Origin of the sequence: Latilactobacillus fragifolii, assembly GCF_905332535.1 — a bacterium.
GTDB lineage: Bacteria > Bacillota > Bacilli > Lactobacillales > Lactobacillaceae > Latilactobacillus > Latilactobacillus fragifolii.
The window spans coordinates 173,014-230,684 of the sequence record NZ_CAJOCF010000001.1; the positions used below are offsets into that span (position 1 = coordinate 173,014).

At 40.5% G+C, this 57,671-nt stretch carries 61 protein-coding genes, 2 tRNA genes, 1 CRISPR repeat array and 1 other annotated feature (2 of these 65 only partly in view); of the genes, 52 read left to right on the forward strand and 11 right to left on the reverse strand.

The window, feature by feature from the left end; all coding sequences use genetic code 11:
• Positions 1-649, forward strand: partial view of an MIP/aquaporin family protein gene (locus J7Q78_RS00760; RefSeq protein ID WP_208422551.1) — the 3' portion only. It extends 71 nt beyond the left edge of the window; only the last 649 of its 720 coding nucleotides appear in the window; its start codon lies beyond the left edge, outside the window; its stop codon occupies positions 647-649.
• 383 nt (positions 650-1,032) lie between these two features.
• Positions 1,033-2,406 (forward strand): glycoside hydrolase family 1 protein, encoded by a 1,374-nt coding sequence (locus tag J7Q78_RS00765; protein ID WP_208422550.1) that lies wholly within the window; start codon positions 1,033-1,035, stop codon positions 2,404-2,406.
• A 44-nt stretch (positions 2,407-2,450) separates the two neighbouring features.
• Here the strand turns inward: J7Q78_RS00765 and J7Q78_RS00770 are convergent, their stop codons facing one another.
• Entirely contained in the window at positions 2,451-2,930 is a 480-nt protein-coding gene (locus J7Q78_RS00770; RefSeq protein WP_154241810.1) for a nucleoside 2-deoxyribosyltransferase, read from the reverse strand.
• 145 nt (positions 2,931-3,075) lie between these two features.
• Positions 3,076-3,243 (reverse strand): hypothetical protein, encoded by a 168-nt coding sequence (locus J7Q78_RS00775; protein ID WP_173011530.1) that lies wholly within the window; start codon positions 3,241-3,243, stop codon positions 3,076-3,078.
• Positions 3,244-3,381: 138 nt separating this feature from the next.
• Here J7Q78_RS00775 and J7Q78_RS00780 point away from each other — a divergent pair, with 138 nt between their 5' ends.
• The 5 genes from J7Q78_RS00780 (at position 3,382) to J7Q78_RS00800 (ending at position 8,425) form a co-directional block, all read left to right on the forward strand.
• On the forward strand, positions 3,382-5,415 hold the full coding sequence (locus J7Q78_RS00780) for a KUP/HAK/KT family potassium transporter (protein ID WP_154241811.1): 2,034 nt from the start codon (positions 3,382-3,384) through the stop codon (positions 5,413-5,415).
• A 229-nt stretch (positions 5,416-5,644) separates the two neighbouring features.
• Complete coding sequence (apf, locus tag J7Q78_RS00785) at positions 5,645-6,268, forward strand: aggregation-promoting factor (RefSeq protein WP_208422549.1); 624 nt, start codon at positions 5,645-5,647, stop codon at positions 6,266-6,268.
• Between the two features lie 217 nt (positions 6,269-6,485).
• Positions 6,486-6,755, forward strand: coding sequence for a hypothetical protein (locus tag J7Q78_RS00790; protein ID WP_208422548.1), 270 nt, complete (start codon positions 6,486-6,488; stop codon positions 6,753-6,755).
• 31 nt (positions 6,756-6,786) lie between these two features.
• Entirely contained in the window at positions 6,787-8,052 is a 1,266-nt protein-coding gene (locus J7Q78_RS00795; protein ID WP_208422589.1) for a Y-family DNA polymerase, read from the forward strand.
• Positions 8,045-8,425 carry a hypothetical protein gene (locus J7Q78_RS00800; RefSeq protein ID WP_208422547.1) on the forward strand — a complete coding sequence of 127 codons (381 nt, stop codon included), beginning with the start codon at positions 8,045-8,047 and terminating at the stop codon, positions 8,423-8,425. The genes J7Q78_RS00795 and J7Q78_RS00800 overlap by 8 nt, the downstream gene beginning before the upstream one ends.
• Before the next feature lie 102 nt (positions 8,426-8,527).
• Here J7Q78_RS00800 and J7Q78_RS00805 read toward each other — a convergent pair.
• Together J7Q78_RS00805 and J7Q78_RS00810 are read right to left on the reverse strand one after the other, a co-directional pair.
• Positions 8,528-8,600: transfer RNA gene (locus J7Q78_RS00805), tRNA-Glu, on the reverse strand.
• Positions 8,601-8,669: 69 nt separating this feature from the next.
• Positions 8,670-8,921, reverse strand: coding sequence for a hypothetical protein (locus J7Q78_RS00810; protein WP_154241815.1), 252 nt, complete (start codon positions 8,919-8,921; stop codon positions 8,670-8,672).
• 106 nt (positions 8,922-9,027) lie between these two features.
• On the opposite strand from J7Q78_RS00810, the gene J7Q78_RS00815 reads away from it, so the two are divergent.
• Positions 9,028-9,100, forward strand: a tRNA-Gln gene (locus J7Q78_RS00815).
• A 66-nt stretch (positions 9,101-9,166) separates the two neighbouring features.
• Here J7Q78_RS00815 and J7Q78_RS00820 read toward each other — a convergent pair.
• Positions 9,167-9,370, reverse strand: coding sequence for a hypothetical protein (locus J7Q78_RS00820; RefSeq protein ID WP_208422546.1), 204 nt, complete (start codon positions 9,368-9,370; stop codon positions 9,167-9,169).
• 310 nt (positions 9,371-9,680) lie between these two features.
• Between J7Q78_RS00820 and apf (J7Q78_RS00825) the strand changes: the two genes are divergently transcribed.
• The 3 genes from apf (J7Q78_RS00825) to J7Q78_RS00835 all read left to right on the forward strand — a co-directional run bounded on the left by apf (J7Q78_RS00825) (position 9,681) and on the right by J7Q78_RS00835 (position 11,737).
• Positions 9,681-10,301: an aggregation-promoting factor gene (gene apf, locus J7Q78_RS00825; RefSeq protein WP_208422545.1), complete on the forward strand. Its 621-nt coding sequence runs from the start codon at positions 9,681-9,683 to the stop codon at positions 10,299-10,301.
• A gap of 212 nt (positions 10,302-10,513) precedes the next feature.
• Positions 10,514-10,936, forward strand: a complete 423-nt coding sequence (mgsA, locus tag J7Q78_RS00830) for a methylglyoxal synthase (protein WP_154241818.1) — start codon at positions 10,514-10,516, stop codon at positions 10,934-10,936.
• Between the two features lie 105 nt (positions 10,937-11,041).
• Complete coding sequence (locus J7Q78_RS00835; RefSeq protein WP_235688023.1) at positions 11,042-11,737, forward strand: YoaK family protein; 696 nt, start codon at positions 11,042-11,044, stop codon at positions 11,735-11,737.
• On the opposite strand, the gene J7Q78_RS00840 is transcribed toward J7Q78_RS00835, so the two are convergent.
• From J7Q78_RS00840 to J7Q78_RS00850, 3 genes are read right to left on the reverse strand one after another with little or no spacing between them, the layout of a single operon-like run.
• The gene (locus J7Q78_RS00840) at positions 11,734-11,916 is read right to left on the reverse strand and encodes a hypothetical protein (protein WP_004269981.1); all 183 of its coding nucleotides are present in this window, start codon (positions 11,914-11,916) and stop codon (positions 11,734-11,736) included. The genes J7Q78_RS00835 and J7Q78_RS00840 overlap by 4 nt on opposite strands.
• The gene (locus tag J7Q78_RS00845; protein WP_154241819.1) at positions 11,909-12,229 is read right to left on the reverse strand and encodes a hypothetical protein; all 321 of its coding nucleotides are present in this window, start codon (positions 12,227-12,229) and stop codon (positions 11,909-11,911) included. Before J7Q78_RS00845 ends, J7Q78_RS00840 begins: the two co-directional genes overlap by 8 nt.
• Positions 12,230-12,252: 23 nt before the next feature.
• Positions 12,253-12,828 (reverse strand): CPBP family intramembrane glutamic endopeptidase, encoded by a 576-nt coding sequence (locus J7Q78_RS00850; RefSeq protein WP_235688024.1) that lies wholly within the window; start codon positions 12,826-12,828, stop codon positions 12,253-12,255.
• A 200-nt stretch (positions 12,829-13,028) separates the two neighbouring features.
• Here J7Q78_RS00850 and J7Q78_RS00855 point away from each other — a divergent pair, with 200 nt between their 5' ends.
• From J7Q78_RS00855 to J7Q78_RS00895, 9 genes are all read left to right on the forward strand, one after another.
• Positions 13,029-14,087, forward strand: a complete 1,059-nt coding sequence (locus J7Q78_RS00855; RefSeq protein WP_208422543.1) for an ABC transporter permease — start codon at positions 13,029-13,031, stop codon at positions 14,085-14,087.
• A gap of 1 nt (position 14,088) precedes the next feature.
• Complete coding sequence (locus J7Q78_RS00860) at positions 14,089-14,748, forward strand: ABC transporter ATP-binding protein (RefSeq protein WP_154241821.1); 660 nt, start codon at positions 14,089-14,091, stop codon at positions 14,746-14,748.
• 80 nt (positions 14,749-14,828) lie between these two features.
• Positions 14,829-15,056 (forward strand): CsbD family protein, encoded by a 228-nt coding sequence (locus J7Q78_RS00865; protein ID WP_154241822.1) that lies wholly within the window; start codon positions 14,829-14,831, stop codon positions 15,054-15,056.
• A 147-nt stretch (positions 15,057-15,203) separates the two neighbouring features.
• Positions 15,204-15,842, forward strand: a complete 639-nt coding sequence (locus tag J7Q78_RS00870; RefSeq protein WP_208422542.1) for a TetR/AcrR family transcriptional regulator — start codon at positions 15,204-15,206, stop codon at positions 15,840-15,842.
• A gap of 20 nt (positions 15,843-15,862) precedes the next feature.
• Positions 15,863-17,593 (forward strand): ABC transporter ATP-binding protein, encoded by a 1,731-nt coding sequence (locus J7Q78_RS00875; RefSeq protein WP_208422541.1) that lies wholly within the window; start codon positions 15,863-15,865, stop codon positions 17,591-17,593.
• A complete protein-coding gene (locus J7Q78_RS00880; protein WP_208422540.1) occupies positions 17,593-19,470 on the forward strand; it encodes an ABC transporter ATP-binding protein in 1,878 nt (625 codons plus the stop codon). Before J7Q78_RS00875 ends, J7Q78_RS00880 begins: the two co-directional genes overlap by 1 nt.
• 201 nt (positions 19,471-19,671) lie before the next feature.
• Positions 19,672-20,697, forward strand: coding sequence for a serine hydrolase domain-containing protein (locus tag J7Q78_RS00885; protein ID WP_208422539.1), 1,026 nt, complete (start codon positions 19,672-19,674; stop codon positions 20,695-20,697).
• Between the two features lie 86 nt (positions 20,698-20,783).
• Positions 20,784-21,758: a mannose-6-phosphate isomerase, class I gene (gene manA / locus J7Q78_RS00890; protein WP_154241827.1), complete on the forward strand. Its 975-nt coding sequence runs from the start codon at positions 20,784-20,786 to the stop codon at positions 21,756-21,758.
• 71 nt (positions 21,759-21,829) lie between these two features.
• Positions 21,830-22,474 (forward strand): HD domain-containing protein, encoded by a 645-nt coding sequence (locus tag J7Q78_RS00895; RefSeq protein WP_208422538.1) that lies wholly within the window; start codon positions 21,830-21,832, stop codon positions 22,472-22,474.
• A gap of 13 nt (positions 22,475-22,487) precedes the next feature.
• Here J7Q78_RS00895 and J7Q78_RS00900 read toward each other — a convergent pair whose 3' ends face one another.
• From J7Q78_RS00900 to J7Q78_RS00910, 3 genes are all read right to left on the reverse strand, one after another.
• Entirely contained in the window at positions 22,488-22,730 is a 243-nt protein-coding gene (locus tag J7Q78_RS00900) for a hypothetical protein (protein WP_208422537.1), read from the reverse strand.
• Positions 22,731-22,888: 158 nt separating this feature from the next.
• Positions 22,889-23,632, reverse strand: a complete 744-nt coding sequence (locus J7Q78_RS00905) for a type 1 glutamine amidotransferase (RefSeq protein WP_208422536.1) — start codon at positions 23,630-23,632, stop codon at positions 22,889-22,891.
• Positions 23,629-24,978 (reverse strand): Mur ligase family protein, encoded by a 1,350-nt coding sequence (locus J7Q78_RS00910; protein ID WP_208422535.1) that lies wholly within the window; start codon positions 24,976-24,978, stop codon positions 23,629-23,631. The genes J7Q78_RS00905 and J7Q78_RS00910 overlap by 4 nt, the downstream gene beginning before the upstream one ends.
• A gap of 179 nt (positions 24,979-25,157) precedes the next feature.
• Between J7Q78_RS00910 and J7Q78_RS00915 the strand changes: the two genes are divergently transcribed.
• The 32 genes from J7Q78_RS00915 to J7Q78_RS01070 form a co-directional block, all read left to right on the forward strand.
• On the forward strand, positions 25,158-25,751 hold the full coding sequence (locus tag J7Q78_RS00915) for a thymidine kinase (RefSeq protein ID WP_208422534.1): 594 nt from the start codon (positions 25,158-25,160) through the stop codon (positions 25,749-25,751).
• 6 nt (positions 25,752-25,757) lie between these two features.
• A complete protein-coding gene (gene prfA, locus J7Q78_RS00920) occupies positions 25,758-26,855 on the forward strand; it encodes a peptide chain release factor 1 (protein ID WP_154241833.1) in 1,098 nt (365 codons plus the stop codon).
• Positions 26,833-27,702 (forward strand): peptide chain release factor N(5)-glutamine methyltransferase, encoded by an 870-nt coding sequence (gene prmC, locus J7Q78_RS00925; protein WP_208422533.1) that lies wholly within the window; start codon positions 26,833-26,835, stop codon positions 27,700-27,702. The genes prfA and prmC overlap by 23 nt, the downstream gene beginning before the upstream one ends.
• A gap of 33 nt (positions 27,703-27,735) precedes the next feature.
• Positions 27,736-28,755 carry an L-threonylcarbamoyladenylate synthase gene (locus tag J7Q78_RS00930; protein ID WP_208422532.1) on the forward strand — a complete coding sequence of 340 codons (1,020 nt, stop codon included), beginning with the start codon at positions 27,736-27,738 and terminating at the stop codon, positions 28,753-28,755.
• Positions 28,756-28,789: 34 nt separating this feature from the next.
• The gene (gene glyA / locus J7Q78_RS00935; RefSeq protein WP_208422531.1) at positions 28,790-30,037 is read left to right on the forward strand and encodes a serine hydroxymethyltransferase; all 1,248 of its coding nucleotides are present in this window, start codon (positions 28,790-28,792) and stop codon (positions 30,035-30,037) included.
• A 160-nt stretch (positions 30,038-30,197) separates the two neighbouring features.
• Entirely contained in the window at positions 30,198-30,827 is a 630-nt protein-coding gene (gene upp / locus J7Q78_RS00940; RefSeq protein ID WP_208422530.1) for a uracil phosphoribosyltransferase, read from the forward strand.
• Positions 30,828-31,168: 341 nt separating this feature from the next.
• Complete coding sequence (gene atpB / locus J7Q78_RS00945) at positions 31,169-31,882, forward strand: F0F1 ATP synthase subunit A (RefSeq protein ID WP_039099368.1); 714 nt, start codon at positions 31,169-31,171, stop codon at positions 31,880-31,882.
• A gap of 18 nt (positions 31,883-31,900) precedes the next feature.
• The gene (gene atpE, locus J7Q78_RS00950) at positions 31,901-32,113 is read left to right on the forward strand and encodes a F0F1 ATP synthase subunit C (RefSeq protein WP_039099367.1); all 213 of its coding nucleotides are present in this window, start codon (positions 31,901-31,903) and stop codon (positions 32,111-32,113) included.
• Positions 32,114-32,177: 64 nt separating this feature from the next.
• The gene (gene atpF, locus J7Q78_RS00955; protein WP_208422529.1) at positions 32,178-32,699 is read left to right on the forward strand and encodes a F0F1 ATP synthase subunit B; all 522 of its coding nucleotides are present in this window, start codon (positions 32,178-32,180) and stop codon (positions 32,697-32,699) included.
• Positions 32,686-33,228 carry an ATP synthase F1 subunit delta gene (gene atpH, locus J7Q78_RS00960; protein ID WP_208422528.1) on the forward strand — a complete coding sequence of 181 codons (543 nt, stop codon included), beginning with the start codon at positions 32,686-32,688 and terminating at the stop codon, positions 33,226-33,228. Before atpF ends, atpH begins: the two co-directional genes overlap by 14 nt.
• Positions 33,229-33,255: 27 nt before the next feature.
• Positions 33,256-34,794 (forward strand): F0F1 ATP synthase subunit alpha, encoded by a 1,539-nt coding sequence (gene atpA / locus J7Q78_RS00965; protein WP_208422527.1) that lies wholly within the window; start codon positions 33,256-33,258, stop codon positions 34,792-34,794.
• 12 nt (positions 34,795-34,806) lie between these two features.
• Positions 34,807-35,754 (forward strand): F0F1 ATP synthase subunit gamma, encoded by a 948-nt coding sequence (locus tag J7Q78_RS00970; protein ID WP_208422526.1) that lies wholly within the window; start codon positions 34,807-34,809, stop codon positions 35,752-35,754.
• Positions 35,755-35,779: 25 nt separating this feature from the next.
• Positions 35,780-37,210, forward strand: a complete 1,431-nt coding sequence (gene atpD, locus J7Q78_RS00975) for a F0F1 ATP synthase subunit beta (RefSeq protein ID WP_154241842.1) — start codon at positions 35,780-35,782, stop codon at positions 37,208-37,210.
• 15 nt (positions 37,211-37,225) lie between these two features.
• A complete protein-coding gene (locus J7Q78_RS00980) occupies positions 37,226-37,660 on the forward strand; it encodes a F0F1 ATP synthase subunit epsilon (protein ID WP_173011531.1) in 435 nt (144 codons plus the stop codon).
• 127 nt (positions 37,661-37,787) lie between these two features.
• Positions 37,788-38,021 (forward strand): DUF1146 family protein, encoded by a 234-nt coding sequence (locus tag J7Q78_RS00985; RefSeq protein WP_154241844.1) that lies wholly within the window; start codon positions 37,788-37,790, stop codon positions 38,019-38,021.
• 28 nt (positions 38,022-38,049) lie between these two features.
• A complete protein-coding gene (murA, locus tag J7Q78_RS00990; RefSeq protein ID WP_208422525.1) occupies positions 38,050-39,351 on the forward strand; it encodes a UDP-N-acetylglucosamine 1-carboxyvinyltransferase in 1,302 nt (433 codons plus the stop codon).
• A gap of 127 nt (positions 39,352-39,478) precedes the next feature.
• Entirely contained in the window at positions 39,479-40,468 is a 990-nt protein-coding gene (gene mreB / locus J7Q78_RS00995; RefSeq protein ID WP_154241846.1) for a rod shape-determining protein, read from the forward strand.
• Positions 40,469-40,500: 32 nt separating this feature from the next.
• Positions 40,501-40,683 (forward strand): DNA-directed RNA polymerase subunit beta, encoded by a 183-nt coding sequence (locus tag J7Q78_RS01000; protein WP_154241847.1) that lies wholly within the window; start codon positions 40,501-40,503, stop codon positions 40,681-40,683.
• A 25-nt stretch (positions 40,684-40,708) separates the two neighbouring features.
• Entirely contained in the window at positions 40,709-40,966 is a 258-nt protein-coding gene (yidD, locus tag J7Q78_RS01005) for a membrane protein insertion efficiency factor YidD (RefSeq protein ID WP_208422524.1), read from the forward strand.
• 29 nt (positions 40,967-40,995) lie between these two features.
• Positions 40,996-41,226, forward strand: a complete 231-nt coding sequence (locus J7Q78_RS01010) for a DUF2969 domain-containing protein (protein WP_208422523.1) — start codon at positions 40,996-40,998, stop codon at positions 41,224-41,226.
• A gap of 93 nt (positions 41,227-41,319) precedes the next feature.
• Positions 41,320-42,519 (forward strand): FtsW/RodA/SpoVE family cell cycle protein, encoded by a 1,200-nt coding sequence (locus J7Q78_RS01015; RefSeq protein WP_208422522.1) that lies wholly within the window; start codon positions 41,320-41,322, stop codon positions 42,517-42,519.
• A gap of 13 nt (positions 42,520-42,532) precedes the next feature.
• Positions 42,533-42,841 (forward strand): glycine cleavage system protein H, encoded by a 309-nt coding sequence (locus J7Q78_RS01020; protein WP_208422521.1) that lies wholly within the window; start codon positions 42,533-42,535, stop codon positions 42,839-42,841.
• 83 nt (positions 42,842-42,924) lie between these two features.
• Positions 42,925-43,168: a binding site (T-box leader), on the forward strand.
• A gap of 61 nt (positions 43,169-43,229) precedes the next feature.
• Positions 43,230-44,264, forward strand: coding sequence for a methionine ABC transporter ATP-binding protein (locus J7Q78_RS01025; RefSeq protein ID WP_208422520.1), 1,035 nt, complete (start codon positions 43,230-43,232; stop codon positions 44,262-44,264).
• On the forward strand, positions 44,257-44,946 hold the full coding sequence (locus J7Q78_RS01030) for a methionine ABC transporter permease (RefSeq protein ID WP_208422519.1): 690 nt from the start codon (positions 44,257-44,259) through the stop codon (positions 44,944-44,946). The genes J7Q78_RS01025 and J7Q78_RS01030 overlap by 8 nt, the downstream gene beginning before the upstream one ends.
• Positions 44,947-44,964: 18 nt before the next feature.
• Positions 44,965-45,786 (forward strand): MetQ/NlpA family ABC transporter substrate-binding protein, encoded by an 822-nt coding sequence (locus tag J7Q78_RS01035; protein ID WP_208422518.1) that lies wholly within the window; start codon positions 44,965-44,967, stop codon positions 45,784-45,786.
• Positions 45,787-45,913: 127 nt separating this feature from the next.
• Positions 45,914-50,020, forward strand: a complete 4,107-nt coding sequence (gene cas9 / locus J7Q78_RS01040) for a type II CRISPR RNA-guided endonuclease Cas9 (protein WP_208422517.1) — start codon at positions 45,914-45,916, stop codon at positions 50,018-50,020.
• Between the two features lie 231 nt (positions 50,021-50,251).
• On the forward strand, positions 50,252-51,157 hold the full coding sequence (cas1, locus tag J7Q78_RS01045) for a type II CRISPR-associated endonuclease Cas1 (RefSeq protein WP_208422516.1): 906 nt from the start codon (positions 50,252-50,254) through the stop codon (positions 51,155-51,157).
• Positions 51,135-51,440: a CRISPR-associated endonuclease Cas2 gene (gene cas2, locus J7Q78_RS01050; RefSeq protein WP_235688025.1), complete on the forward strand. Its 306-nt coding sequence runs from the start codon at positions 51,135-51,137 to the stop codon at positions 51,438-51,440. The genes cas1 and cas2 overlap by 23 nt, the downstream gene beginning before the upstream one ends.
• Positions 51,437-52,108: a type II-A CRISPR-associated protein Csn2 gene (csn2, locus tag J7Q78_RS01055; RefSeq protein WP_208422515.1), complete on the forward strand. Its 672-nt coding sequence runs from the start codon at positions 51,437-51,439 to the stop codon at positions 52,106-52,108. The genes cas2 and csn2 overlap by 4 nt, the downstream gene beginning before the upstream one ends.
• Positions 52,109-52,134: 26 nt before the next feature.
• Positions 52,135-54,547: direct repeats of the CRISPR family, unit length 36 nt; unit sequence GTTTTAGAAGAGTATCAAATCAATGAGTAGTTCAAC.
• A 146-nt stretch (positions 54,548-54,693) separates the two neighbouring features.
• Positions 54,694-55,476: a Fe-S cluster assembly ATPase SufC gene (gene sufC / locus J7Q78_RS01060; protein ID WP_208422514.1), complete on the forward strand. Its 783-nt coding sequence runs from the start codon at positions 54,694-54,696 to the stop codon at positions 55,474-55,476.
• A gap of 12 nt (positions 55,477-55,488) precedes the next feature.
• On the forward strand, positions 55,489-56,790 hold the full coding sequence (sufD, locus tag J7Q78_RS01065; RefSeq protein ID WP_208422513.1) for a Fe-S cluster assembly protein SufD: 1,302 nt from the start codon (positions 55,489-55,491) through the stop codon (positions 56,788-56,790).
• Positions 56,771-57,671, forward strand: the 5' portion of a protein-coding gene (locus J7Q78_RS01070) for a cysteine desulfurase (protein ID WP_208422512.1). 338 nt of this gene lie beyond the right edge of the window; 901 of the gene's 1,239 nt are visible here — the first part of the coding sequence; its start codon is at positions 56,771-56,773; its stop codon lies off the right edge, out of view. Before sufD ends, J7Q78_RS01070 begins: the two co-directional genes overlap by 20 nt.

Sequence of the window (57,671 nt, forward strand, 5' to 3'; positions counted from 1 at the left end):
CGGGGCAGTAGCCAACGTTGAATTAAAAGGAACAAAAGGTTTTAGTAGTGATTGGTTTTTAATCGCTTTTGGATATGGTTGTGGGGTTATGATTCCTGCCGTTATGTTCGGGGACATTTCTGGTAACCATCTCAATCCAGCTGTTACATTAAGCTTTGCAGTGATGGGCTTATTCCCTTGGAACAATGTTTTACCATACATTATTGTTCAATTCTTGGGGGCAATGGTTGGCCAATTATTATTGGTTGCTGCTTACAAACCATATTATGACCGCACAACAAACCAAGAAGGGATCTTGGGCTCATTTGTAACAATCGATGCTGCTCACAGTCGGATGAATGGTTTTGTAAATGAATTTTTAGGAACGTTTATCTTAGTTTTCGGGGCTTTAGCAATTGGAGCTGGTAAGTTTGGTGCTACTGGGCATATCGCTGTTGGTTTATTAGTGATGACGTTAGTAGCTTCATTGGGTGGGCCAACTGGTCCTGCTTTGAACCCAGCTCGTGATTTAGGCCCACGTTTGGTGCATATGTTTACACCACTTAAGAACAAAGGTGACTCACAATGGGGTTATGCTTGGGTGCCAGTTGTTGCACCAATTATCGGTGCCATCTGTGGTGCAGGTATTTTCCAAATGGTCTTTGCATAATCGCCTGTTTCTAAAAATAGTCCAATCGGGCTATTTTTTTTGCCCGTAAATCAAAAATACCCGGCATAAACCTTAATTGGGAAAGGCCTATACCGAGTATCTTCTGAATATTGAAATGATCTTACTTGGGGGAGTATTAATCATTTCTGTTATTGAATATATCATAAAATAACGGGAGTTTACAACCTTTTTACGTATAAAACCCAAAAAAATAAATTATTTTATAATAATACATATTGTTAATCTTTCTCTATAGTTTATTTAAACTGTATAATATTTCAAAATATCGTATATTTAATAATCGACTAAGAAAGGTGTACGGCCGCTTTCGAGAAATGGTACAATGAAAATGTTAGCGATTACATTTAAGGAGAGTAGCGTTTATGATTAAATTTCCAGAGCATTTTATGTGGGGGGCGGCAACTTCTGCTCCCCAATCAGAAGGATATTCCCTAAGTTATGGTAAGTCCGCCTCAACTTGGGATAAATGGTTTGAGATGCAGCCTGATAAGTTTAATAGCAATCAAGGCCCTGATACAGCTAGTGATACTTATCGTTTATACCGTGAAGATGTTGAAAATATGCAAAAGATTGGTTTGAATTCATTTCGGACATCGATTGCTTGGACGCGATTAATTCCCGATGGCAAACATGTTAATCAAGTAGCAGTTGATTTTTACCGCGATTATTTTAAATGCTTACGTGATGCGGGGATTACACCTATCATTAATTTATTCCATTTTGACATGCCTTGGTGGCTAATGGAAAAGGGCGGTTGGGAGACACGTGAATCAGTCGAGGCCTTTGCATGCTATGCGAAAACGGCGTTCGAATTATTTGGTGACTTGGTTGATCGTTGGACGACTTTTAATGAACCCATTGTGCACATCGAATGTGGTTACTTAACTGGCTATCATTATCCAGATATTGTTGACTTCAAAAAAGCTGTTCAGGTTGGTTATCATACCCTGATGGCCCATACAGCAGCTGTTGCTGAATTTAAAAAAGTGAAACCTGACGGTCAAATCGGCATTATTTTAAATATTACGCCAGCTTATGCTAAGAGTGATGCACCAGAGGATTTAGCGGCTAAACAAAATGCTGACTTATTACTCGCTAAGAGCTTTCTAGATCCAACCGTTTTGGGCGTTATTCCAGGTGCATTAGTTACCCTATTAAAGCAACATGAATTGTTACCAAAGACGAAAAAAGATGATCGGCAACTAATTGCCGATAACTGTGTTGATTTCATCGGTGTAAATTATTATCAACCATTGCGGGTGCAAGCACCAGAAAAACCGCAATTCCCAGCACAAACTCCCGGAGACCTATACGCTAATTATATTTGGCCAGAACGTAAGATTAATCCATATCGTGGCTGGGAAATTTATCCAGAAGCATTGTACGATGTGGCAATGATGATGAAAAATGAATATCGAAACATTCCATGGTACGTTTCTGAAAATGGAATGGGGGTTGCCGATGAAGAACGATTTATGGGGGAAGATGGTCAAATTCAAGATGATTACCGGATTGAGTTTATGCAAGCCCATCTGACTCAGCTACATCGCGCAATTGAAGCCGGTAGCAGTTGTTTCGGTTATCATACTTGGACTTTCAACGATTGTTGGTCTTGGTTAAATGGTTATCGCAATCGTTATGGGTTCTACCGCGTTGATTTAGCTCATGGGGCAAAGCGGGCGATGAAGAAAAGTGGGCGATGGTACCGTGAATTAAGCGCAAATAACGGCTTTTAGGCCAAAGAAAAAGAACCGACTAGCCAGTCGGTTCTTTTTTTGCGTTAAAAGACATCAGTTTGGACATATTTATTGTGCAATTCAAAGAAATCATACGTCGCTAAGTTTTCGACATCCGCTTTTCCATTGAAGATGGCCGTTGCCGAACCAGCCAACATCAAGTTGATCGGTAAGTTATCACGGAAACGAACCAGGATTACTGGTTTATTGTGGGCAAAAGCATAACCGCATTCCCACATGGTTCCGGAATCAGGTTCGAATTCGCCTTCTTCCGACTTAAAATCTAAAATAGCGACTACAACGTCTGCTTGGTCAATCTGGCGCGTATCGACGTTAAAAGTAGCGACTTGCCATTCGAAAGTCCCAAATTCTGCATCAGGATAAGGGTGTTGCCCTGGTTTGAAGAGTGCATCAGCATCGATTGTTGGATTTTTAGTGAGTAAATCGGCTACTTGATCTAACCGATTGTTTTGTTCAGGACTAAAAAATGGACCAGCAAGGTAAACTTGTTTTTTGGAGGGCATGAGAGCCGCCTTTCTCGATAATGTTCGTGTTTTTATAATAATTCAAGCTTAAAAAGCTATTTATTTAATTATATACGTACGAAAAAATATATTCAACCTATATCTCACGAAAAAATACGTAAAATAAAAAACTGCCTAAGCAGTTTTAGTGAACGAGCAAGTAAATCGCCAACAGTACAAAGGCCACAACTAAGATTGTGAACATGTAAGTTGAAGCAGTACTAACAGCTTTCTTACGTTCCTTTGACAGTGGTCGGTTTGCTAATTTCTTGTATTGCTTTTTAGCAATTTCAAATTGACGTTTATCTTTCATTTGTATCCCTCGCTTGTTTCAGTGTCCCTATTATAGCATGGAATACAGTGGATTGATAATTATTGATGATAAGACTGGACTTTCAATCTGGAACAGGCTACGATAATGCTATATTGGAGTATAAGGAAGTAACAAATCATGGAATTAAAGACAACTAAACAAACAACTGGGCACAAATTATCAGTTGCAGGGATTTTGATTACGATGGGGGTCGTTTACGGCGATATTGGGACGTCCCCATTATATGTAATGAAATCAATTGTCGAGGGGAACGGTGGCTTGGCAAACATTAGCCGTGACTTTATCACCGGCAGTATTTCGCTCGTCTTTTGGACGTTAATGTTGATGACGACCATCAAATACGTCATGATTGCATTGCGTGCGGATAATAATGGTGAAGGTGGGATTTTTGCACTGTACACTTTAATCCGTAAGCAGGCTAAGTGGCTCGTGATCCCCGCAATCATTGGCGGAGCGACGCTATTAGCAGACGGCATGTTAACGCCAGCTGTGACGGTCACAACGGCGATTGAGGGGTTAAAAGGATTACCGATTAATGGGAACGTTTTAATTCACAACCAAAATCAAGTCATTTTAGTGACAGTCTCAATTTTATCGGTCTTATTTTTCATTCAGAAATTTGGGACTGATTTAATCGGTAAATCTTTTGGGCCCATTATGTTAATTTGGTTTACTTTTATTGGTGGCATTGGATTGGTTAACTTAATGGGGGACCTAACGATGCTTAAAGCCCTTAATCCATATTATGCGATTGAATTATTATTTAGCCCTGAGAATAAGGTGGGAATTCTAATCTTAGGGAGTGTCTTCTTGGCAACAACTGGGGCTGAAGCCCTTTATTCAGATATGGGGCACGTTGGTCGGTTGAATATTTATGGTAGTTGGCCATACATTGCGCTTTGCTTAGTATTGAATTACTTTGGGCAAGGTGTTTGGTTACTACAACATAAAGATGTGATAGCTTACCAACGTATTTCTGATTTTAATCCGTTTTTTGAAGTGATGCCAGCTCAATTAAAGGTTCCAGCGATTTTGCTAGCAACCATTGCGGCGATTATTGCATCACAAGCCTTGATTTCGGGGTCGTATACCTTAGTTTCAGAAGCAATCAAGTTGCGTCTTTTACCACGAATTAAGGTTGATTATCCGGCAAAATTAAAAGGGCAACTCTATATTTCAATTGTTAACTGGATTTTATGGGCCGTTTGTTTAATGGTTGTTTTCTATTTTAAAAACTCAGCCCATATGGAAGCCGCCTACGGATTGGCGATTACGATTACGATGTTAATGACAACCATCTTGTTATTCCATTACTTGGGTCGTCATGAGAAAAAGTGGGGATTGGCTTACTTAGTCCTCATCTTCTTCGGGACAATCGAAGTTATTTTCTTCATCTCAAGTGCCGCCAAATTCATGCACGGTGGGTACGTCACAGTCTTAATTGCGGCGGTTATCCTATCAATCATGTTTGTTTGGTATCGTAGTAATACGATTAAGGAAAGCAATACTTTCAAGGCAAGTACGGTTTCATTACTAGCTTATAAGCAACAACTACATGATTTACGAGATGACACAACTTTAGCAATGTACACGACTAATTTGGTTTACCTTTCAAAACCACAAAATAAACCGCATGAACAGAATATGGTTAAGAAAAATATTCTCTATTCGATTTTGGATAAACGACCAAAACGGGCGCAAGTTTACTGGTTTGTTGCGGTTAATGTCACGGACGAACCGTATACGGCAGAATATACTGCTGATACACTGGGAACTGATTATATTGTCAACGTCCAATTGTATCTGGGCTTTAAGATGGAACAGAAAGTAAACATCTTTATTCGTCAAATCATTCAAGAAATGATTCATCGCGGAGAACTACCAGCACAACCGCAACGCTACACAACGATTCCCAACCGAAATGTCGGTGATTTCTCGTTTGTGATCATGCAAGAAGATTTGTCGCCAGCAACGCAAATTCGAGCAATGGATAAAGGGATTGTTCAAATGCGGTTATGGTTGGAAAAATTTACTGATACACCAGCTTCATGGTTTGGTTTGGATTACAGCGATGTCTTTGTGGAACGGATTCCACTGGTCCTAGGCCGTCAAAAAGCGGTTTCTAAGTACCACTTAAAGCGTCGTGAATAGCATAAATACTTTAAGTTTATAACGCCTAAGACAGAAGCGTGTCGTCTTAGGCGTTATTTGGTCAATAGCAGTCAAGAAAGCGGTATGCATTACAATTATCGAGGGCACTGCCGTCATTTTGTTACTTGTTTGTCATCAATTGTTATGCGTTTGATATGTACAAGCGAATATAAGATGGTATATTAGTCCCACGTTAATAAATCAAAACAACAAGGAGCACATCTATTACATGAAATCTTTTAAGACAGTATTGCTTAGCGCTACATTGACAACGGCTGCAACAGTCGGATTACTTTTTGCAGGTCAATCAACAGCAAACGCCGCTACAACTTATACGGTTGCAAGTGGCGATACATTATCAAAAATCGCTCAAAAGTTTACCGGTAGTACAGATTTAGTCAATCAGATTGCCACAACTAACAACATCAAAGACAGTAATATGATTTTTGTCGGGGAACAATTAATAATCGACGCTGACCAACCGGCAACAACTGTTCAAACGACAACACCGACAGTTGCCTCACAACCAGTCGCCGTTCAAACGCCAGCTCCTGTGACTCAAGCACAACCTACCCAGGTACAAGCCGCCGTTCAAGCGACACCAACCCAACAAACAACTGCTGTTGCACCGACGGCTAGTTCAGCCAAAGAATGGATTGCACAAAAAGAATCTGGTGGTTCATACACAGCCCGTAACGGTCAAATGATTGGACGTTATCAATTAACCGCATCATATTTAAATGGTGACTACTCAGCAGCCAATCAAGATCGGGTTGCCGATCAATATGTAACAAGCCGTTATGGTTCATGGGATGCCGCTAAGGATTTCTGGTTAAGTAATGGTTGGTACTAAGATTTAAGTTGGATTGCATCAGATGGAATTCTTTTGTATCAATTGGAAGAAGCTAGCTGATAGCACATAATTAGATTATTGAAATAAACCAAAAGACTAGGCCAAAAAGCAATTTTTGCCCTAGTCTTTTTTTATTTTCTGAGAAAGCGTCCTTGACTAAACCGAATGTGTGTTCGTATAATTAAGAAGACATAAGCTGAATAAAGAGGTGTGCCTGATGGATACGAACAAAAAAATTATGCCGCCAGATCAAGGCAGGTTAAATTTATATTTAAATAGGTCTGGCGTCCTAGAGTTACGACGACTAGTAGGCCATCATCGTGATACTTTAATTGATTCAATGAATTGTTATAAGCATCACGAGAAATTTCTGCAATTTATTAAGCGCCATTTAAGCATCGTTAACTTATTAGCGATTAATCGTTGGCAATGTGAATTGGATGAACAGGTGCGCCAGATTCAAGTTGGGGTGAAGGGCCGTGTATGACTATCGAAATGAACCACGACGTGTAATTTTGATGATTGATTCGAAATCTTTTTACGCTTCAGTAGAAGCCGCTGCCAGGGGGCTTAATCCACTAAAGGCGATTTTAGTCGTAATGTCGACTGAAAAGAATACTGGTAGTGGCTTGGTGCTAGCAGCAAGCCCCATGGCTAAGAAACTGTTTGGTATCAGTAACGTGACACGAGCACGGGACGTTCCGATTCATGATAAGCGTCTAATGGTTGTTCCCCCACGGATGAATCTCTATATTCAAGAAAATCAGAAGATTAACCGCATTTTCCAGCAATTTACGGCAGAAGAGGATATTCATCCGTATTCCATTGATGAGTCGTTACTGGATATTACCGATAGTTGGCAACTTTTTGGAGCAACACCGTATGAAGTCGCACGCAAAATCCAGCTAGCTGTTAAGAAAGAAACGGGGATTTATCTAACAGTGGGAATTGGCGATAATCCGTTACTTGCCAAACTTGCAATGGATCTTGAAGCTAAACGCAATCACAGTTTAATTGCAACATGGCATTACGAAGATGTACCGGATAAATTATGGCCAGTAACGCAGTTAGATGACGTCTGGTCAATTGGTCACCGGACAGCAAAAAAACTGAATCAGAAGCATATCCAATCAATGTATGACATTGCGCATACGAATCCCTATCGATTAAAGCAGGAGATGGGGGTGATTGGGGCCCAATTATTTGCTTTTAGCTGGGGGATTGATCGGGCGATTGTGCGGCAGAAATATGTGACCAAAGAGAAGTCCTATGGGAATAGTCAGGTATTACCACGTGATTATTTTATTCAAGCCGAGATTGAAGTAGTGATTCGGGAAATTGCAGAGCAAGTGGGCGCCCGCCTCAGAGCGCATCATAAGGCGGCGACGGTCATCAGTCTGGGAATTGGCTTTTCATTTTCTGAAAAAGAGGCCGCAATGCATGACGGCTTTGCACGTTCAATGAAGATTGATGCGACCAACGCCAATCATCAACTCACAAAATACGCTATTCACCTTTTTCGTGAAGAGTGGCAACATGAAACGATTCGACAGATTAGCATTGCTTGTAGCAAGCTGGTCGACGATAGTGCGGAACAATTAGATATGTTCGACACGCAGTTTATTGACTTGAAAAAGCAAAAATTAGATAGTACGGTTGATGAAATTCGCAAGCGCTACGGATTGACATCGGTAGTCAAGTTATCCAGTAAAGTAAAAGGGGCGACTGCGATTGAACGTGCTGGCTTAGTCGGTGGGCATGCTGGAGGAAACGTCTATGAATAATGATGAATATGATCCGCATTTGGTCAAGCAATTTTTAACATATGATTATCACGACCGTGGCATGATGAAATGGCACGGATTCTATTTAAGTGATCATACGTCAGTGCTCGATAAGAATACGCGAGCGCAAGTCCGTGAACGCCATGAAAAACATATTGAGGCAATGACTGCTGAGATGATTGCTAATACCATCAATGACGCGATTATTAAATGTTATCCGGTTCAAATCGACAAAGCAGAACGTTCAATAGAAGGGATTGTGCCAAGCAAGATCGAAGGATTAATCAGTGGTTGGTTTGGGAGTCAAATAATCGTGGCGAATGAAGCCATTTTAATAGAAGAAATTTATGCAATAAAAAAACTAGCCCGCTAACTGAGATTGTTAACGGGCTAGTTTGGGGGCATACTTTAAGCAAACAAAAAGCCGTTAAACTTGAGTTTAACGGCTTTTCTAGATTCTAGGCTGTTTTAAATATCACCCGTACGGGGATCGAACCCGTAACTCCGCCTTGAGAGGGCGACGTCTTAACCAATTTGACCAACGGGCAGTGTTTTGAATAATTAATATTATAGCGAATAAAGCCCGTCAAGTCAATGGTTAATTGACTTGAGCTAGGTTAGATAAAAATTTTATAGTTACGACGATTAATGTTAATAATTTCCTTAGTCATTGTTCGATTCGTTTGTCTTTTTAAATGCTTCAAGATATGCCGAATATAATCCTTATGGGTGACCAATAAATTTAGAATATCGTTGTCGATTGCAACTTCAAGCGTCCGCCGTGAATCAACAAAATCAAGTACAACGTGGTCTTGATCATATACAGCAACTTTTCCGTCAAATAGTTTTTCAATTTCCGCTTTCTTCATTTTCAAACCATCTCCAAGAATAGTATAGTCCTTTTTTAAAGATTTGTTAAAAATCATAATTGACAACGTCTAGAGAGTGCAGTATTATAGTATTCGTTGATGATATTGGGTATTCGCCAAATTGGTAAGGCACCGGACTCTGAATCCGGAATTTATAGGTTCGAGCCCTATATACCCAATCAATCGAAAAAAGAGGAGCTGAGTACTCAGCTCCTCTTTTTGTGTCGTCATATAAATAGGGCGGCTTATTTGAAGTTATCCGTTGCAAACATCATTTGAATTGCGTGCCGGTCAGCAATTTTAGCTAAAGTCCGTAAATTAAAGAACCAATAATACGCTAACACTTTACTTCTGAAAATCAATGTTTTGTTCTGAGCACCGGAAATTTGAATAATGCGTTCATCCAACGTGACTTTTAAGTTTAAATCATTTAATTTTAATACTTTCATTTTTACCACCTCGTAAGAATATTACGTAAAAACGCGTCATTATTTTTAAAAGCGGGTTAATTAATTTGAAATGGTGTATTTAGCAGTTTTATTGGCTAGAAACCTTGATGTTATTAGCTATGGTACCGATTGTAAGTCAATTAAATTGTGGGCTTCATTACAAAGTTAGGCGTATTTGCCGTCATTTTGTTACGGATTTGTCATCAATTGTTATGGTTTTGATATTTACTAGCGGACTTAAGATGGTATATTAGTCCCACGTTAAACAGATAGAAAAATCAATTTAAACAATAAGGAGTCCATTCAAAATATGAAATCTTTAAAAACTTTACTTTACAGTGCCGCTTTAACAACAGTCGCAACCACCGGGTTACTTTTCGTAAACCAATCACAAGCTAGCGCCGCAACAACTTATACCGTTGCAAGCGGGGATACGCTTTCATCCATCGCTCAAAAATTTAATGGTAGTACAGATCTTGTTAACCAAATCGCAGCCACTAATCAGATTAGTGATATTAATATGATTTTTGTTGGGGAACAATTAACAATCGATGCTGGTCAAGTGGCACCAGTGCAAACCGTAACGCCCGTTATAACGCAACAAGTAGCTGCTCCTGTTCAAACACCAGCCCCTGTTGTACAAACACCACAACCTGCAGTTCAAACGACACCAGTGCAACAAGCACCAGTGGCTACTCAAACAACAAGTACAACTAGTTCAGCAAAAGAATGGATTGCACAAAAAGAATCAGGTGGTTCATATTCAGCACGCAACGGTCAATTAATCGGCCGTTATCAATTATCAGCTTCATACTTAAATGGTGATTATTCAGCAGCTAACCAAGACCGCGTTGCCGATCAATATGTAACAAGTCGTTATGGTTCATGGGATGCCGCTAAAAGTTTCTGGTTAAGTAATGGTTGGTACTAATAAAATAAGGTCAACGCCCAGACCATTGGTCTGGGCGTTTTTTTATGGTAAGCTATTCTTAGAAATAGCAACAAACAGGCGTATCAAGCGTGCGGCTTAATTAGTGGAAGATTTTAGGCGTGTTAGTAGTCATCGGCAGGTAACTTTTAGCAGGTGTAAAATCAAAAAATGATGTTGAAGTTGTCTTTTTAAATGAATTAGGAGGGGTTCAGATGAAAATTGCATTGATTGCCCATGATCGTCAGAAGCCAACGATTGTGAAATTGGCGACGGCTTACAAACCAATTTTAGCGCAACATGAATTGTTTGCGACTGGAACGACGGGGCAAAAAATTATTGAAGCAACTGGCTTACCTATTACACGGTTTAAATCAGGCCCTTTAGGGGGCGATCAGCAAATCGGAGCACTGATTTCAGAAAATAAGATGGATTTAGTAATCTTTTTAAGGGATCCATTGACTGCGCAACCACATGAACCGGATGTGAATGCATTAATTCGGCTCTCTGACGTTTACGAAGTGCCTTTAGCAACTAATATTGGGACGGCTGAAGTATTACTACGCGGTTTGGACTTAGGACTAGTCGACTTTAGAAATGTGGTCCATGATCAAGATGGCAACACCGTTAATTTATAGCGTAACGCGGATTGTTTCTTATTTCGATTGTGAAATAGTGCAATCCGCTTTTTGATTTCAATTTTAATTTGCGTATAATGAGAGTATTGACTTGGAGGGATTGGGTTGCAAAAAGAAATAGGGTTTCACGACCGGCTGAGCACGGCGATGTTTTTAACATTTCTTGGCGGCTTCTTAGACGCGTATTGTGTGATTTTACGTGGCGGGGTCTTTGCAAGCGCCCAGACTGGCAATATCGTGTTCATCGGCTTAGATATCGCTACGAATCAGTGGGCACAGCTTCCGGAAAAGATATTACCCATTATTTCATTTGCGATTGGGGTTATTGTTGTTCAACTGGCTAAGCGGCATTTTAATACTGGTGGCTTGAATGTTTGGCGGTTGTGGTTATTAGGGTTCCAAATTATTGCCTTAGTAGTAGTTGGCTTTTTATCAACCGCGATTCCTAATATGTTTGTGACACCGATATTGTCGCTATCGATGGCGATGCAATTAGCGAGTTATTCAACAGTTAATGGTTATCCATATGCGAATGCTTTTACAACCGGTAATTATAAGAAATTAATCGAGAATACTTATCTGTATTTGGCAACCAAAGAAAAAAACTACCAACAAAAAGCCCATTACTTTGGGTTAATTGTTGGTAGCTTCTTTGTTGGCACCATCAGCTCAGGGTTGATTGTTAAGCTGATCAATGTGCGAACGACGTGGGTAGCCGCGATAATGTTAACAGTCTTTTTCGGGTTTCAATTGTATTTTACAGAAGAGGTGCTTGCCGAATCTAAACATATGCAACACTAGCCGTAATAATAAACAATTAACATGGCGATGAAATACGCGCCACAAACAGCCGTACTAATCCAACTGGCAATCAAGATGATGGGGTGCGCAATAAAGGCGCGCATGACAAAGAGAAACAAGGTTAAAATAGCATATTTAATACAGCTGACTTTTAGTTGTTCAAAATGAGGTTTATTCAAAAGAAAGATCCACTAAATAAAGTTGACGGTCACTAAGATGGGCAGTAGTAATCCATACATCTCGGAAGCCGTCTTTTTGTTTTTCTTCAGTTTGTTGATAAAAAGCCGTCAACAAGTCGTGGTGTTCCTTGACGTACTCCGGGGCAATCCGGTTCACATGGAGCCGCATATCAGGAAATAGTTTCGCGGCGTCTGGTAAATCAACTTGATCGCTAATTCCAAAACGAATCACGTTCGCATACTGAAAGGGTTCTAAGACCACTTCATCAGGATGTTCTTGGATGTAAGTTAAGATAGTTGTCAATGCAGACATAATTATCCTTCCTTTCTAGTCACTTAAAAGATGGTAAAGCCAGCAGTAATGTTGTTCAACATGTGTAAGGCGATATTACTCTTAATATTGTGGGTCCGATAGTAGACGATAGCTAGGATTAGGCCCAGTAGTGCTTTTGAAATAAAATATATTGGATCAGCGGCACCATGCATTAAGCCAAATAAAATAGCACTTAAACCGATTGAGATGATTGGGGTTCCTGGGAAAAACCAATTCATTAAGAATCCTCTGAAAAGTAATTCTTCCATAATCGGGCCTAAAAATAGAGCATACGGTAACATGAAGATCCCAATCGTCTGAAAGACAGCCGTTAGTGCATCAACATTGGCATTGCCGGTAGTATGCATCAACGGAAGCGTCCCGTTATTGACAGCAACCATTGCAATAAAGCCAATTAGCATCGTCCCCCAAGTCTGTTTGGTGAAGGGGTGATCGTAGCGGGTTGATTTAATTTTTTGGTAGTAATACCACATTAAGGCAGTGATGATGAGAGTCAAGATTAGAAAAAGCCAACCAACAACTAATATTAAGTGGGTTGTTTGCTGGGCCTTCGGGAGTAACGTTAGGCTACTGACCATTAGCAAGGGAACCTGCTGAATGATAATCAGAACCAAAAAGCTAATCCCGTGTTTGACGTGTTTGATAAGCGCCACCTCCGTGTGTTTATCATAGCATATTCCTATGAATGAATAAAAGTTTGCGTGATTTAGAAAACTATTTGCTGTTCAATTTATTACATTTTGTGTTAAATTAATAAGGTTAAGAAAGGGGTGTCCAGATGTATTTAGCGATTAAAGAAATTAAACATGCTAAATTACGTTATTCATTAATCATCTTTACGATTTTTCTAATTGCTTATTTAATCTATTTTTTAACGGGATTAGCTTATGGACTAGCTAATAATAACCGTTCAGCAATTGATCAATGGCATGCCAAAGAAGTTGTTATTAGCCAATATGCGAATAAGAACTTGGCGGCTTCTGAATTAGTAGTTGATCAGTTACCATCGGTTAAAGGCGCACAGAAAAATCATGCACAACTTGCTCAGATGATGGGGGTTGTAAGTGGTTCAGGTTTAAGTAAGCAAAATACGAGTGTTTTTGGGATCGATTTTAATACTTTTTTGAAACCTAAGTTGCAAAAGGGCCGGTATCCTAAAAAAGCAAACGAAGTCGTGGTGGACGATGGCTTACAAGGAGTCACTTTAAACCAACAAATTAAATTAAATGGGCGGCAACAACACTATAAAATTGTTGGCATCACGACGAACCATCGCTATAATACGCAACCGGTAACTTATTTACGGTTGACCGATTTTAGTCAGATGCGTTACGGCACGGCTAAGACCACACGCATCAATGCTTTAGTATTAAAAGGCAATGCGCAGATTAAAACAACGGATCAGCTAACCAAACTGACGATTCCGGAATTAATCGATAAGATTCCCGGCTATGGGCCACAAGTTAAGACGTTTGGTTTGATGATTGGCGCATTACTAATCATTGTTGCCTTTATCGTTGGTATTTTCATGTATATTATTACAATTGAAAAAACGGCGGTATATGGTGTGATGCGCGCGCAAGGGATTTCTGGCGGCCAATTAGTTGGTAGCTTAATGTGGCAATCCGTGTTCTTAGGGGTAATTGGTATCGGCCTCGGTTTGTTGTGTAACGCATTGACAACATTGGTATTACCAGCGGCGGTACCGTACACCAACAATCCTTTACTAATTGGGGCCTTTTCTGCTGTTTTACTTGTGATGACAGTCATTGGCGCTTTATTCTCAATTTGGCGGATTCTTAAGATTGATCCGCTTGATGCGATTGGAGGGGCATAGGATGGCTTTAATGCGTTTAGAAAAAATTGTTAAAAAATTTGGCACAGGTGACCAGCAAACGACGGCCTTAAATCAAATCGATTTAACGATTGAAAAAGGCCAGTTTATTGGGTTAACGGGTCCATCAGGCTCTGGGAAGACTACCTTATTAACGATTATGGGGAGCCTACAAGGGCCAACTAGCGGGAAGCTCTTTTTTAAAGATCAAGAGATTAGCCAACTAAGCGAAAAACAACGTTCGGCATTACGGTTTAACGACTTTGGTTTTATATTACAAAGTTCAAACCTTGTTCCGTTTTTAACGGTTGAAGAACAATTCGAATTGGTTGATCGCTTACGTGACAAGCAAGCGCCACAATCAGCTGAACAACTATTGACCAATTTAGGCGTTTGGGATCAGCGTCGCCAGTACCCGACAAGCCTGTCTGGGGGGCAACGCCAGCGAGTGGCGATTGCTCGGGCATTATATGGCCAACCAGATCTGATTTTTGCAGATGAACCAACGGCTAGTTTAGATAGTAAGCGAGCCTTACAGGTAGCTGACCAACTTGCTAAAATTACAAAAGAAACAGGACAGACGATTGTAATGGTTTCCCATGATGAACGGGTCTTGGAATATACAGATCACCAATACGTGATGCGTGATGGCCAACTAACATAATTCTGCATAATCATAAATTTTGACTAATGATGGTTGGCTATCCTATGATGTAGTTAACCATTAAGAAGGAGTGATTTTCAATGACAGATACAGAAAAGTTAGATGGCATGAAAGATCAAGTAACTGGTAAGGTACAAGAAACTGCTGGTAAAGTGACCGGCGATCACGAAAATGAGGCTAAAGGTAAGGCAAAGGGCTTTATGGGTGAAGCAAAAGAAAAATTAGCGGATGCCAAAGATAAAGTTGCTGAAAAAGCCAATGACGTGATGGATGATATCAAAGAAAAAATGGATAAAGACGACAAATAGCGCCTTATAAAGGGGGACCTGTAGATGATAGTCTGCAGGTCCTTTTTTTGTGGATTTAATGCTTGCATGCGTGCTTAAGTTGGCGTATTATGACATTACGTCATGATTATGACGCTCTGTCATTAATTTTCAGAAAGGAGTATCGAAATGCCGAAGAAAACATTTTTTAGATTACCTGAGGAAAAGCAACAGCGGCTGATTCAAGCTGCGCATGCCGAATTTTCGCGGGTGCCGTTTAATGAAGCGTCTGTCAGTAACATTATTAAAACGGCGGAAATCCCGCGCGGTAGTTTTTATCAGTACTTTGAAGATAAGGCGGACATTTTTTTTTACGATCTCAGCTTGTTACGAGATAGTTCAAAGCAAGATTTAGAAAAAACGTTGTTGGCTGTCCATGGCGATCTATTCACGGCAATTCGCCAATTCTTTGCTGAAATGGCAGAAGAGATTATTAATGGTGAAAATGCACAATTTTATAAGCACCTCTTCTTACATATGGATTATAAGAACCGGCGTAAGATGTCACCAGAATTAATGCATGCTAAACAAGTCAACGGGATGCATTTTTTAGAAGAAAATGTTAATTATGACTTACTTAAGATTAACGCCGATCAACCCGAAGCCCTCAGAATTTTATTTCACGAGTTGATGACGACGGTTTTTCAAAGTATTGCAGCGTACTATCTGCAACAAGAAAGTGACCATGCGATTACAATTGAACAGGTCCAAGAACGCTTCGAATTAGTATTAGGCTGGTTAGAAAAAGGCGCCAGTAAACAAGAATAAGGAAAGAAGGGACACCCAAAATGCTTAAACTTGCAAAGAAAAGAATGTCAGGATGGGCCGTATTTGGTGCGGTTTTATTCATGGCAATTCAGGTTGTCAGTAACCTTTATTTACCCAATTTAACCTCTGATATTGTCAATGACGGGATTGCTAAGGGAAATATTGATTATATCTGGCAAGCAGGCTTTAAAATGTTAGGTTTTTCATTAATTAGTATTATGGCGGCCGTCTGCAATGTTTACCTTGCAGCCCGGACGTCACAAGGCTTAGGTCAAAAATTACGTTCAGATATTTATCGAAAGGTCATCAATTTCTCACACGATGAAATGGATCAAGTGGGGACGTCTTCATTAATTACGCGGACGACCAATGACGTGGTCCAAATTCAAAACGTGGCAATGATGTTTTTACGAATGATGATTATGGCACCAATTATGTTAATTGGCGCAAGTTTTTTAGCATATCAAAAAGATGCGCAACTCACATCGATTTTCTTGGTTGTCTTACCAATTATGGCAATCTTCATCGGCGGTGTGATGTACTTCGCTGTACCATTATTCAAGGCAATGCAGAAAAAGACAGACCGGATTAACTTAGTTTTCCGAGAAGGTTTAACTGGTGTTCGGGTTATTCGGGCATTCCGGCGCGACAAATTCGAACAAGAACGTTTCGATGAAGCTAATACGGATTACACCCAAAATGCCAAGAAAGTTTATAGTATTATGTCAGTCATGTTCCCAGCAATGACGTTAATTATGAGTGGGACCAACATTGCTATTACTTGGATGGGTGGACACTTAATCGCCAACCAAGCGATGCAAGTCGGGAATTTATTAGCGTTTATGACCTATGCCATGCAAATTTTGATGAGTTTCATGATGCTTTCAATGGTCTTCGTCTTCATTCCTCGGGCGCAAGCTTCAGCAGTGCGGATTAATGAAGTTCTTGATTTAAACACACCAATTGAAGATCCAGTTACCCCGAAAACATTTGGCAACCAACCAGCTAGTTTAGCCTTTAACCAGGTTAACTTCCGCTATCAAAATGCGGAGCACTTAGCACTGGAAAACGTTGATTTCCAAATGACAGCGGGCCAAACCGTTGCTGTGATTGGTGGCACTGGTTCAGGGAAGACAACGCTAGTCAATTTGATTCCTCGCTTTTACGATGTTGAAACAGGTGAAGTGATGGTCAATGGGTTAAACGTTAAAGATGTTACCCTCCATGATATTCACGAACAAGTCTCATTTGTCCCGCAAAAAGCGAACTTATTTACCGGTACTATCCGGGAAAATATGCAATATGGGAATCCGAAGGCAACGGATGATGAGATTTGGCACGCCCTTGAAATTGCACAATCTAAAGATTTCGTAAGTGAGTTAGAAGGCGGCTTAGATAGTCACGTTGAACAAGGCGGGGGAAACTTCTCCGGTGGACAACGTCAACGATTAGCCATTGCCCGTGCTTTGGTAAAAAAAGCGGCCGTTTATGTGTTTGATGACTCTTTTTCAGCGTTGGATTTTAAGACGGATGCCTTATTAAGAAAAGCTTTAAAAGCAGATGCTGAGATTCAAAAGAGTGTCGTCGTAATTGTTGGGCAACGGGTATCAACGGTTGCAGATGCTGACACCATTTTGGTCTTAGATGAAGGTCGATTAGTTGGCAAGGGATCACACGCCGAATTGAAGGCCAATAATGCGACATACCAAGAAATTATTAACTCACAAATCAGAGAGGGGGATGAAGACTAATGGCTGAAAAGACTACAACCAATCGGCCGCAAGGTGGGCATGGTCCAGGCCCTGGCATGGGGGGCGTCGTTGAAAAGCCCAAGAATTTTTGGGGGACAACGAAACGTTTATTAGCTTACATGTCCAGTCGTTTAATCGGATTAGTGATTGTTTTAGCATTAGCAATCATCTCCGTTATTTTTCAAATTAGAACGCCAAAAGTATTAGGTCAAGCAACGACGGAAATCTTCAAAGGTGTTATGAAAGGGAATGCGATGCAAAAAGCTGGCATTCCCATGAATGGTTTACCAATTGATTTTGACAAGATTCAACACATTATTATGACGGTTATTCTAATGTATTTAGCCTCAGCCGTCTTTAGTTTCTTACAACAATTCATTATGACCCGGATTTCCCAACAAACCGTTTATGAATTGCGGAAAGAATTAAAAGATAAAATGCAACGGGTCCCTATTAATTACTATGACACCCACTCAAACGGCGATATTATGAGTCGTGCGATTAACGATATGGATAACATTGCAAGTACTTTACAACAAAGTTTAACGCAAATGGTAACCAGTGCTGTGACGTTTATTGGGGTCATGTGGATGATGCTTTCGATCAGTTGGCAGTTAACTTTAATTGCGCTTGTCACGATTCCGCTGAGTTTAGTCGTTGTTGGGATTGTTGCACCGAAATCACAAAAATTCTTCGCAGCGCAACAAAAGAGCTTGGGGTTATTGAACAACCAAATTGAAGAAAACTTCTCTGGTCAAGTGGTCTTAAAGACCTTCAATCGCGAACAAGTCACAATTGAGACTTTCGAAGAACAAAATGCATTACTTTACAAAGCGGCTTGGAAGGCACAATTTATTTCGGGGGTTATCATGCCATTGATGACGTTTGTCAATAACATTGGCTACGTCTTCGTAGCGATTGTTGGTGGGATTCGAGTTTCCCACGGCCAAGTCACTTTAGGGGATATGCAAGCATTTATGCAATATACGCAACAATTCTCACAACCGATTACCCAATTGGCCAACTTAGCGAATACCATTCAATCGACCATTGCCTCAGCTGAACGGGTCTTTGAAGTGTTAGATGAAGATGATATGAGTGATGAGCCATCAGAAATTCCAGCCGTTGTTGATGACCAAAACCTACTTGAATTAGAACATGTTGAATTTGGTTATCAAGGCAAGGATATCTTGATGAAAGATTACAACTTACAAGTTAAACCAGGACAAATGATTGCGATTGTCGGTCCAACAGGTGCTGGTAAAACAACAATCATCAACTTGTTGGAACGCTTCTACGATGTTAGTGGCGGTTCAATCAAGCTTAAAGGTGTCGATACGCGCGACATGACCCGGGAACAATTACGCCGTCATTTTGCGATGGTTTTACAAGATACTTGGTTGTTCACGGGTACGATTTGGGATAACTTGAAATACGGGAATGCTGATGCGTCGGATGAAGCCATTTTAGCAGCCGCAAAAGCAGCGCACGTTGACGGTTTTGTCCGTCAATTGCCTGACGGCTATCAAACGGTCTTAAACGAAGAGGCTTCTAATATTTCACAGGGCCAACGTCAATTATTGACGATTGCGCGCGCATTTGTTGCCGATCCCGAGATTTTGATTTTGGATGAAGCAACGAGTTCGGTTGATACACGGACCGAAATCCATATTCAACACGCAATGGAACGGTTGTTACAAAACCGGACGAGTTTCGTGGTTGCCCATCGCTTATCAACCATTCGGGATGCCGATAACATCATTGTGATGAATCATGGTTCGATTATTGAAACTGGGACCCATGATAGTTTGATGGCTCAAGATGGTTTCTACGCTGACTTGTACAATAGTCAATTCTCAGGAAACGTAAAAATTTAATCGTAACTTACTAAATAAGACCGCCGAAATTGTCTGCGATCTTATTTTTTTATGATGAAAATTATTTTGGATACTAGCAATGATTCGGTTATGTATTTACGCAGAACAGGCTGCCGATTAAGGCGATTAAAATTGATTTGTTTGCACATTGATTCTTCTTGAAGGATACTAATAGTATTGATTCGATAGGAGGAAGATAATATGCAATTTGCACAAACCATGCGCCAAATTGAAGCACTAGTTGATCAAGGCGTTGTCCCTGGTGTTTCATATGCCATCATTGAAGGCCCCAAAGTGATGACTGATGTAAGGGGCCAAGCCGAACTAGTACCACAAAAAGTGCCGTTAAAAGCTAACCAGTTGTATGATCTAGCTTCATTAACAAAAGTGATTGGGACAACGACGATTACCTTACGGCTATTAGAAAAGGGGCGCCTTTCCTTACGAACTAAAGTCCATAGTCTATTACCAGCTTTTAAAGATCGGCGGGTGACGGTCTTGCATCTGTTGACGCACACATCAGGGTTAACGGGCTATATTCCAAATCGAAATCAACTATCAGCCGCTGAACTGAAGACGGCGCTATTGACGCAGTTAACGGTTGGTCCGAACTTTGAGAAGAAGGTAGTTTATACTGACATTGGCATGTTGTATTTAGGCTGGATGATTGAAGCAATTTACCAAAGACCAATTCAGGATTTAATTCAAGAACACGTGCTAACACCACTTGGCATGCGATCAAGTACTTTTAATCCAGATAAAGCCTTGGCTGTGCCAACTGAATTGAGCTCTGAACGTGGCTTAATCCAAGGGACGGTGCATGATCCCAAAAGTGCCATTTTGCAAAATCATAGTGGTGCGGCGGGCTTATTTGCGCCTTTAAAAGACGTTGTACGTTTTGCTCAGTTTCAGTTAGGCCAATTGACGGTTAAACAACCACCAATCAGTCAGGCAAGTGTTAAGAGCCTTTATCGTGATTGGACACCACAACATCTCGGGCGCTCACTTGGCTGGGATTTACGGTTTGATCCACAAGATCAACAGCCATTGATTTACCATACAGGTTTTACGGGGACGTTTATGTTATTGGATCGTAAACGACAAACTGGGATGATTGTACTAAGTAATCGAATTCACCCAACAGCTGATAATCCGATTTTTTTGGAACGACGCGATGCGATTGTGGCGCAATTTTTAGCGGATAACCACCCAGCAATAAAAGGTTAGGCAAATTCAAGAATTTACGTATTATCCGCTTACATGTGTGGTAAAATGGGACTATTGATAAATAAAGTGCATTAGGAGTGAGTGAATTGACAGAGCCATTATTTCTAAAACCGGTTTTTCAAGAAAAAATTTGGGGTGGTCGTAAATTAGCCGAAGCTTTCGATTATGATTTACCAGACGGCAACATTGGTGAATGTTGGGCCATTTCTGCTCATCCCCATGGTCCGAGCACCATTGAAAATGGCCCATTGGCTGGTCTTACGTTAGACCAAGCGTGGGCAACGCATCGCGAATACTTTGGCAACGCAGAAGGGAAAGTATTCCCGTTGTTAACCAAAATCTTGGATGCCGAAGCAAGTCTTTCGGTTCAAGTCCATCCAGATGATGCTTATGCAGAAGCTCATGAAGGGCCAACTGAACTGGGTAAGACTGAATGTTGGTACATTTTGGATGCTGAACCAGGGGCTTATTTAATTTACGGACACCATGCCAAGACAAAAGCAGAATTAACAGAAATGATAGAAGCTGGTAAGTGGGATGATTTACTCCGCAAAGTGCCCGTTAAGACCGGCGACTTTTTCTATGTTCCAAGCGGCACCATTCATGCTTTAAATAAAGGGATCATGGCACTTGAAACGCAACAAAGTAGTGATACGACCTATCGGTTATACGATTATGATCGCGTGGATGCGAAGACGGGCGAAAAGCGTGAATTACACTTGAAGCAATCAATCGATACAACAATTGTGCCCCATCAAGATCCAGTTTTGGCGATTCAAACGCAACATGTTGGAGACTCAACGATTACAACCTATGTTCAACCACCGCTGTCACCATTTTTCAGTGTTTACCAATGGTTAGTGAAGGGGGACTTACATTTTGATCGAACAACAGCACCCTATACATTGGTATCTGTTGTTGATGGTGAAGGACAACTTATTGCGGATGGACAAACTTATCCAATTCACAAGAACATGCACTTGATTTTACCGTTTGGGATTAAATCCTGGGATTTAAAAGGGAACATGCAAATTATTGCGTCGGAGCCGGGGAATAAGTAAACTAAACACAAGCAATTGCAACCGCAGTCGTAGTTGCAATTTTTTAATGATTAGAGCGTAGGATGGCAAACATGCAAAGACAAATCGAAGCAATTGAACAATTTGTACGAACACAATTAGCAGCAGAACACAGTGGTCATGGGTTCGATCACATTCAACGAGTCGTGACCAATGCCCGCTTAATTCAGCAAAAAGAATCAGCTGGCAATTTAATGACGATTATCTTAGCGGCCATGTTACATGATGTAATTGATGAAAAAATCGTCCCTGATGTTGAACAAGCACGGCAGAAGGTGAGCGCTGTGCTAACCGATAATGGCATTGAAGAGGATCAACAAATGGCAATTTTGGATATTATCGACCACATATCTTTCGCAAAAAATATCAACCAGCATCAAACCTTATCAATAGAGGGCCAAATTGTTCAGGATGCCGATCGCTTAGATGCAATTGGGGCGATTGGTATTGGGCGGGCCTTCATGTACGGCGGTGCACACAATGGGGTTGCTTATGACCCTGAGAGGCAACCACGAACTGAATTGACGAAAGCAAATTATCGTGAACCGGCAACAGTTGTTAATCATTTTTATGAAAAATTATTCAAATTGGCGGCAACAATGAATACGCAAGCGGCTCGCGAGGTTGCGCAAGCACGGACAGATTTTATGCACCAATTTATCAATCAGTATTTAGCAGAGTGGGAAGGGCAACGATAAAAAATGCATGCTTTTAATAGACCTCAATCGTTAACCAATCATTTTGTAGTAATTCATGCGTTCTTTTTTGTAGAGGAAGCCATAATTCGGCGCGAAGAATGTTGACGAGCGATTCCCAGAAGAGGCGATCTTTTTTTTGTTGGTCGGTAATATGTAACTCGATTTCTTGGCCACTTTCAGTGGTTGCGAAAACTTTATCATGGTTTTCAATGCGGTTAATTTTAACGGGTTCAACTGCTGGCATTTGATTTAACATAGTGATTCGCTCCTTTTTTATAGGTTAGAATCAGTATACCGAGCAAGTGTTGTGAATTGATTATCCTTTTATGAATAAAAAGTGTATTTTTTTTTGCGAAAAGATTAAGACCTAAAAAAAGGCGACCATCATCATTAATGGGCGCCTTTTTATTTGAATTAATTTTGAACGCGTTTGACGCCGGCTGCATCTACTTGATAACGTGATTCTTCAAGGGGTAAGTCAGCGATTTGTTGTAAGTCAAAGTCTGGGTAGCGGCGACTAACGGCCAGTGATAGGAGCCGTTTAGCCAAAACACCGTTATGTGTGAGAATTGGGCCGTGGAAATATGAACCAAAAGTGTTTTTGTAGACACAGCCTTCGGTGCCATCTTCACCATTGTTGCCATGACCACGTTTGATATAGCCAAGTGGTTTTTCATCTTTACCTAAGAATGTTCGGCCGTTGTGATTTTCAAAACCAAGGTAGGTTTCATTGAATTCACGATTTTCAATGACAATGTCACCGATGAACCGGTTATTATCTTGGCTTAATGTGTAGTGGTCCAGTGCACCGATACCAGGAATTTTGTCACCATTTGCGCCGATATAGTAGTGGCCTAATAATTGGTAACCACCACAGATGGCAAGCATGACACCGCCGTTTTCGATGTATGTGGTGAGGGCGTCTTTTTTACTATTGAGATCTTCTGAAATAATTTTTTGTTCGAAATCTTGGCCCCCGCCAAAAAGGACGATATCGTAACGACTGGCATCGAAATCTTGACCGATACTAATGATTTCTGTTTCAGTTTGAATACCAACTTTTTTGGCATAGTAATCAAGGACTAGAATATTACCAAGATCACCGTATGTGTTCATTAAATTGCCGTATAGATGACAAATTTTTAATATTTGGGTCATACTGATAGTCCTTTCTTAATATAATTGGCTGTTGCGAGCTTCTTGCGCAGTTGTAAAACAGCGGTATAGGTTGCCAATACATAAACATGTTTAGTTGGGGCTGCTTCAATGGCAGCCACTGTTGCATCGAGCGTTTTGGTTTCGTGGAGTTGTTCAGTTGGGACCCCAGCCACTTTTAGACGAAAAGCGATATCGTCGCCGCGTTGGCCGCCAGTAATGACGCTTGGAATGTTGTGTTTAAGTAAGTTTTCAAACTCGCCATCCCAAATCCAACTCGTATCAATGCCATCAGCGTAGTTAGCGTTAAGCAACATTGCGAGTGAAAAGTCTTCTGGATCAGAGCTAATCATTTGTAAGACTTGGTTTAAGCCAACGGGATTTTTTACAAGTACCAATGTGACCGCTTTGTCTTTTAATTGAATGACTTCTTGACGGCCAAAGATTCGTTTATCTTCAGTGAAGGCCTTTTGAATAGCATTTACCGGAATATCAAAGAACCGACCTACGCTGTATGCGGCAAGGGCATTGTAGATGTTATACATGCCACCAATTGAAATTTCGAACGGCTCGTGGTTAATTTCAAATTGTGAGTTTGTAGGGCGCATCTGGGTGATGGCCGTCACGGCTTCGTCTAGTTCAGGACGTTGATAGCCACAGTTTGGGCAATAGAACTTCCCTTGGCTAGCGTAACTGATGAATTTATAATGAATGATGTGTTCACAAACGGGACATAGCACACCATCTGTATTGCTTGGTGCCATCATTTCACCATCAGGTAGATGATTAAACCCGTAATAAATTTTGGGGTTGGGTAATTCAACCGATGAGAATAGCGGTAAGTCAGCGTTCATAATGAGGGTTGCCTCAGGAACAAGTTTGACGCCTGCTAGAATCATATTATAAGTGGTGTAGATTTCACCGAAGCGATCCATTTGATCACGGAAAATATTGGTCATTACAATCGCCTTGGGCGTAATGTAGTGACAAAGTGGTTCGACATTGGCTTCGTCGACTTCCAGAACGGCCAATTGACGTTGCCCTTTTTGAGGATGATCCGCTAAAAAGGCGGTGGTTACCCCTTGCATCATGTTCGAACCGGTCGAATTGGTCATGATATGATCGTATTTTTGCTTCAAAGTCTGCACAGTCAGTGCAGTCGTCAATGTTTTACCATTGGTACCGGTAATGATAATCACGTCGTAGTTCTTGGTTAACTGCTTTAATACGGCAGGATCGAATTTGGTTGCGATTTTCCCCGGCAGGGAGCTGCCACCTTTCATAAAGGTATGTAAATACCAGTATGAAAAACGTCCTGCTGTAATTGCAAATGAGCTTTTAATTGTCATGCTTGCCACCCTTTCAATGTTCATAATCATAGCATAAATTCTCAATTTGGACGATATAAAAACACGCTTGTCAAATAAAATAAGGGGAAACTTTAGAATTTAATCGTAGCGAATATTGTTGCCTTACTGATTTTCAGGTATACTAGATTAAAATGTGCTTAACATAGGGGTGTTTGAGAGTGGCGCAATTATTTTTTAGATATGGTGCAATGAATAGTGGTAAGTCGATTGAAATTTTGAAAGTCGCACACAATTATGAAGAGCAGAATAAATCAGTAATCATTCTGACGAGCGGGATTGATAATCGTGATGGTGTCGGGGTTGTTTCAAGTCGAATTGGGCTCAAGCGCAATGCAACACCTATTTTCTCAGATACCAATATCTTTGAGTTGGTGCAAGCGACCAATCCAGATGCAGCTTGCGTTTTGATTGATGAATCACAATTTTTAGAACGGCATCACGTCATCGAAGCGGCGAAGGTCGTTGATGATTTGAATATCCCTGTGATGGCGTTTGGGTTGAAGAATGATTTTAAGAATGAATTATTCGAAGGCTCCAAATACTTATTACTATTTGCCAATAAAATTGAAGAAATGAAGACCATCTGTTGGTTCTGCCGTAAAAAAGCGATTATGAATTTGCGGATGAACGATGGTAAACCGGTTTATACGGGTGAACAGATTCAAATCGGCGGCAATGAGGCATACTACCCCGTTTGTCGGCAACACTACTTTAACCCACCGGTAACACAAGAGAGTGAAAAGGAAGGCTAGTCATTCATGGATAAAATGTTTGAACAACTTGATAGTTTATTGGACCGCTATGCGGAATTACAAGAATTAATGTCTGATCCAGAAGTGATCAACGAAACCAGTCGTTATATGGAATTGTCTAAAGAAGAAGCAGGTTTGCGGGAAATTGTTAATCAATACACGCGCTTGAAGACCGTTTTAAATGACATTGCTGAAAGTGAAGAATTGCTACGTGAATCTAATGATCCTGAAATGGAAGAATTAGCCAAAGCAGATTTAAGTGAATTGCAAGACGAAAAAGACCAATTAGAACAAGACATCAAAATCTTGATGTTGCCTAAGGACCCTAACGATGAAAAGAATATTATCATGGAAATTCGTGGGGCCGCTGGTGGCGACGAAGCTAGCCTCTTTGCCGGAGACTTATTAAACATGTACCAACGCTACGCTGAATCGCAAAACTGGCAAACCGAAATCATTGACGAAACAGCTACAGAAGTCGGTGGTTTCAAAGAAGTTGCGATGATGATTACCGGTAAAAATGTTTATTCGAAGTTAAAATATGAAAACGGCGCCCACCGTGTTCAACGAATCCCCAAGACGGAATCACAAGGCCGGGTGCATACTTCAACAGCGACGGTTGCGGTAATGCCTGAATATGACGGTGTTGACGTGCAACTTGATCCTAAGGACATTCGGACCGACGTTTATCGTGCTTCGGGGGCTGGTGGGCAACATATCAATAAAACGTCTTCAGCCGTCCGGATGACCCACATTCCAACTGGGATTGTTGTTGCGATGCAAGATCAACGTTCACAACAACAAAACCGGGTGAAAGCCATGCAAATCTTGCAATCACGGGTTTATGATTTCTATGAATCACAAAATCAAAGTGAATACGATTCAAGCCGGAAGTCGGCGATTGGGTCTGGCGATCGTTCTGAACGGATTAGAACATATAACTATCCACAAAACCGGGTGACAGATCATCGTATTGGTTTAACCTTAAATAAATTAGATCGAATTATGAACGGGGAATTAGACGACGTGATTGATGCGTTAATTCTTTATGATCAAACAGAAAAATTGGAGCAATTACAAGATGGCACAGCTCACTTATCTTAAAGCCCTGAATTGGGCTTTTTTATTTTTAGAAGAACATGCTAAAGACCGGGAAGCGGCTCGTTTTTTACTACTTGGACGCAAACATTGGACGCCAACGCAGCTTGTTTTGCACTATCACGATGAAATGACGCCTGCTGAATATGATCAATACCAAGCAGACTTAAACGCGTTTGTCGCTGATCAACCGGCGCAATATATTTTAGGGTATGCGCATTTTTATGGTCGCGATTTTAAAGTGACGCCAGCAACGCTTATTCCACGACTTGAGACGGAAGAATTGGTAGAATGGCTATTATTAGATACTCCTCAACCAAAGAACCGCCCCCTTAAAGTGTTGGATGTTGGTACAGGATCAGGGGCCATCGCAATTACGCTTGCCTGTGAACATCCAAAATGGGATGTTACCGCCGTTGATATTTCACCTGAAGCGATTGCTGTTGCCCAAGCGAATGCACAGCAATTAAACGCGCGCGTTAATTTTATCGTGGGTGATTTTCTAACCCCAGTGATGGGGCAACAGTTTGATGTGATTGTTTCTAATCCACCGTATATCGCGCAAGATGAACGCGATGTGATGGATGCTTCTGTTTTGAAATACGAGCCAGATTTAGCTTTATTTGCAGATAATAACGGCTTAGCGTTTTATGAACGATTTGCTACCGAAGGGCGTTCGTATTTAGCAACAGATGGTAAGCTTTATTTAGAATTTGGTTATCAGCAAAAAGAAGCAATTGTTCGGTTATTCGAACAAGAAGCGCCTGATGTAACGGTTACAGTTAAAAAAGATATGGCAAATTGGCCTAGAATGGCCCGCATAAGTTACGATTCAAATCGTAATTTGGTATGATGTAAATCAGAAGTAGAGTAAGGAAGGCCTAGAATGGAAACCAAGAGATATACAGTAGAACAGATTGAACAAGCAGCAACAGATTTAAAAGCGGGTGAATTGATTGCCTTTCCAACTGAGACTGTCTATGGTCTTGGTGCAGATGCGACGAATCCTGAAGCAGTTAAGAAAGTTTATGCCGCTAAGGGGCGCCCGAGTGACAATCCGCTAATCGTGCACGTAGCAAGCGTTGCGACGGTTGAGCACTACGCAGCCGGTCTTAGTGACCAATTTAAAAAGTTAGTCGAGGTTTTTTGGCCAGGTTCATTGACGATTATTTTGCCACTAAAACATGCAGCACTCGATTCAGTTGTGACGGGTGGTTTAAAGACCGCTGCTTTTAGAATGCCGAATAATGCAACGACGCTAGCGTTGATTGAAGCAGCTGGGGTCCCTTTGGTAGGTCCTTCAGCTAATACATCTGGTAAACCAAGCCCAACAACTGCCGAACATGTTTTGCACGATTTAAATGGAAAAATTGCCGGTGTCATTGACGATGGCCCAACTGGTGTTGGTTTGGAATCAACGGTGATTGATCTAAGTGTTGCAACACCTGTTATTTTACGACCAGGAGTGGTCACTCAAGAAGCGATTGAACATGTGATTGGACCGATTATGACGAACCATCATAAAGTAGGTGCGACTGAGATTCCGAAGGCCCCAGGCATGAAATATAAACACTATGCGCCAAATGCACAGGTTTACATAGTGCCGACGCCAGATGAATTTCAGGCAGCGGTTAAATGGGCTAGTCAACAGAATGTGCCATTTGGTGTCATGGCGGTTGATTCGGTATTAACCCAGTTATCCGAGGTGAGATTTAAAGATCAATTTTCTTTAGGTGATTCTGTCGTAACTGCTAGTCAACATTTATTTGAAGGGTTACGATATTTTGACTTAAATCCTGAGGTTAAAATCATCTTAGTACAAGGTTTTGCAAAAGAAGGCGTCGGATTAGCGTACATGAATCGCCTCGAGAAATCTGCCGGCCAGCAATACTTTACTTCAAAATAGGGATGATTTTAAATAGGAAAAGGAGTGATTGTAAATGCTTGAACAAACTGATCCAGCAATTTATGAGTTGATAAAAAAAGAGGAACAACGCCAAGTGCATAATATTGAATTGATTGCTTCTGAAAACATTGTTTCCGGAGCTGTTCAAGAAGCTCAGGGTAGCGTATTAACCAATAAATACGCTGAGGGGTATCCTGGCAAACGGTTCTATGGTGGTTGCGAATTAATCGATCACATTGAATCACTCGCGATTGAACGTGCTAAGCAACTTTTTAATGCAGACCATGTAAACGTGCAACCCCACTCCGGTTCACAGGCTAATATGGCGGTTTATCAAGCACTCTTAGAACCCGGTGATAAGATCTTAGGGATGAACCTCACAGATGGGGGCCATTTAACCCATGGGTCACCTTTTAACTTCAGTGGGCAGCTCTATCATTTTTATAGTTACGGAGTAGCTGACGACAACGAGCAAATCGATTACGATGCACTCGCTATTAAAGCAGACGAAATTCATCCTAAAATGATTGTTGCAGGTGCTTCAGCATATAGTCGGATAATTGACTTTCCAAGATTACGTGCTATTGCAGATCATGTTGGTGCCTATTTAATGGTCGATATGGCACACATTGCTGGATTAGTGGCAACTGGCGTTCATCCAAGTCCGGTGCCGTATGCCGACGTAGTTACCACAACAACGCATAAAACATTGCGTGGCCCGCGCGGTGGCATGATTTTGTGTAAAGCAGAATATGCCAAAGCAATTGATTCTGCCATCTTCCCAGGTATTCAAGGCGGACCACTCGAACACGTTATTGCGGCGAAAGCCGTTGCATTTGGTGAGGCTTTACAACCTGAATTTACAGCTTACACGAAGCAAATCGTGGCCAATGCGCAAGCGATGGCTGCCGTTTTTAAACAATCTGACTTAGTACGCGTGGTTTCAGGTGGGACCGATAATCATTTGATGTTACTTGATTTAACAAAAAGCGGTTTGAATGGGAAACAGGTTCAAACCCTTTTAGATAGTGTCCATATTACCGTTAATAAAAATACCATTCCTTTTGAACAATTAAGCCCATTTAAGACAAGCGGGATTCGTATTGGGACCCCAGCAATCACCTCACGTGGCTTTAAAGAAGCAGATTGTGAATTGATTGCGCGGTTAATTTTAGAAGTGATTGAACAACACGATCAATTAGACGCAATGCCGCGCATTAGTGCCGCTGTTTTGGCGTTGACGGATCGTTTTCCAATCACGCAAGCTAATTTTTTAGATTAATTAATGAATACTGCTAGTTTTTTGCCACTATTTACGCTACAATAATAAACAGAATTTTAAGCAGAAGGGAGAGCGACTCAGAGAAGGATTTCTTTGGAGTCACTCTTTTTTTGCGAAAAAAATTGGACTAAATTCATTGAATAGAATAGGGGCAAAGTATATGGCAAAATTCACAGTATTAAATCACCCGTTAATTCAACATAAATTAACGATTATCCGGAATAAGGAAACGGGGACTAAAGTTTTCCGTGAAGTAGCAAACGAAATCGCAGAATTAATGGTTTATGAAATCACGCGCGATTTAGCAATGGAAGATGTCGAAGTTGAAACACCAATGGGCCTTGCAATTGAAAAACAATTGAGCGGAAAAAAATTAGCCGTTGTGCCAATTCTTCGTGCTGGTCTTGGGATGGTCGACGGTGTTTTAGAATTAATTCCAGCCGCTAAAGTTGGTCACATTGGGATGTACCGTGACGAGAAAACATTACAACCCCACGAATACTTTGTTAAATTACCAACAGATATCGATCAACGACAACTATTCATCGTTGATCCAATGCTTGCAACTGGTGGCTCAGCAATCATGGCCATCGATGCCCTTAAAAAACGTGGTGCGACATCAATGCGGCTAGTTGTTTTAGTAGCTGCCCCTGAAGGCGTCAAAGCTGTTCAAGAAGCCCATCCAGATGTTGACATCTATGCAGCCGGTCTTGATGATCATCTAAACGAGGAGGGCTACATTGTACCTGGTCTTGGGGACGCGGGAGACCGTCTTTTCGGGACAAAATAGTCATTAATTAAGGACTGACAATAAAGACGCGCGACACTTGATTTGCTTGTGTTGCGCGCTTTTTTTATTATCAGAATGATAATTATTAATAAGTATATTTTTTTGATTCAACAATCTGTTTGATATTTGAGTGGATTGACAAAAATAATTAAAAATTAGTTTTGTATTTGCTTTGTACTTTTAATTTAATGGTGGTATTATCATACTTGTATTGCGGTAATGATTTATGCATAGTTTTTCTACATAAATATTGCTGTTTTTAGGTTCGTTGTGCAACTCGCTTAGACGTAGTCGTGAATAGAGTGAAATCAACAAATAAGCCTAAGGGAGGAGGGAATTTTGTGGATGATAAATATCCCATTATTAGCATTTTGGGAATTCGTTTTAATTTAGCAAACTGTCTGTCGGTTTTAGTAAGTGCGGTTTTGGTTTTTGCACTCGTTTTCTTTTTATCAAGAAAAATTGCGCTCAAACCGACTAAACGACAAAATGTTTTAGAGTGGATTATTGATTTTACAAACGGAATCGTTAAGGGTGCAATGCCTGGTGAAGAAGGTAAGCAATTTTACCTATTTACATTCGTTATGTTCATGTTCATATTTATCAGTAATCAACTTGGTTTGATTCTTCAAATTAAAGTACATGGTGTTACTTGGTTGAAGAGTCCAACAGCTAATCCGATTATCACGATGTCGCTTGCGATGATCGTCTTAGTGCTTGCGCACTACTTTGGTGTTGAACGGTTAGGCTTTGGTAATTACATGAAGAGTTATATTAAACCGGTAGGGTTTTTCTTACCAATTAATATCATCGAACAATTTACCAATTTCTTAACGTTGTCCTTGCGTTTGTACGGGAACATTTTTGCGGGTGAAGTTTTACTAAGTTTATTAGTTAAAATGGCCTTCTCACATGGACCAGCAACGATGCTTGTGACGGCACCGCTTCAAATGATTTGGCAAGGCTTCTCCGTCTTTATTGGAGCTATCCAAGCATATGTATTTGTAACACTATCGATGGTCTATATTTCAGAAAAAATTGAAATGGAAGACTAAAATTTAGGAGGAAAAAAAATGAACTATTTAGCAGCAGCTATCGCGGCTGGTTTAGCAGCATTCGCAGCATCATATGGTAATGGTAAGGTTATTTCAAAAACAATCGAAAGTATGGCACGCCAACCAGAATTATCAGCAGAATTACGCTCAATGATGTTTATCGGTGTTGGTTTGATTGAAGCTGTTCCAATTATTTCTATCGTCGTTTCTTTCTTGATCTTATTTAGTTAATCCAAGTGAATTTAAATTTTCGCTTTAAAAATTAGTCAGTAAGTCAAGGAAGGAGTGTCAATAGATGTTTAGTAATTTAATCGTTGGTGCTTCTGAAGCCTACCTTGGAGATTCACTTTTCGTACTAGTTGTCTTTATCATTTTAGTTGCTTTAGTTGGTAAATTTGCGTTTGGTCCTGTTTCAAAGATGATGCAAGATCGTTCAGACAAAATTACAAACGATTTAGATAACGCTGCTCGCTCACGTGAAGATGCTGCCAAATTAGCAGCTCAACGTGCAACAGAGTTAAAGAATTCTAAATCAGAAGCAGTTGAAATTGTGAATGCAGCCAAGCAAAATGGTGAAAAACAACGCGAAGGCATGGTCAAACTTGCTCAAGAAGAAGTCCAAACTTTAAAACAAAATGCTAAAAAAGACATCGAACAATCTCGTTTAGATGCGTTAAACAGTGCGAGAGATGATGTTGCTCAATTATCTATTGAAATTGCTTCTAAACTCATTAAGAAAGAATTGTCAGTTACTGATCAAAAGTCATTGATCAATTCCTACATTGAAGGGTTGGACAAGCAAAATGAAATTAGATAAATATGCAGTCGGACAACGCTATGCAAAGGCATTATTTTCCCTTGCAGAACAAGAGCAACAATTTGAAAGTATCCATGAAGAGATACAAGCACTCGAGATTATTTTCAATGACAACCCAAGATTGGGTGCAGTTCTGACTGATACGACTTTATCTGGATTGAAACAACGTGAGCTTCTAAAAAAACTTGCCGGTGAATTTAGTACGCTCATGCAACACTTTTTAAGCCTTGTTTTTGACTATCAAAGAATGGCTGAGATGCCATACATTATTGCGGCCTATGAAGATCTGTATGATCAAAAGATGGGGATTGCGCATGCTAAGGTAACGTCGGCTGTTGCTTTAGATGACGATCAAATCGCAAAAATTAGTCAAAGTTTTGCTAAACGTGAAGGCCTCAATCAGGTCTTAGTAGAAAGTATCGTAGATCCAGATATTATTGGTGGGATTGTACTGGAATCGAATCACAAGGTGATCGATGGCAGTGTTAAACATGGCTTAGATCAAATCAAGTCATTACTATTGAAATAGTCAATCGTTGATAAAGAGGTGAACCTGATGAGCATTAAAACTGAGGAAATCAGTGCATTAATTAAACAACAACTTGCAAATTATAATGAAGATTTAGCCGTTGAAGAAGTCGGTACTGTCACTTATGTTGGTGATGGGATTGCACGTGCTCACGGTTTAGAAAACGCCCTTTCAAGTGAATTGTTAGAATTTTCTAATGGTTCATACGGGGTTGCACAAAACTTGGAAACCAACGATGTTGGGATTATCATCTTAGGTGAATACGAAAATATTCGTGAAGGTGACCAAGTTAAACGGACAGGCCGGATTATGGAAGTACCTGTTGGCGATGCTTTAATTGGTCGCGTTGTTAATCCATTGGGTCAACCAGTGGACGGTCGCGGCGAAATTAAAACGGATAAAACTCGTCCAATCGAAAAAAAGGCACCGGGTGTTATGGCACGTCAATCTGTTTCAGAACCTTTACAAACAGGTCTAAAAGCCATCGATGCTTTGGTCCCAATTGGTCGCGGTCAGCGTGAGTTAATCATCGGGGATCGTAAGACTGGTAAAACATCTGTGGCGATTGATACGATTATTAATCAAAAAGATCAAGATATGATTTGTATCTACGTTGCGATTGGTCAAAAGGAATCGACTGTTAGAGCACAAGTTGAAACCTTACGTCGTTACGGTGCTATGGATTACACAATCGTTGTTGAAGCTGGCCCTAGTCAACCAGCGCCACTTCTCTATATTGCACCATATGCTGGTGCAGCTATGGGTGAAGAATTCATGTATAACGGCAAGCATGTCTTAATCGTCTATGATGATTTAAGTAAACAAGCAGCTGCTTATCGTGAAATTTCGTTACTTTTGAGAAGACCTCCAGGCCGTGAAGCTTATCCTGGTGATATCTTCTACCTACATTCACGTTTATTGGAACGTGCTGCTAAGTTAAGTGATGAATTAGGCGGCGGTTCAATGACTGCTTTACCAATCATCGAAACCCAAGCTGGCGATATCTCAGCTTATATCCCAACTAACGTTATTTCCATCACTGATGGACAGATTTTCTTGGAAAGTGATTTATTCTATTCAGGAACACGTCCAGCGATCGATGCTGGCTCATCTGTTTCTCGTGTTGGGGGCGCAGCACAAACGAAGGCGATGAAGAAAGTTTCTGGGACATTACGGCTTGATCTTTCATCATATCGTGAACTTGAAGCCTTTACGCAATTCGGTTCTGATTTGGATGCTGCAACGCAAGCGAAATTAAATCGTGGTAAGCGGACTGTTGAAGTCTTGAAACAATCACTTCACAAGCCATTACCATTTGAACAACAAACAACGATTCTTTATGCATTAACACATGGCTTTATTGATGACGTTCCAGTTGACGATATCATGGAATATGAAAGTCAATTGAACGATTATCTTGAAAGTAACGCAAAGGACTTGATGGACACTATCCGTCAAACCGCTGCATTGCCAGATACAGATAAGTTAGATGCTGCTATCAAATCCTTCACAGAAGGTTTTGTCGGCGCTGAAGCTACTGCTGACAATCAAGACTCAGGACAGTAAGGGGTGAATTAATTGGCTGAATCTTTAATGGATATCAAACGAAGAATCGCCTCTACTAAAAAAACTGGGCAAATTACGAGTGCTATGCAAATGGTCTCTGGTGCCAAGCTTTCTCAAATTGAAAAAAATTCACTCGCATATCAACAATATACGAACAAGATTCGAGAAATTGTGACACATTTGGCTGCAAGTCAATTAATTGCAAGTGCACGCCAAAAAAGTACCGCTAATGCAGCAGCTAATAACGGTACTTCACAGAAATCAGTGCAGCATGACATTACGTTAAGTAATTTGTTAGTGGAAAGACCAATCAAGAAGACCGGTTATTTAGTTATCACGAGTGATCGTGGATTGGTTGGCGCTTATAACAGCTCAATCTTAAAAGCGATGGTTGAAATGATTTCAAAAAATCATAAATCGGCCGATGAGTATGCTATTTTAGCAGTTGGCGGCACTGGCGCTGACTTCTTTAAGGCACGGCAAATGAACTTATCCTACGAATATCGTGGTGTAAGTGATGTGCCATCTTTTAATGAAGTTCGTGAAATCATTAAAACAGCTGTTGCAATGTATGATAGCGGCGTGTTTGACGAGTTGTACGTTTGTTACAACCACCATGTCAACTCACTGACATCTGCTTTTCGAGCTGAAAAAATGCTACCTATTACCGACTTGGATGTTTCAGAAGTCACTGATAAAGATCAAGAATACATCACAGAACCTTCTGTTGATGATGCCTTAGATGCCATTCTACCGCAATACGCTGAAAGTTTGATTTACGGCGCATTACTTGATTCTAAAACAGCTGAACATTCTGCTTCCATGACGGCGATGAAGAGTGCTACTGATAATGCTAATAATTTAATTTCTGATTTATCAATTAAATTTAACCGGGCACGTCAAGCACAGATTACAACAGAAATCACCGAAATTGTCGGTGGTGCGGCAGCATTAGAATAAGAAACGCGGGAGGAAAATAACAACTATGAGTATGGGAAAAGTTGTCCAAGTTATTGGTCCCGTTGTCGATGTCGAATTTTCTTTAGATACGACTTTACCAGATATCAATAATGCCTTGGTTGTCAACAAAGAGAACGATGAATCTGTCGTCTTAGAAGTGGCACTTGAATTAGGTGATGGGGTAATGCGTACTATTTCAATGGAATCAACTGATGGCTTACGTCGGGGGATGGCTGTTGAAGATACTGGTCGTGCAATTAACGTACCAGTTGGTAAAGAAACATTAGGACGGGTGTTTAACGTTCTTGGTGAAACAATCGATGGCGGCGAAGAATTTCCTGCAGATTTTAGACGGGACAGTATTCACCGTTCTGCACCTAAATTTGAGGAATTAAATACAAGTTCAGAAATTCTTGAAACAGGGATTAAGGTTATTGATTTACTTGCCCCTTATTTACGAGGCGGGAAAATTGGGTTGTTCGGTGGTGCCGGTGTTGGTAAAACCGTCCTAATCCAAGAATTAATCCATAATATCGCTGAAGAACACGGTGGTATTTCTGTCTTTACTGGTGTTGGTGAACGAACACGTGAAGGTAATGACTTATACTTTGAAATGAAAGAATCAGGCGTTTTGGAAAAGACAGCCATGGTTTTCGGCCAAATGAATGAATCACCTGGTGCTCGTATGCGAGTTGCCTTGACTGGTTTAACAATTGCTGAATACTTCCGGGATGTTGAAGGCCAAGATGTGTTATTGTTCATTGATAACATTTTCCGATTCACTCAAGCTGGTTCAGAAGTTTCTGCCTTATTAGGGCGGATGCCTTCGGCCGTTGGGTACCAACCAACATTGGCAACAGAAATGGGTCAATTGCAAGAACGAATCACGTCTACTAAAAAAGGTTCTGTTACATCAATCCAAGCCATTTATGTGCCTGCTGATGATTATACAGATCCTGCGCCTGCAACAACTTTCGCGCATTTGGATGCCACAACGAACTTGGATCGTAAGTTAACGCAACAAGGGATTTATCCCGCTGTTAACCCACTAGAATCAACTTCTAGTGCTTTGGATCCAGAAATTGTCGGCGAAGAACATTACGAAGTTGCTTCAGAAGTGCAACACGTTTTACAACGGTATCGTGAATTACAAGATATCATCTCGATCTTAGGGATGGACGAATTGTCCGATGATGAAAAGATTATCGTTGCACGTGCACGTCGAATTCAATTCTTCTTATCACAAAACTTCCACGTTGCTGAAGCCTTCACAGGCCAAGCTGGTTCATATGTGCCGGTTAAAGATACAGTAGCTGGTTTCAAAGGCATCTTAGCGGGTGACTATGATGATGTTCCTGAAGAAGCATTCCGGCTTGTCGGAAACATTGATGCTGTATTAGCTAAAGCTAAAGAGTTGGGTTATACACCATCCGAACAGAAAACGAAGCAAGCTTAGAAAGGGGCGTTAATGATGGCAGAAGAACAAAAGGTATTAACCGTTAATATCGTGACCCCAAGTGGGATTGTCTATGATCACCACGCTACATTGTTGGTTGTACCAGCGATGGCCGGTCAACTTGGTATTATGGCTAATCATGAGCCAATTATTACCCCTTTAGAGATTGGTGAGATTCGCGTTAAACGGACTGATGATCCAGCGCGTGAAGATGCAATTGCGGTCAATGGTGGGTTCATGGAAGTGAGCCATAACGTTGCTTCAATTGTTGCTGATAGCGCTGAACGTGCGCGTGATATTGATATTACGCGTGCACAAAGTGCTAAGGAACGTGCTCAAAACGCAATTAAAGAAGCATCTGAACATAATGATACTGACGAATTACGCCGAGCTCAAATTGCACTTCAACGTGCGATGAACCGGATCAACGTTAAGAATCATTTATCGTAGGATTCAAAAGCCTTAAACCATTAACGGTTTAAGGCTTTTTTGTTTCTTAAGATTCAGTCCGGTGGGCAGACAAATCCTATTTCGGTATGTTACAATGTTTGCATATCACAAAAGGGGCGTTATTTAAGTGCAATCAATCGGATTACAGGCAGTTATTTCAATTATTAGTCATATTGGGTTTATTTTGATTAGTTTTTACGGCTTACAATCCATCCGGTTTGAACAATTTTTCAAGCCGAATCATGTCCGTCAAGTACAGATTGTCATGGTATTTCTCGCTATTGTGATGGGCTACACTGTTAGCCAATTCTTTTTAGAAATAATCGCGCAGGCTAAAAACGTTATTTTTTTAGTCCCATAAACTAGCAGTCTTATTCGGAGGGAAACTCTTGGAAAAATTGATTATACAAGGCGGTCAACGATTAGTTGGCGAAGTTCAAATCGAAGGCGCCAAAAACGCAGTATTACCAATTATGGCGGCTGCCTTATTAGCAACCGACGGACCCGTTCAATTGACGAACGTTCCGATTTTATCTGATGTCTTCATGATGCAAGATGTATTAAAGAGTTTAGATGCTAAAGTTGAGTTTGATGAACAACGAAACCAATTAACCATTGATGCCAGTGGTGACTTAAATTTTGAAGCGGCTTTTGAATATGTTTCAAAAATGCGTGCTTCCATCGTTGTGATGGGGCCGCTATTAGCGCGCTTAGGGCACGCACGGGTTGCGATGCCAGGTGGTTGTGCTATTGGCTCACGACCTGTTGATTTACATTTGAAAGGCTTTGAGACGCTTGGTGCAACCATTCATCAAAATCATGGTTATATTGAAGCCAAAGCGACCCGTTTAGTGGGCTCAAACATCTATTTAGATTTTCCAAGTGTCGGTGCGACACAAAACATTATGATGGCTGCTACTATGGCTGAAGGGACAACGGTGATTGAAAACGTTGCTCGCGAACCTGAAATTGTGGATCTTGCTAATGTCTTAAACAAGATGGGAGCAAACGTTTTTGGTGCCGGAACGGAAACTATTCGGGTGGAAGGTGTACCAGCTTTACACGGGACAGACCACAGTATTGTACAAGACCGAATTGAAGCAGGAACCTTCATGGTTGCGGCTGCGGCCACACAGGGAAATGTCTTGATTAAAGAAGCAATTGCCGAACACAACAAACCACTCCTGTCAAAATTAGTGGAAATGGGTGCGGAAGTGATTGATGAAGAAGCTGGTGTCCGAATTATTGGCCCTGCTGAATTAAACGCATGCAATATTAAGACGTTACCTTACCCAGGTTTTCCAACGGATATGCAAGCACAGATGACAACGCTCCAATTACTCGCCAAGAACACGAGTGTTATGACCGAAACAGTATTTGAAAATCGCTTCATGCATTTAGAAGAACTTCGTCGGATGAATGCTGATTATCAAATTGAAGGTCAATCAGTTGTGCTTTACGGTGATACACATTTTAATGGGGCTGAAGTGGCTGCAACGGATTTAAGAGCTGCCGCAGCACTCGTTATTGCTGGGTTAGTAGCCAATGGTGAAACATTGGTTACGAATCTCCAATACATGGATCGGGGCTACTATCATTTCCATCAAAAATTACGAGCACTTGGGGCGCATATCAGCCGCGCTGATTTTGATGCTGCTGGGCACCGAATTAAACAAGCTAAACTTGCATAAAACAGACTAGCGGCGCCTACTATTTCAGTGGACGCTGCTTTTTATTTTGCCAAATCATGATACTAAAGGTATCTGTCTTATGGTATAATGTTTTACTGAATATAGTTCTCGGAAGGAGCAACACTAAATGGCTAAAGATATCGGGATTGACTTGGGAACTGCCAACGTCTTAATTAACGTTAAAGGAAAAGGCATTGTCCTAAACGAACCTTCAGTTGTTGCGATTGATACCCAAACTAAAAAAGTTTTAGCGGTTGGCTCAGAAGCGTATCGGATGGTTGGCCGGACACCTGGTAACATTCACGCTGTTCGTCCATTAAAGGATGGGGTTATCGCTGATTTCGACATTACAGAAGAAATGTTAGCGTATTTTATTAATAAATTAAATGTAAAGGGCTTCCTATCAAAACCGAATATTTTGATTTGTTGTCCAACGAATATTACATCGATTGAACAAAAAGCAATTGTTGAAGCTGCCGAAAAATCAGGCGGTGGTAAAGTCTTCTTGGAATTAGAACCGAAAGTGGCAGCTGTTGGGGCTGGCATGGATATTTTCCAACCACGCGGTAATATGGTGATTGATATCGGTGGTGGGACTAGTGATGTTGCTGTACTTTCAATGGGTGAAGTAGTCACAAGTCGTTCATTGCGTCTTGCAGGCGATAAGATGAATAGTGAAATTGCCGCATACGTTAAGAAGAAACATAATCTATTAATCGGTGAACATACAGCTGAAACAATTAAGTTAACCATTGGTAACGTTTGGCATGCCGATCCTAGTGAATCAATTGAAGTTCGCGGGCGAGACATGGTCAGTGGTTTGCCACAATCTGTCTCAATTAGCGCGGATGAAGTTGAATCAGCTTTACATGAAACAATGATGGAAATCATTGCAGCTGCTAAAGAGGTATTAGAAGGGACACCCCCCGAATTATCAGCTGATATTATTGATCGTGGTATTATGTTAACGGGTGGCGGTGCTTTATTACGTAATATCGCCAGCTTGTTCTCTGAACATTTAAAGGTCCCAGTCGTTTTAGCAGAAAATCCAATGGATGCTGTGGCTTTAGGGACAGGTATCTTACTAGATAATATTGAACATAAACGCGCTTACTAAGCCGCATTCTATTAAAGAAGGATTGTGATTGTGTGTATCAATCAAATTTTGAAGAACACGTTAAACCCGTTTTAAAGAAAATTTTGTTAGTTATCGTGCTCATAATTGTTGCGTTATTAGTGGGGCAGATGATTGGTTTTGCAATTGGTGGCCAGAATCCATTGGCCGTTTTCTTGCCGAGCACGTGGAGTCATATTATTAATTTCTTACAGTAGCATACGCTAAAGTGAGGCAGATAAATTGCGGAAAATATTAATTGGGCTGATACGTTTCTATCAAGCGGGAATTTCACCATTATTGCCACCGAGTTGCCGATATTACCCAACGTGCTCGAGTTACATGATTCAAGCGATTCAAAAACACGGTGCTATTTTAGGATTAATGATGGGCATTGGTCGCATATTGCGGTGTCATCCGTTTATAAGGGGCGGATACGATCCAGTACCAGAACATTTCACCGTTTTGCGCAATCGACAGCAAGACGAAACACAAAAGTAAGTTTAAGAAGTGAGGGGTTCAACATAACTATGTCAAAAAAAGAACAAAAAATTACTGTCACCATTGATGATATCAAGCGTAACGGCCAAGAAATGACGAGCGTCATGGTCGGTAAAAATGAAATTGGTGTTATCATAGAAGATAGCGTTAAGAAACGTTTTGAAGCAACTGTTGAAGGGACTGGTCAAAGTATTATTACTAAGACACACGACGATGCAGTTAACGAATTACTACGGGAGTACCATTTACACCAAGGTTAATTCTTAAGAATTAATTAGAATTACAGTAACCCGGCGGAATTCTGGCCGGGTTATTTATATAATGAGAGCAGAATTGATTGAAGGAGACTTAGCATGCCAAAGGAAGTAGAAACAACAGAAGATTCCTCACGAGTTGATTATGGAATCGTCTTTTCAGTCTTTATGCTAGCATTGATTGGCTTGATGTCGATTTATGTGGCGACGACCCATGATACGTCAGGTGCTAGTTCGACCCGAGCTGTCATTATGCAAGCGGCGTGGTACGTGATTGGTGGCATTGCAATCGTCGCCATTATGCAGTTTGATTCAGAACAATTATGGCGGATTGCGCCACTGGCTTATGGGTTAGGAATATTCCTCCTGATTGCCGTTTTAATCTTTTATAACCGGGCAGTGGCCTTGCAAACTGGGGCAAAGAGTTGGTTTTCACTTGGGCCAATCTCATTTCAACCGTCTGAAGTTATGAAGCCGGCGTATATCTTAATGTTAGGGAGAGTTGTTACACAACACAATACGGCTTATCCAGAACATACGATTAAGACTGACTGGATATTACTTGGACGAATGTTACTATGGACCCTCCCGGTGATGGTTCTATTGAAATTACAAAATGACTTTGGGACCTTATTAGTGTTTGTTGCTATCTTGGGGGGCATCATCCTAGTTTCAGGTGTGACTTGGAAAATTTTAGGACCTGCGATTGCAGTCTTAGTCGCTGTTGGGGGGACAGCCCTCACGCTAGCGGCGACGACCCCTGGCCGTGCTATCTTGACGCATCTGGGTTTTAAAACGTACCAATTTAATCGAATTGATGCTTGGTTGCATCCATTCGATAATACTGCTAGTACTAGTTTACAATTATCACAGAGCTTAAAAGCAATTGGTTCTGGTCAGTTATTCGGTAAAGGCTTCAATCAAGTCCAAGTCCACGTGCCAGTGCGTGAATCCGATATGATTTTTTCTGTCATTGGTGAAAACTTTGGCTTTATCGGTTCATGTTTTGTCATCCTTTTGTACTTCTTGTTGATTTACCAAATGATTCGGGTCACATTCGACACGAAGAATGAATTTTATGCATATGTATCAACGGGGGTCATTATGATGATCTTATTCCATGTTTTCGAAAACATTGGGATGAGCGTTGGTTTATTACCATTGACCGGGATTCCATTGCCGTTTATCTCGCAAGGGGGTTCATCGTTGTTGGGGAACCTAATTGGCGTTGGGTTTATCATGTCGATGCGTTACCATTATAAGAGTTACATGTTCAGTGAAGCTGAAGATACTTTCTAGGAGTGAAAGACGGATGACGATGGAAAATAATGATTATTTTTGGACAGAGGAAATTGCAGCCTCAATCAGAAGAATTGGAATCACTAAAGCCGCTCAAAATGAGTTTGGATCAATCAAGTTTGTTGATGTGCCAAGTGTTGGGCAAAAATTAACGGTCAATGAAACCTTGGTGGCTATTGAAGCTGAGAAGATGGTCCAAGATTTTGACAGTCCATTAGCTGGTGAGTTAGTAAACGTCAACACATTATTAGCGGACAATCCGGGATTATTAAATGCAGATAACGAAAAAGATGCGTGGATTGCTGATATTCGGGTTGACTAGGTAATAACTTAAACAATAATTTGTTTTTTTAAATAGTCTTGCTTGACTTTTAATGGAACTTTAATTATGATAGGTACTACTTAATACAAGCGATGAAAAGATGAGTAATTTAGTTAGTAGCATTTTAAGAGAGTCCGGACAGGTGTAAGCGGATAATGTGAACACTAGATGAATATGGTCTTTGAGCAATTCATTTGGTAAGGTTTAACTGAGCTGAGTGCGGGGGTTGCCCGATATAGCGAACGAGTATCAATTTGGTACTTTGTAAGGCGATTACTGTGAGGTAATCGTGAATTAAGGTGGTAACACGCATTTAGCGTCCTTTCTCTCATTGATTTGAGAGGAAGGATTTTTTTTTGGCATTTTTAAAGAAGAGGGAGCGATTAGGATGTTGCAATTAAAACAAGTAGGGAAAAACTTTATCCGTGAACAAAAAACATTCGCCGCATTAACCGATGTATCCTTGAACATTGAAGCCGGCGAAATCTATGGTATTATCGGGTATTCTGGTGCTGGGAAGAGTACGTTAATTCGCCTCTTAAATGGACTAGAAAAGCCAACCACTGGGGATGTCCTCGTTGAGGGCCAATCAATTGTGGGGTTGAGTGAACAAGCAATGCGACCGATTCGGCAAAAGATCGGGATGATTTTTCAACATTTTAACCTACTCTGGTCAAAGACTGTCCTAGAAAATGTTATGTTACCACTAAAACTGGTTGGCGTTCCCAAAGCACAACGCCAAGCAAAGGCCCGTGAATTATTAAAAGTTGTTGAATTGACCCATTTAGAAACGGCTTATCCAAGTGAGTTATCTGGTGGGCAGAAACAACGGGTGGCAATTGCACGGGCATTGATTAGTGATCCGAAAATTTTATTGTGTGATGAAGCAACGAGCGCTTTAGATCCGAAAACGACCAATTCAATATTAACGTTACTAGCTCAGATTAATCGGGAGATGGGGATTACAATCGTCCTTGTCACACACGAAATGGATGCTGTTCGGCGAATTTGTCAACGGATGGCCGTTATGGAAAGCGGTCGGTTAATCGAAGAAGGGACTGTGCATGAAATCTTCGAAAGACCACAAGCAGCTGCGACTAAGGCATTTGTTGCTGAATTATTGGTCGTGACATCGAGTGAAACGGCTGCTTCGATCAATCAACTGCTCGAACGGGTGCCAAATGGGACAATCGTGCAACTGCGTTTTAATGAATCCCAAGCAAGCCAACCGGTGATTGGCCGATTGATGCGACAATATCCAGCCGTTGAAATTAGTGTCATCAGTGGGAGCTTACAACAAACCATCAATGGGGCACTTGGCTATTTATACATTCAAATTCAAGCCAATCCGAGTGATTTAAAAGCGGTGCTTGCAGAGTTAGCACAACAAACAATCGAAGTTGAGGTGGTACGTCATGGATAACGTAAACGGATTTCAATCCTATTTTCAATTTAAGCAAGTGAATTGGCCGAGTATGTGGCAAGCAACTTTTGAAACAGTTTGGTTAACGATTGTTAGTGTTTTATTAGTGGCCATCTTAGGATTAGCCCTTGGGTTAATCCTTTATCAAACTAACACCGGTGGTGGCCGCGTAAGCCGCATTTTGAATGGTGTTGTGGCTTTGTTCGTCAATATCTTTCGGTCAATTCCGTTCATTATTTTAATCGTTTTATTGATTCCATTAACCAAAGGGGTGATGGGGACAATGATTGGTCCGAAAGCGGCTATTCCAGCACTAATCGTGTCAGCCGCACCATTTTATGCGCGACTAGTTGAATCAGCTTTTCGTGAAGTGGATGGCGGGGTGCTTGAAGCAACTCGTTCAATGGGCGCTTCAAAAGCCCAAATCGTCTGGCAAGTATTGTTGCCAGAAAGTATGCCAGCGCTTGTCTCCGGTTTAACGGTCACTGCAATCTCACTTGTTGGTTATACCGCAATGGCGGGTGTGATTGGTGCCGGTGGTCTTGGCAATCTTGCTTATCAAGACGGCTTCCAAGCTAACCAAAACGCGATTACATTAGTCGCAACTGTCATTATTTTAATCATCGTGTTTGTTTGTCAAAAAACAGGCGACCTTGTTGTTCAACACATTGATCATCGTTAAATTAAAGGAGGTACTCTCATGAAAAAAAGTCGTTTAGGATTATTAGTAGCCATTTGCTTATTAGGGGGCGCACTTGCCGCTTGTGGCAACCAACAGGCCAAGTCGAAGCGCAATACAATTGTTGTCGGTGCCTCAGCGATTCCACATGCCGCTATCTTGAAGTATGTTCAACCTGAATTGAAAAAAGAAGGGGTTAACCTCCAGATAAAAGTCTTTAATGACTATGTATTACCTAATAAAGCCTTGGCAAGTGGTGAATTGGATGCCAACTACTATCAACATAAACCGTTCTTGAAAAAAGCAAACAAAAACAACGGCTACAACTTGGTCAGTGCCGGCAGCATTCATTTAGAACCACTTGGCTTGTACAGTAAACAAGTTAAGAAATTAAGTGATGTGAAATCGGGTGCTAAAGTCTTGGTCTCAAGCAGCCAACCTGACTGGGGCCGCGTCTTAACGATTCTAAAAGACGGCGGCTTAATCACCTTAAAATCAGGTGTGAATGCAGAGAATGCAACGTTTAAAGACATTGCCAGCAACCCAAAGCATCTCAAGTTTGAATACACGTTTGAACCTAAATTAATGCCGGAACTCTTGAAAAATGATGAAGGCACATTAGTCGCGATTAACTCAAACTATGCCGTTCAAGCCGGACTCAATCCCGAAAAAAATGCTGTGGCCCTTGAAAAGCAATCATCACCATTTGCCAACATTGTTGTGACAAAGCAAAAAGACCGTAATAATCCAGCAATCAAGAAGCTCGTTAAAGCGCTCAAATCAAAGTCAACACAAGAATGGATTAAGCATCAATGGCATGGGGCAGTGTTACCAGTTAAATAGGCAAAAAGACAAGCCAAGTAAAGGCTTGTCTTTTTTTGACCATATTTGTATTATTTTTAATTTAATTGGAAAAGTCGTTCAAAATTGGATATACTGACATTGTATATTATTACTAGGGGGAGTATGTATGAAACGTCCGTATAATATTGGTCTAGATATTGGGACCAATTCAATTGGTTGGGCGATTGTTGATGATCAAAGTAAGCTAGTCAGTGTTAAAGGAAAGTATGGTTATGGCGTTCGCTTATATGATGAAGGCCAAACTGCTGCTGAGCGCCGTAGTTTTAGAACAACACGGCGGCGGTTAAAGCGGCGTAAGTGGCGCTTGGGATTATTAAGAGAAATCTTTGAACCCTATATCACGCCGATTGATAGCACTTTTTTCTTACGGCAAAAGCAATCAAATTTAAGTCCCAAAGATCAGCGTAAATTATATCCGCAAACGAGTTTATTTAATGATCGTCCGGATGCCGATTTTTATCAGCAATATCCGACAATTTACCACTTGCGATATCAGTTGATGACTGAAAAGCGCCAGTTTGATATTCGTGAGATTTATTTAGCGATGCACCATATTGTGAAGTATCGGGGGCACTTCTTGAACGAAGCGCCGGTTGCCTCATTTAAAAGTAGCGAAATTAATTTAGCAGAGCATTTTGATCGGTTAAATACTATTTTTGCTGACTTATTTAGCGAGTCCGGCTTTCAATTAAAGACCGATGAATTGGTAGCCATTAAGGATCTTTTAATGGATAATCAACAAAGTGCTAGCAATCGCCAACGCAAAGCACTACCAAAGCTATATACGCCAAGTTCGGATAAGTCGACTGAGAAGCAACGGAAGGCCATTGCAACTGAAATATTAAAAGCCATCTTAGGATTAAAAGCGAAGTTTAACGTGATTACTGGGATTGAAGCTGAAGATGTTAAAGCATGGACAATGACTTTTAACGCTGAAAACTTTGATGAAGAATTGGCTAAGCTCGAAAGTAGTCTTGATGACAATGCTCGGGAAATTATTGGTATTTTGCAGGAACTTTATTCGGGAATCTTACTGGCCGGAATTGTTCCCGAAAACCAATCATTGTCACAAGCGATGATCATAAAATATGACGAGCATAAAGAACAGTTAAAAATGTTAAAGAAAGTGCGGGATGATCTAGCAACAGCAGACCAACAAAAACTAAAGAAGGCTTATGATCAGTATATCGATGGTCAAGAAAATACGAAGGCCTATTCGAAGGAAGATTTTTATGCCGACGTCACAAAAGCCTTAAAGAATTATTCAGAGCAGCCGCTCGTATTAGCCATTCAAAAATTGATTGATCTTGATCAATTTATGCCGAAACAACGCACTAAGGACAATGGGGCGATTCCACACCAGTTACATCAACAGGAATTAGACCGGATTATCGAAAACCAACAGCAATATTATCCATGGTTGGCAGAACTCAATCCAAATCCGAAGCGACAAACCGTTGCTAAGTACAAATTAGATGAATTAGTGGCGTTTAGAGTACCATATTACGTTGGGCCCCTTATTACAGCTGAGCAACAACAACAAAGTTCAAAGGCCAAATTTGCATGGATGATTCGTAAGGCTGAAGGCCGCATTACACCATGGAATTTCGATGATAAAGTGGACCGGCAAGCTTCAGCGAATGAGTTTATTAAGCGCATGACAACTACCGACACTTATTTATTGGCCGAAGATGTATTACCAAAGCAAAGCTTAATTTATCAACGGTTTGAAGTATTAAACGAATTAAATGGGCTTAAAATTGATGACCAACCGATTACCAATGAGCTTAAGCAAGCAATCTTCAATGATTTATTTATGCAACAAAATAGCGTTACGGTCAAAAATGTGCAAGATTATTTAGTTGCGAAGGGGTGGTTTGCTAGTCGCCCTGAAATCACAGGATTAGCTGATCAAAATAAATTTAATAGTCGTTTGAGCACATATCATGACTTAAAGGCGATTGTTGGCGATACAGTTAATAATATTGATAAACAAGCCGATTTAGAAAAATGTATTGAATGGTCAACGATTTTTGAAGACGGCAAAATTTATAGTGCTAAATTGAATGAGATTGCATGGTTAACAGAACAACAACGGGCGCAACTAGCTACTAAACGCTATCGTGGTTGGGGGCGACTATCAGCTAAATTATTGACCCAAATTGTTAATGCGAATGGTCAACGTATCATGGATTTACTCTGGGATACAACAGATAACTTCATGCGGATTGTTCACTCGGAGGACTTTGATAAGTTAATTACTGAAGCCAATCAAATGGTGTTAGCTGAAAATGATGTGCAAGATGTCATCAACGATTTATACACGTCACCACAGAATAAAAAAGCGCTCCGCCAAATTCTGCTTGTAGTAAATGACATTCAAAAAGCCATGAAAGGCCAAGCACCAGAAAAAATTTTGATTGAATTTGCGCGCGAGGATGAAGTGAATCCGCGTCTTTCAGTTCAACGTAAACGCCAAGTTGAACAAGTCTACAAAAATATCAGTAACGAATTGCTAAACGATGTTGCTATTAAAAATGAACTTAAGGATTTATCGAATACTGCATTAAGTAATACCCGTTTATTCTTGTACTTTATGCAAGGGGGGATTGATGTTTACACAGGCGAACCGTTAAACATTGATCGGTTGTCAACTTATGATATTGATCACATCTTGCCACAATCATTTGTGAAGGATAATTCCTTAGATAACCGAGTATTAGTATCCGCTAAGATGAACCGTAGCAAGTCAGATCAAGTGCCGTTAGACTTTACTGGGGTCAAATTAGGAGCAAAAATGCAGGCCCATTGGGAAATGATGCTCAAAGCAGGTTTAATAACTAAGAAGAAATATGATAATTTAATGTTAAATCCTGACCATATCAGTAAATATACAATGAATGGTTTTATCAATCGGCAATTAGTGGAAACTCGCCAAGTCATTAAACTAGCAACCAACTTATTAATCGAGCAATATGGTGAAGATAATATTGAACTGATTGCAGTTAAAAGTGGTCTAACACATCAAATGCGGACAGAATTTGATTTTCCGAAGAACCGTAATTTAAATAACCATCATCATGCATTCGATGCTTATTTAACCGCTTTTGTTGGTTTATATTTGTTAAAACGTTATCCTAAATTAAAACCTTATTTTGTATATGGCGCTTATCAAAAATCGAGCCAACAAGATAAATGGCGTAACTTTAATTTCTTAAGTGGGCTCAAAAAAGATGAATTGATTGATGAACATACAAAAGAGGTTATCTGGCACAAAGCATCCGGACTGGCTTACTTGAATAAAATATATCAATTTAAGAAGATCTTAGTGACCCGCGAAGTGCACGAGAACGCGGGCGCATTATTTAATCAAACGCTCTATGCCGCTAAAGAGGATAAAGCCAGTGGTCAAGGCAGCAAGCAACTGATTCCTGCCAAAAAAGATCGCCCAACTGCCCTTTATGGGGGGTACTCAGGTAAGACCGTTGCTTACATGTGTATTGTACGCATTAAAAATAAAAAAGGTGATTTATATAAAGTATGCGGTGTTGAAACCAGTTGGTTAACGGCGCTTAAACAACTAACCGATGAAAATTCCCAAAAGGCCTTCTTAAAACAAAAACTTAAACCGCAATTTACAAAAACAAAGAAGCAAAAGGGAAATATTATTGAAGTTGTAGAAGAATTCGAAGTCATCGCACCGCACATTTTAATCAATCAGCGTTTCTTCGATAATGGACAAGAATTGACATTAGGCTCGGCAACTTATAAACACAATGAGCAGGAACTGATTCTCGACAAAACAGCCGTCAAATTGTTAAATGGTGAATTGCCATTAGCGCAGTCTGAAGAACTTGCCGAAAAAGTTTATGATGAGATTTTAGATCAAGTGATGCATTACTTCCCGCTATATGATACAAATCAATTCAGAGCTAAATTATTAGCGGGTAAAACGGCCTTCATGAAGTTGCCATGGAAGAGTCAGTGGGATGGCAATAAGATGGTACAGGTTGGTCAGCAAGCCATCTTAGACAGAATGTTAATTGGGTTGCATGCAAATGCAGCAATGAGTGATCTTAAAGTACTGAAAATAACCACTCCATTTGGAATGCTACAGCAACCCTCAGGAGTTACGCTATCACCCGATACCCAAATTATTTATCAATCTCCAACTGGTTTATTCGAACGACGTGTAGCTTTAAAGGATTTATAAACAAATAAAGCTAGCCTGTCATTAGTGTAATGATGGGCTAGCTTTTTGAGTTTAAAGGCATAAAAAAAGGCCTCATAAGAGGCTCAGAATAGAAAACTTGGTCCAAAGACCTTGTTTGATTTTAACACAGAGTATCAAATCAATGAGTATTTCGATTGAGTGTATCAAGCTCAACAAAAGCATTATAGCATATCATTATTTTGAAAACAAGGATGTAGGGGGAATTTTTTTATGAGTTGGCGAACAGTTGTGATTTCACAACATGCAAAAGTTTCTTATTCAGGACGAAAAATTGTCGTCCAAACCAAAGATGCAACGCATCAAGTACCGATTGATGATATTCAGATTTTGTTAGTTGCGACAACGCAGGCGGTGCTAACCGCAACAGCGATTACTGAATTAAGTGAAGCTGGTGCTAAAATTATTTTTACGGGCAAAGATGGTAATCCAACTTGTGAGACAATTGCGGATTATCCAGGAAATCGTAGTCTTGCATCGATTCAACAACAAGTTGAATGGGAAACAGAGTTGAAAGAAAGGTTATGGCATGCGATTATTCAAGCCAAAATCGCGATGCAGATTCAATGTGCCCAACTGCTAGGAAAGGCTGTTGAACCGCTCATAACCGAAGCTGATGCCATGGTGTTTGCTGATCGAACAAATCGGGAAGCCGTTATTGCACGAAAATACTTTCAGTTAGTTTTTGATAAAGACTTCGTGCGAACGGATTACAGTCCCATTAATGCTGCCCTTAATTATGGTTATAGTTTGTTGCTATCAGCCGTTAACCGCGAAATTGTTTGTAATGGTTATTTAACACAATTCGGCATCCATCATCATAATAGTGGCAGCGATTTTAATTTAGGCTCTGATTTAATGGAACCCTTTCGACCAGTAATTGATTATTGGGTTGCACATCAGACCTTTAATGAATTAACGCCCGATATTAAATTCGGTTTAGTGGAATTATTGAATCTTGAATTAGAATACAACGGACAGACAACGATTCTGAGAAATGCGCTTACTAAACATGTGCAGAATTGTTTGAAATTTATGACAATGCCGAAAGAAACGTTTGAAGTAAAGGTGGTAATGACTCATGAGGTACCGAATAATGCGCTTATTAGTCATGTTTGATTTACCAGTCGAAACGAGCGCAGACCGTAAAGCGTATCGTCATTTTAGAAAAGCGTTACTCAATGAAGGTTTTTTAATGATTCAATACTCTGTTTATGTCCGAGTTTGTGTTAGCAAACAATCAGCACAGTTTATCGAAAATCGCATTGCTAGTTTTACACCGCCAGCTGGGTTGGTGCAGACATTGATGGTTACTGAGCAACAATATAATAAAATGCATTTCTTAGTGGGCGAATCGAGTGATGATGTCCGTAATTCTGCCGAAAGGACGTTAATTTTATGAACATTACTTTTTATCCATACCAATCTTTTAAAGTTCAGAATAAGACCATAACGGTTTGTAGTACAAGTCATCCAGAGGTGTATACCAAGCTGATTGCTGGGATGTCCGGGGTACAAGAGACCGTTCAATTTAGCAATGATCAATACGAACTAATGGATTATTCGAAAGCTGTCATTTGGGGTGGCGATGTGGCAGCAATTAATTTGAATCGTCTATTTCAGAATCGATTGATTAAAAAAATGGCCGCCGATTTAACGGATCAACATCGGCAAAAGTTAGCTCAACTAGATAGTGAAATTCGTTCGACAATTTTAGATGCCGCCTTTATGTATGAACTTACTCTTGATATTGACCAGCAATGGGATCTTCAAAGAATGATTAAGTTCTATAATTTACAATTTTCGACTGTCGTCCAACATGACCCATATGGTATAATTGAAAGTATAGTACAGACAGCAGTTGAGTTAAATGAAACAAAAATTATCACGTTGATCAACGTTTCGCACTATCTCAGTATCAACCAGTTTAATGAATTGGTGAGGTTGGTGGCGACATTGAATGTGAAACTCTTTCTCATCGAATTTTCAGAAGAGGCTAAATTTGAACAGTACCAGAAATGTTGTTATTATCACATCGATAATGATTATGTTGAATGGCGCTATGAATAGAATGAGATTCTGATGAAAAAACGACGGTTTTAGAAGAGTATCAAATCAATGAGTAGTTCAACTCTATCTCCGTTACGAACGGCTCAACCACAGTTTTAGAAGAGTATCAAATCAATGAGTAGTTCAACCAGTTACAACTAGCCCAAAAGGCCCCATACGTTTTAGAAGAGTATCAAATCAATGAGTAGTTCAACCGAGTATAGCGAAAAAATGAAGGCACTCTAGTTTTAGAAGAGTATCAAATCAATGAGTAGTTCAACGCAAGTGCAAGTCTTGCTGGCTGATTTGCAGTTTTAGAAGAGTATCAAATCAATGAGTAGTTCAACTTGAGTGACATTAGGAGCGATACGAACTGGGTTTTAGAAGAGTATCAAATCAATGAGTAGTTCAACTTTGAAATCTCGATGTCGGCTATACTTCATGTTTTAGAAGAGTATCAAATCAATGAGTAGTTCAACTTTCTGTTTCCGGCAAAATTCCTCTTTCAGGTTTTAGAAGAGTATCAAATCAATGAGTAGTTCAACGTTAATCTGTCTGCATAATCAATGTCGCCTGTTTTAGAAGAGTATCAAATCAATGAGTAGTTCAACTGTCAGTCACACCGCTATTTTTGTTAACTGGTTTTAGAAGAGTATCAAATCAATGAGTAGTTCAACTCTTACATTAAGAATTATACGTTAACGCGCGTTTTAGAAGAGTATCAAATCAATGAGTAGTTCAACTTCGATTGCTTGCATATTAATCACCTCACAGTTTTAGAAGAGTATCAAATCAATGAGTAGTTCAACCCACCTTCATCAATCCAATCATTAATTTTTGTTTTAGAAGAGTATCAAATCAATGAGTAGTTCAACACCCGCTGAAATTGATGAGATGATTGAATAGTTTTAGAAGAGTATCAAATCAATGAGTAGTTCAACTATCAAAAGTGGTTAAAGATTTCACGTTAGGTTTTAGAAGAGTATCAAATCAATGAGTAGTTCAACGATGGGAATTGAAAGCGAAACGGCGCGGTTGTTTTAGAAGAGTATCAAATCAATGAGTAGTTCAACCTCACATGGTTGATGCGTACAGAGATTTATGTTTTAGAAGAGTATCAAATCAATGAGTAGTTCAACTCATTTGTTGCATCAATCTTCATGCTATGGGTTTTAGAAGAGTATCAAATCAATGAGTAGTTCAACTTTTGCAAAAAAATCAAAACAAGAGTTGCAGTTTTAGAAGAGTATCAAATCAATGAGTAGTTCAACAAACAGGGCAATCCAGTTGAATTACGGCTAAGTTTTAGAAGAGTATCAAATCAATGAGTAGTTCAACTGTCTAAGCTGGATGTAATCAATGATGACAGTTTTAGAAGAGTATCAAATCAATGAGTAGTTCAACAATACGATTGATCTAACTCGCCGTGTTGATGTTTTAGAAGAGTATCAAATCAATGAGTAGTTCAACTTTTTAGATTATATTTATAGTCAAACGGGAGTTTTAGAAGAGTATCAAATCAATGAGTAGTTCAACGATTCATCTTTAAAAAATGTTGTAAATGTAGTTTTAGAAGAGTATCAAATCAATGAGTAGTTCAACTGTGTGATTGAATTGTACTTTGCCGTCACGGTTTTAGAAGAGTATCAAATCAATGAGTAGTTCAACGGGACGTAACGTTGTTGTTCGACAACTATAGTTTTAGAAGAGTATCAAATCAATGAGTAGTTCAACATCCCTGCTGACGCTAATCATGATTGGTTCGTTTTAGAAGAGTATCAAATCAATGAGTAGTTCAACCGGTCTCAACGAGAAGTTAGACGCTATCGAGTTTTAGAAGAGTATCAAATCAATGAGTAGTTCAACCTAAGAACTTAAGCCCAGAATTACAAATGTGTTTTAGAAGAGTATCAAATCAATGAGTAGTTCAACTTTCTCCTTTCCATTTGAGCTTTGGTTTTGGTTTTAGAAGAGTATCAAATCAATGAGTAGTTCAACTATGCGCCAATTGAAGAACAAAACTTTCTAGTTTTAGAAGAGTATCAAATCAATGAGTAGTTCAACTGAATGTAATTGATTAAATCTGAATCATAAGTTTTAGAAGAGTATCAAATCAATGAGTAGTTCAACGGGACGTAACGTTGTCGTTCGTCAACTATAGTTTTAGAAGAGTATCAAATCAATGAGTAGTTCAACAATTGTGCCCCCAGTGCTAGGACAATCATTGTTTTAGAAGAGTATCAAATCAATGAGTAGTTCAACTCTAGCACTGTTTGTTCTGCCTTGTGTTCGGTTTTAGAAGAGTATCAAATCAATGAGTAGTTCAACGCGCTAATCGCGGCAACGATTAACGCACAAGTTTTAGAAGAGTATCAAATCAATGAGTAGTTCAACATGCAAGTCGATATACGCATACTGGCATGAGTTTTAGAAGAGTATCAAATCAATGAGTAATTTTAATCGATTTTCCATGGAAATCGGTTTATAAAGATCACGGCAATCGCGTGGTCTTTTTTCGTGCATTCTAGCATTGAAAACAGTTCTCAATTAGCATAGAATTAAGAGCGTATAATAATTGCTAGAATGCGATTCTTGGAGGGTCATCTATGTCTAAATTAGAGATTATCGATTTGCACGTCGGCATCGACGGTAAGGAAATTTTAAAGGGCGTTAACCTGGAAATGAATACGGGTGAAATTCACGCGATCATGGGACCTAACGGGACTGGGAAGTCGACGCTTTCAGAAACGATTATGGGCAATCCCAAGTATGAAGTATTGCAAGGCCAGATCAAATTAGATGGTCAAAATATTTTAGAAATGCCAGTTGATGAACGCGCACGTGCTGGGTTATTTTTGGCGATGCAATATCCGGCTGAAATTCAAGGGGTAACAAACGCAGAATTCATGCGCGCTGCCATCAATGCACGTCGCGCTGAAGATGATCAGATCTCAGTGATGGCTTTCTTGAAAAAATTAGATCAACGGATGGCATTTTTGGACATGACAGAAGAAATGTCAGAACGCTACTTAAACGAAGGCTTTTCTGGTGGGGAAAAGAAACGCAATGAAATCCTTCAATTGATGATGATTGAACCTAAATTCGCCATCTTAGATGAAATTGATTCCGGACTCGACATTGATGCATTGCAGGTTGTTTCTAAAGGAGTTAACGAAATGCGCGGAGCTAATTTTGGCGCATTAATCATCACGCACTATCAACGGCTCTTAAACTACATTGTGCCAGATTACGTGCACATCATGATGGGCGGTAAAATTGTCACGACTGGTGACGCTTCATTGGCGCAACGTTTAGAAAACGAAGGTTATGTCGGTATTCGTGATGAACTAGGTTTGGATATCAAATTGACTGACGACGAAAGCAAATAGGGGGCGATTCTGATGAAGAAAACATTAGCCATCACGCCTGAACAAATTGCGTCATTCTCACAAATTCATCAAGAGCCAGCGTGGTTTGCTGAAATGCGCCAAGCAGCGTTTGCTCAGATTGATCAACTTGAACTCCCTATTTTTGAAAAAATTAACTATAAACATTGGCCGGTGATGGCAGCGAGTGCCCCAACAGCCATCAAATCTGATTCAAGTTTGATGCCAGACGCGGCGGCCAACCTGGGCGCTGATCAACCCTATGTAGTACAGATTGGGCAGACAACTGTCAAGTTGAATTTACCGGCAGAATTGGTAGACCAAGGGGTGATTTTGACCGATATTTTTACCGCGTTACAAGAACATCCTGACTTGGTACAACAATATTACATGCAAGTCACGGTTAAACCAGATGAAGACCGCTTAACGGCATTTCACACGGCTTTGATGAACAGTGGGCTTTTCTTGTATGTGCCTAAAAATGTAGTGATTAAGCAACCGATTACGGCTTATTATGTGCAAGATAGTACACAACCGGCAGACTTTATTCACCACGTGCTGGTGGTCGCAGATCAAAACAGTGAATTTAGCTATCTCGAAAATCTCCAAACAGCCGGTGATCATAAGAATTTAGCAAACGTTGTTGTAGAAGTCATCGCCAAAGATAACAGTCACGTTCATTTTTCCGCGGTTGATGCTTTCGGGAAATCGGTGACGACTTATTTGAATCGGCGGGGCCATTTGATGCGCGATGCCCGAATTGATTGGGCATTAGGCGCAATGAATGATGGCAATATCATTGGTGACTTTGATTCCGACTTAGTTGGCACCGGATCGCATGCTGAAACCAAGGTCGTCGCTATCTCCACCGGTAAGCAGGTTCAAGGGATTGATACGCGCGTGACGAATATCGGACCGCGGTCAATTGGCCACATCTTGCAACATGGCGTGATTTTAGAAGATGCGACGTTAACGTTTAACGGCATTGGGCATATTTTAAAAGGGGCCAAGGGGGCTGATGCCCAACAAGAAAATCGCGTGTTAATGTTATCGCGGACAGCGCGTGGCGATGCGAACCCCCTCTTATTAATCGATGAAAATGACGTGCAAGCGGGTCATGCTGCTAGTGTTGGGCGGGTTGATGAACAACAAATGTATTATTTAATGAGTCGTGGTCTTTCAAAAGAAGTTGCCCAACGGCTTGTGATTCGCGGCTTCTTAGGGGCTGTTTTGAGTGAAATTCCGGATAAAAATGTGCGTCAACAATTAACGGACACAATTGAAAGGAAGTTAATCGATGGTCAATCAGTTAAATGATTATCGGCGTGACTTTCCGATTTTGAAGCAAATTGTTAACGATGAACCACTCGTTTATTTGGATAATGCAGCGACTACTCAGAAACCACAAGCGGTAATTGATCAGCTGGTCACTTATTATCAAAAAGATAATGCGAATGTGCATCGTGGCGTGCATACCTTAGCTGAGCGGGCAACCGCCCAATATGAAGCAGCACGTACGAAGGTACAGAAATTCATCCATGCTGCGGAAAGTGCCGAAGTGATTTTCACAAAAGGGACGACGCAAAGTTTGAACTGGGTGGCTGGTAGTTTTGGGCCGACCGTGGTTGAAGCGGGCGATGAAATTGTGATTAGTGTGATGGAACACCACAGTAATCTCGTGCCGTGGCAGCAACTGGCACAGCAAACGGGTGCTCAGTTGCGCTACATTGATTTATTACCAGATGGCCAGCTTGATTTAGATTCGGCGCGGCAGGTGATTGGCCCTAAAACAAAAATAGTTAGTTTGGCACATGCGTCTAACGTGCTCGGGGTCATCAATCCGATTAAAACGATTGCGGCTTTAGTACATGCCCAAGGCGGCTACATGGTAGTCGATGGCGCCCAAGCTGTGCCGCACATGAGCGTTGATGTGCAAGCACTTGATGCGGATTTTTACGCTTTTTCAGGGCATAAAATGCTCGGGCCAACCGGGATTGGCGTGCTCTATGGCAAGCAAGCATTTCTCGAAAAGATGCCACCAGTTGAATACGGGGGCGAGATGATTGACTTTGTGGGTTTACAAGTTGCTACGTTCAAAGAATTACCGTGGCGCCTAGAAGGTGGGACACCCAATATTGCGGGCGCAATTGGTTTAGGGGCCGCCGTTGATTATTTGGACCAAATTGGGATGGCGAACA

Bases quoted from the DNA above. Each gene is read 5' to 3' on its own strand.
- J7Q78_RS00850 (WP_235688024.1), bottom strand. From the start codon at position 12,828: ATGGTCAGTAGCCTAACGTTACTCCCGAAGGCCCAGCAAACAACCCAC.
- atpH (WP_208422528.1), top strand. From the start codon at position 32,686: ATGAAATTAGATAAATATGCAGTCGGACAACGCTATGCAAAGGCATTA.
- sufD (WP_208422513.1), top strand. From the start codon at position 55,489: ATGAAGAAAACATTAGCCATCACGCCTGAACAAATTGCGTCATTCTCA.
- J7Q78_RS00780 (WP_154241811.1), top strand. From the start codon at position 3,382: ATGGAATTAAAGACAACTAAACAAACAACTGGGCACAAATTATCAGTT.
- upp (WP_208422530.1), top strand. From the start codon at position 30,198: ATGGCAAAATTCACAGTATTAAATCACCCGTTAATTCAACATAAATTA.
- J7Q78_RS00800 (WP_208422547.1), top strand. From the start codon at position 8,045: ATGAATAATGATGAATATGATCCGCATTTGGTCAAGCAATTTTTAACA.
- atpF (WP_208422529.1), top strand. From the start codon at position 32,178: ATGTTTAGTAATTTAATCGTTGGTGCTTCTGAAGCCTACCTTGGAGAT.
- csn2 (WP_208422515.1), top strand. From the start codon at position 51,437: ATGAACATTACTTTTTATCCATACCAATCTTTTAAAGTTCAGAATAAG.
- J7Q78_RS00885 (WP_208422539.1), top strand. From the start codon at position 19,672: ATGCAATTTGCACAAACCATGCGCCAAATTGAAGCACTAGTTGATCAA.
- apf (WP_208422545.1), top strand. From the start codon at position 9,681: ATGAAATCTTTAAAAACTTTACTTTACAGTGCCGCTTTAACAACAGTC.
- J7Q78_RS00770 (WP_154241810.1), bottom strand. From the start codon at position 2,930: ATGCCCTCCAAAAAACAAGTTTACCTTGCTGGTCCATTTTTTAGTCCT.
- J7Q78_RS01030 (WP_208422519.1), top strand. From the start codon at position 44,257: ATGGATAACGTAAACGGATTTCAATCCTATTTTCAATTTAAGCAAGTG.
- cas1 (WP_208422516.1), top strand. From the start codon at position 50,252: ATGAGTTGGCGAACAGTTGTGATTTCACAACATGCAAAAGTTTCTTAT.
- mreB (WP_154241846.1), top strand. From the start codon at position 39,479: ATGGCTAAAGATATCGGGATTGACTTGGGAACTGCCAACGTCTTAATT.
- J7Q78_RS00905 (WP_208422536.1), bottom strand. From the start codon at position 23,632: ATGACCCAAATATTAAAAATTTGTCATCTATACGGCAATTTAATGAAC.
- J7Q78_RS00880 (WP_208422540.1), top strand. From the start codon at position 17,593: ATGGCTGAAAAGACTACAACCAATCGGCCGCAAGGTGGGCATGGTCCA.
- J7Q78_RS00765 (WP_208422550.1), top strand. From the start codon at position 1,033: ATGATTAAATTTCCAGAGCATTTTATGTGGGGGGCGGCAACTTCTGCT.
- J7Q78_RS00910 (WP_208422535.1), bottom strand. From the start codon at position 24,978: ATGACAATTAAAAGCTCATTTGCAATTACAGCAGGACGTTTTTCATAC.
- J7Q78_RS01010 (WP_208422523.1), top strand. From the start codon at position 40,996: ATGTCAAAAAAAGAACAAAAAATTACTGTCACCATTGATGATATCAAG.
- prfA (WP_154241833.1), top strand. From the start codon at position 25,758: ATGGATAAAATGTTTGAACAACTTGATAGTTTATTGGACCGCTATGCG.
- J7Q78_RS00860 (WP_154241821.1), top strand. From the start codon at position 14,089: ATGGCTTTAATGCGTTTAGAAAAAATTGTTAAAAAATTTGGCACAGGT.
- J7Q78_RS00790 (WP_208422548.1), top strand. From the start codon at position 6,486: ATGGATACGAACAAAAAAATTATGCCGCCAGATCAAGGCAGGTTAAAT.
- prmC (WP_208422533.1), top strand. From the start codon at position 26,833: ATGGCACAGCTCACTTATCTTAAAGCCCTGAATTGGGCTTTTTTATTT.
- J7Q78_RS01020 (WP_208422521.1), top strand. From the start codon at position 42,533: ATGACGATGGAAAATAATGATTATTTTTGGACAGAGGAAATTGCAGCC.
- J7Q78_RS01035 (WP_208422518.1), top strand. From the start codon at position 44,965: ATGAAAAAAAGTCGTTTAGGATTATTAGTAGCCATTTGCTTATTAGGG.
- glyA (WP_208422531.1), top strand. From the start codon at position 28,790: ATGCTTGAACAAACTGATCCAGCAATTTATGAGTTGATAAAAAAAGAG.
- J7Q78_RS01025 (WP_208422520.1), top strand. From the start codon at position 43,230: ATGTTGCAATTAAAACAAGTAGGGAAAAACTTTATCCGTGAACAAAAA.
- J7Q78_RS00855 (WP_208422543.1), top strand. From the start codon at position 13,029: ATGTATTTAGCGATTAAAGAAATTAAACATGCTAAATTACGTTATTCA.
- J7Q78_RS00845 (WP_154241819.1), bottom strand. From the start codon at position 12,229: ATGTCTGCATTGACAACTATCTTAACTTACATCCAAGAACATCCTGAT.
- sufC (WP_208422514.1), top strand. From the start codon at position 54,694: ATGTCTAAATTAGAGATTATCGATTTGCACGTCGGCATCGACGGTAAG.
- J7Q78_RS00875 (WP_208422541.1), top strand. From the start codon at position 15,863: ATGCTTAAACTTGCAAAGAAAAGAATGTCAGGATGGGCCGTATTTGGT.
- apf (WP_208422549.1), top strand. From the start codon at position 5,645: ATGAAATCTTTTAAGACAGTATTGCTTAGCGCTACATTGACAACGGCT.
- J7Q78_RS01015 (WP_208422522.1), top strand. From the start codon at position 41,320: ATGCCAAAGGAAGTAGAAACAACAGAAGATTCCTCACGAGTTGATTAT.
- J7Q78_RS00900 (WP_208422537.1), bottom strand. From the start codon at position 22,730: ATGTTAAATCAAATGCCAGCAGTTGAACCCGTTAAAATTAACCGCATT.
- J7Q78_RS00795 (WP_208422589.1), top strand. From the start codon at position 6,787: ATGATTGATTCGAAATCTTTTTACGCTTCAGTAGAAGCCGCTGCCAGG.
- J7Q78_RS00775 (WP_173011530.1), bottom strand. From the start codon at position 3,243: ATGAAAGATAAACGTCAATTTGAAATTGCTAAAAAGCAATACAAGAAA.
- J7Q78_RS00870 (WP_208422542.1), top strand. From the start codon at position 15,204: ATGCCGAAGAAAACATTTTTTAGATTACCTGAGGAAAAGCAACAGCGG.
- J7Q78_RS00820 (WP_208422546.1), bottom strand. From the start codon at position 9,370: ATGAAAGTATTAAAATTAAATGATTTAAACTTAAAAGTCACGTTGGAT.
- atpE (WP_039099367.1), top strand. From the start codon at position 31,901: ATGAACTATTTAGCAGCAGCTATCGCGGCTGGTTTAGCAGCATTCGCA.
- J7Q78_RS00930 (WP_208422532.1), top strand. From the start codon at position 27,736: ATGGAAACCAAGAGATATACAGTAGAACAGATTGAACAAGCAGCAACA.
- cas9 (WP_208422517.1), top strand. From the start codon at position 45,914: ATGAAACGTCCGTATAATATTGGTCTAGATATTGGGACCAATTCAATT.
- J7Q78_RS00810 (WP_154241815.1), bottom strand. From the start codon at position 8,921: ATGAAGAAAGCGGAAATTGAAAAACTATTTGACGGAAAAGTTGCTGTA.
- mgsA (WP_154241818.1), top strand. From the start codon at position 10,514: ATGAAAATTGCATTGATTGCCCATGATCGTCAGAAGCCAACGATTGTG.
- cas2 (WP_235688025.1), top strand. From the start codon at position 51,135: ATGCGCTTATTAGTCATGTTTGATTTACCAGTCGAAACGAGCGCAGAC.
- atpD (WP_154241842.1), top strand. From the start codon at position 35,780: ATGAGTATGGGAAAAGTTGTCCAAGTTATTGGTCCCGTTGTCGATGTC.
- atpA (WP_208422527.1), top strand. From the start codon at position 33,256: ATGAGCATTAAAACTGAGGAAATCAGTGCATTAATTAAACAACAACTT.
- J7Q78_RS00980 (WP_173011531.1), top strand. From the start codon at position 37,226: ATGGCAGAAGAACAAAAGGTATTAACCGTTAATATCGTGACCCCAAGT.
- J7Q78_RS00895 (WP_208422538.1), top strand. From the start codon at position 21,830: ATGCAAAGACAAATCGAAGCAATTGAACAATTTGTACGAACACAATTA.
- J7Q78_RS00865 (WP_154241822.1), top strand. From the start codon at position 14,829: ATGACAGATACAGAAAAGTTAGATGGCATGAAAGATCAAGTAACTGGT.